Below are 57671 nucleotides of genomic sequence, written 5' to 3' on the forward strand. Positions count from 1 at the left end.
GGGCAGGACGAGGACGGCGGGGCGGGCGGAGGGTGGTGTCGGATGCGGATGCGGATGCGGATGCGGATGCGAATGCGGGTGGGGATGCGGATGCGGAACCGGTTGCGGATGCGGTTGCCGGCGCCAGTGCCGGTGCCAGCGCGGTGCCGGTCGCGGCCGGCTCCGGGGAGGCGGACTGCGCGTCGTCGTCCGTGCTCACGTGCTCCGCGAGGTCCAGGCGCACGTGCGCGCGCGTGATGAGATCGGGGTCGTGCGTCGCGGCCAGCACCGCGCAGCCGCGCGCGGTCGCCTCCTCGAGCAGGGCGAACAGCTGGGTGCGACGCTCCTGGTCGAGTCCCACGGTGGGCTCGTCCAGCACGAGGAGGGCGGGTTCCTGGGCGAGGGCGGCGATGATCGCGAGGCGCCGCTGCTCGCCCCCGGAGAGCTCGAAGGGCTGAGCGTCCGAGAGGTGCGCGAGGTCGGCGCGCTGCAGCAGGCTCTCGGCGAGTTCGGAGTCGTGCGCCCAAGGCGAGGCGGTGACCTCAGCGCGCACGGTGCGGGCGACGAAGGAGTGCTCGGGCTCCTGAGGGACGAAGGCGATCCTCGAGGGCTCGGGACGCTCGAGGTGTCCTCCGGCCGGGTCGGCGAGGCCCAGGATCGTGCGCAGCAGCGTGGTCTTGCCGCTGCCGCTCGGCCCGGTGAGGACCGCGACACATCCTGCGGGGACGGCCAGGTCGAGGCCGTCGAGGAGGGGAGAGGCGACGGTCCGCTTCCCCCGGGCCTCGTCCCGTCGTCGCCGTCGCGCGATCGAGACTCTCGAGAGCGACAGCACCGGTGTGCCGGACGTGCCGGATGCGCGCGCAGAGGCCGGCATGGCGGTCGGGTCGGGAGCGGCGGCCGGATCGGGCATGGCGGCCGGATCGGGCTGCTCGAGGACGTCGTCGGGAGCGCCGTCCGCGAGCACGTGCGCCTGCGCTCCGAGCACGATCACGCGGTCCACGTGCGGGGCCCAGCCGTCGGCGTCGTGGTCGGCGACCACCAGGGTGCGATCGCCGACCGCATCCAGGATCGCGGCGCGGACCTCGCGGGCCGTCGGCCGATCGAGCATGCTCAGCGGCTCGTCCAGCAGCAGCGCACCGGGATCCAGCGCCAGGGAGCCGGCGAGGGCGAGCCTCTGCTGCTGCCCGCCGCTGAGATCCCACGGCGAGGTCGCGGCGTCCAGCCCGACGCGCGCCGCGTGCAGGGCGGAGGTCACGCGGCGCTGGATCTCCTCGCGGTCCAGCGCCGCGTTCTCGGGACCGAAGGCCGCGTCTCGGCCGACGCTCCCGCCGATCAGGGCGTGCAGCGGCTGCTGCAGGAGCAGTCCGCGCTCGCCCGGCCGGGTGGGGCCGGTGGCATCGCCCGCGAGGTCGCCCGTGCTGGTGTCGAGCAGGCCCGTGAGGGCCCGGAGCACGGTCGACTTGCCGCCGCCGCTGGGTCCCGTGAGCAGCACGCGCTGGCCGGCCGGGATGTGCAGGGTGAGGTCGTCGATCGTCGGGTGGGAGCGGGTCGACGGTGTCCAGGTGACGGCGTCGAGACCGAGCGGCACGGCGGCGTGGGAGGCGGGACCCGTTCCGTCGGGAGCCGCGTCGCCGAGCGTCCTGTCGGCCCCAGCGGTCGTCCCGTCGGCCCCAGAGGTCGCCCCGAGCACCGTCGGCCCCGCGCTCATGCGCGCGACCGCCGTCCCCACTGGCGCCCTGCCGGGAAGGCGCTCAGGGCGCCGGTCGCACCGAGGGCGCGCACGATCAGCCACCCCAGCACCCCGCACAGCAACGCGCCGGAGACGATGAAGAAGCCCAGCAGCGCCCAGGCCGAGGCCCAGGACCACTCGGGGTAGTAGGAGAAGCGCTCGTAGACCCATTCGAGGATCCCCGAGAGTGCGCCGCCGGCGATCGCCACGGGCAGGGTGAAGCGGCGGTAGGCGGTGACGAGGAACGCGATCTCGACGCCTCCGCCCTGCAGCAGGCCGCTGACCACGGTGCCGATGCCCCACTGCCCGCCGAGGACCATCTCGAGGACGGCGGCGATGACCTCCGCCAGCACGGCGGCGCCGGGACGGCGCACGATGAGCATCGCCACCAGCGCAGGCAGGAACCACACGCCCGCGAGCAGCCCCACCGACGGGGGCAGGACGGCCTGCAGCGGGGTGAAGAGCGTGTACACCTGGCCCCAGGCGAGGAACACGAAGGCGAAGACGACGCCGATCGCGACCGTCAGCACGAGGTCCACGGTGCGGTAGGCCGGCAGCGGCCGACGTGCGAGGGCGTCGCTCGCCGGTGCGGGTGCCGGTGCCGATGCCGGTGCAGACGCCTGTGCGGGTGACTGGGCAGGTGCCGGTGCTCCGCCGGTCGCCGCGGTCTTCTCGGCGCGCGCGGACGAGGCGGCGGGGGTGGAACTGGTCGACATCTGGTTCTCCTTCCGATGCGGAAGGGGCCGCGAGGCCCGTCGGCCCCGGATGCAGAGATCCGGCGCGGCGGACATCGCAGAAGAATCCCGACTCCCTACGCCGGTCTGAACCGGATCAGGTTCGAGGGTCTGCGCTCTGTGCGCACTCTCAGCACCTCTGCGGTGCTCCCCTGTCTGTGGATGTCAGCGTCGATGATATCGCGCGGGGCGGTCGGTGCGCCCTCGGGATGTGCGCCAGATCGCCCGGGTCGGCCGACGCCCGACGACTCGTGCGAGGCGACGGGATCCGACGGTCCCGTCCCGACCCGCTCCCGAACGGCCGAACCGGCGAACGGGCGAAGGGGCGAAGGGGCGAAGGGGCGAAGGGGCGCGAGAAGTACGAAACGGTTGCCAAGAGCGCTCATGGCAACCGTTTCGTACTTCTCGCGACGCCGGCGGGGCGCGGATGGGCCGACGAGCGGTCGGCGGGGCTTCAGCGCGCGCGGATCAGCGGCGGGCGCGGATGGCCTGGTCGATCGCCTCGGCGGCGGCGCGGGGATCGTCGGGGGAGAGCAGGAAGTGGGTGCCCTCGCGGCCGATGATCTCCACGAGGGTCCCGGGGCGCGAGACCATCAGGCGGTAGGAGGACCGCTGCTCGCCGGTGGTGAAGACCTTGCGGCCGGGCAGCGCCTCGATGCTCCCGTTCTCGGGCGAGATCACGCGGCCGCGGCGCCAGCCGAGCCCGCCCACCGTCGCGCCGAGCGACTCTCCCGGGATGCGGCGCAGCTGCACGGTGCGGAAGTCGGCGACGGGCCAGGCGGGGCGCGGCAGGAAGCCTCCGAGGCTCACGGTCACCCCGCCCCCGTCGACCACGAACCGGGTGGACAGCCGCATCCACGACCAGAAGGCGTACACGAGCACGGCCAGGGCGAGCACCAGGCCCAGCACGACCGTCTCGCCCCGCGCCCAGGCGAGCGCGTACCCGGCGATGCCGACGCCGATCACGACGCTCATGCCGATGCGGGTCCAGCCCACCGCGCCGGGCGTCGTCCGCCCCACGTGGAAGGGCGCCTCGGGCCTGCTCACGCCGTCCTCACCAGATGCTCACGCGCTCTTCGGGCGCGCGGTACATCGCGTCGTCCTCGCGCACGTCGAAGGCCGCGTGGAAGGCGTCGAGGTTGCTCGCGATCGCATTGCAGCGGAACTCGGCGGGGGAGTGCGGGTCGATCGCCAGCATGCGCGCCGCATCCTGCGCGCGGGACTTCGCGCGCCACACCGTGGCCCAGGACCAGAACACGCGCTGCAGTCCGCTCATGTCGTCCAGGCGCGGCGGGTTCCCGCCGGAGCGCGCGAGGTAGGCCTTGATCGCGATGGTGAGCCCGCCCAGGTCGCCGATGTTCTCGCCGATCGTGAGGCTGCCGTTGACATGGGGCAGCTCATCGTCGCCGTCGGTCGCGTCTGACGCCTTCGCCTCAGCCTGCTCGCGCAGCACGCGCGGGGTGAGGGCGTCGAACTGGTCGATGAGCGCACGGGTGCGCTGCTCGAAGGCCTCGCGGTCCTCGTCAGTCCACCAGGAGCGCAGGTTCCCCTCGCCGTCGTACTTGGAGCCCTGGTCGTCGAAGCCGTGCCCGATCTCGTGGCCGATCACGGCGCCGATGCCGCCGAAGTTCACGGCGTCCTCGGCCTCGGCGTCGAAGAACGGCGGCTCGAGGATCGCGGCGGGGAAGACGATCTCGTTCGCTCCCGGGTTGTAGTAGGCGTTGACCGTCTGCGGGGTCATGTGCCACTCGTCGCGGTCGACGGGCCCGTCGAGCTTCGCGAAGTCATGGGCGGCATCGTGCATGCGGGCGGCGCGCACCGAGGCGACGAGGTCGTGCGGGTCCAGCACCAGACCCTCGTAGGTGCGCCACACGTCGGGGTAGGCGATCTTCGGGGTGAACAGCTCGAGCTTGGCGAGGGCCTTCTCGCGGGTGCCCGGCGTCATCCACGCGAGCGTCGAGATCGACTCGCGGTAGGCGTCCAGCAGCGCGCCGACCAGCTCCTGCATGCGCGCCTTGTGGTCCGGCGGAAAGTGCCGGGCGACGTAGTCCTGTCCGATCGCGAAGCCGACGGCACCCTCGACCAGCGAGATGCCGCGCTTCCAGCGCTCGCGCAGCTGCTCGGCGCCGGAGAGGGTGCGCCCGGAGAAGTCGAAGTCCTCCTCGACGAAGGCAGAGGAGAGGTACGGGGCGAAGGCGCCGACGGTGTGCAGGGCGGCCCAGGTGCGCAGCACGGCGAGGTCCTCGGCCGCGAGCAGCGGGGCGACGGCCTCGACGAACTCGGGCTGGCTCACGCAGACCACGTCGAAGGCGCCGGCGGGCGCGCCCGTGCCCTGGACGTACGCGTCCCAGGGGAACGCGGGGGCGAGGGATTCCCGCTGCGCGGCGTCCATCGGGTTGTTCGACTTCTCGCTGTCGCGCAGGCGCACCCGGTCCACGTGGCACGCCGCGAGCCGCGTCTCGAAGTCCATGACTGCGCGGGCCAGCTCGTCCGAGTCCCCGGCGACGAGTCCCTCGCGGTCGGGCAGGGACGCGAGGTCGGCGAGGCGCGCGAGATGGCCGACGTAGGCCTCGCGGATCGGTGCGTAGGAGTCCTCGCGGTAGTAGGACTCGTCGGGCAGGCCCAGCCCGCCCTGGTGCAGCTTGATCTGGTAGCGGGAGGAGTCGTCGTCATCGGTCCACACATAGGCGTGCAGGGCGCTGGTGCCGGCCACGGGGGAGGCGAGCAGGCGCACCAGATCCGCGAGCGAGTCCGTGGAGGCGACCTCGTCGAGAAGAGGGACCAGCGGCGCGGCGCCGGCGGCCTCGACCGCGTCCTCGTCCATGAACAGCCGGTAGAGCAGGCCCGCGCGTCCACGATCCGTCTCCGGGGCGTCGCCGGATGCGAGTGCCGCGGCGAGCTCGGGATCCTCGGCGGCCTCCTCGACGATGGCGCGCACGCGCTCCTCCGCGAGGTCCCGCAGGCGTCGGAACTCCCCGTCGGACGCGCGATCGGCGGGGATCTCGTGCTCCGCGAGCCAGGTGCCGTTGACGTGTCCGAACAGGTCGTCCTGCACGCGGATCGAGTCCGAGACGCCGCTGCGGTCCAGGCCCGAGCGGATCTCGGATCCGGCCGGCGCTGCGGTCGGGGCGCTGTCGGAGGGGACGGCATCGGTCATGGTGACTCCTTCGTCGAAGAGGGTGGCGTCGGGCCGGTCGGTCCGTCGGCGGACGCGCTCCGCGCGCCGACAGCCGTCCGGATCGCGGGGATCAGAGGGTGGACAGTCCCAGCAGCGCGAGCGCGGCGGTGAGCACGCCGATACCGAAGGGCGCGTACGCCCACAGGGTGTGCGGGCGCTCGCCCGGGCTGCGGCGCTGCAGGATCAGGGTGGACAGTCCCGTCGCGATCGACAGCACGATGGTGCCGATCGTGAGCACGGGGGAGAGCACGATCAGCACGGTCGCGCCGATCTGGAAGAGCGCGGTGCCCACGACGTCCAGGACGCGCAGCACCATCGAGCGGGGCACGCTCACCTTCTCGGTGAGGAAGGTGCCGACGGCCTCGGTCGCCCACGCGGAGGGCGCGGCGATCCGGCGCCGGGCGCTCACCGTCTGCGCGGTGGCCAGGACGATCCAGACCAGCGCCGTGCCGAGCCCGAGCCAGATGCCCATGGGGCCGACGGCCTCCGAGGGCCAGAGCAGGCCCGCGAAGAGCACCGCGGCCAGGCGCAGCACCTCCTCGACGCTCGAGCGCACCGCCATCGGTCCGGGGTTGACGGCGAGGCGTCTCTGGACCTTCGAGACGAACATGCTGGTGACCACGACGACCACGAGCTGCAGGGCGCCGAGGGCGATGCCGAGCACGAGGGGCAGCGGGGTCGAGGGCGTCGCGGGCAGGCAGACGAGCACGAGGACGACGGCGACCGCGGGGATCACGAGCGAGACGATTGACAGTCCGCGCACGAGCGCGCTGACGATCTCCGCGCCCGTGGGCGGATGGTCGTGCCCGGTGTGGTCGTGGGGGTCCGAGCCGTGCGGGTCGCTGCTGCAGGAGGCGGCCTCGCCGGGGACCTCGGGATCCGCGGCGGAGGACGGAGAGGACGAGGTGGTCATGGGGCTCCTTCGAAGTCGCTCCACTGTATCGGCCGTGCCTGGTGCTCCGCTGGTGGCAGGGCCCTCGAGGAGGCGGGCGGAACACCGGGCGTCGGCGCGGATGCGCTGGTGCGCGACGTGTCCGGGCCGCCGATCGTCACGTCCGTGTGAGGTTCTCCCCACCGGGGGCCATGTGCGTCCGGGGACCGGACATTCTCCCGGACATGGCCCATGGTCGTGTGGAAACATGTCCTCGTGACCCGCGACCAGCCCTGCGACGACGCCCGGACCTCGGACGGCGACGTCCTCGAGCGCGCCATCGGCGCGGTGGTCGCGGCGGCCGCGGGCGACGCCCTGGGCGCACCGTACGAGTTCCAGGGCCCCATCGCCCCGAGCGAGGACGTGGGCATGATCGGCGGCGGCGTCCTGGAGTGGGGCGAGGCGGAGTGGACCGACGACACCTCGATGGCGATCGTCGTCCTCGAGGCGGCGGCCGCGACCCCCGGCACCCACGACCTGCGCACGGCGTCCGCCCTCGATCAGATCGCGCGCGAGTGGTACGCGTGGTCGATGGGCACCCCGGACATCGGCGCCTTGACCTCGACCGTCATGCGCCGCGCGGCCGACGTGGCCCGCGGGGCCGGGCACTCCATGCCCCATGCGAGCGACCTCCGGCAGGCCGCCGAGGACGCGCACCGCGACCTCCCGCGGGTCGCGGGCAACGCCGCGCTCATGCGCTCCCACGCGAGCGTGCTGCCCTATCTCTTCTCCTCCGACGAGGACACCGAGGACGCGATCCGCACGATCTGCCGCCTCACCCATGTGCACCCCGACGCGGTCGAGGCCTGCGTGCTGTGGGGGTTCGCGGTGCGTCACGCGATCCTGAGCGGCGAGATCGACGTGCGCGTGGCCCTGGACCGTCTCCCGGAGGATCGCCGCGAGCTCTGGCGGGAGCGCATCGAGGAGGCCGAGTCGGCGCGTCCCGTCGACTTCCCGCGCAACGGCTGGGTGGTCGCCGCGTTCCAGGGGGCGTGGTCGGCGGTGCACAGCGTGCTGCCCCTGCCCGAGGACCGATTCGCCCGCCGTGCGGCCCTCGTGGATGCGCTCTCCTCGGCGGTCCGCGCGGGCTACGACACCGACACCGTCGCGTGCATCACCGGTGCGCTGGTGGGCGCCGCGCTCGGCCCCAAGGCCGTGCCGCCGGAGTGGCGGCGCGAGATGTTCGGCTGGCCCGGCTACGAGGTCGCCGAGCTCGAGAGCCTCGTCGAGCGCGTGGTGGCCCCGGCCGAGCAGCGCCGCTGCCCGTCCGACGCCGCCGGCTGAGGTGTGAAGGCCGAGGGCTGAGAGCCGAGGACTGAGGCCGAGGGCTGAGACTCAGTCCCTCCCGGCGGTGATCCGCAGGCCGGTGCGCAGCGGGACGTCCTGCAGCTGGCCTCCCACGTGCCGCACGCGCACCCCGCCCGGCACGCCCTCGAGGTCGCCGATCACCGTGAGCTGGGTGCGGTAGGCGCGCAGCGCCGCGGCCAGGGCGGAGGCTGAGCCCGGCTGGTCGCGGAAGGCGAAGGGCTCTCCGTCGGCCGCGGCCTCGGGATCGGGCTCGCTCGCGACCTCCACGAACGGCACGCCCTGCGCGCACGCCGCCCCGGCCGTCGCCTCGTGCGCGCGCAGATGGTCGGGGTGCCCGTAGGTGCCCTGGTCGTCGTAGCCGAGGACCACGTCGGGCCGCACGTGCGCGATGAGCGCGGAGAGGTCGGCGATCTCCTGGTCGAGATCCTGATGGGTGAAGCTCGTCGGGCCCGCGGTCTCCGACGGACCGGCGACGCCCTCGCGCACCCAGCGCATGCCCGAGTCTCGGTAGCGCCGGGGCGCGGCGCCCTCGGCCAGGGCCGGGGCCTCGCCGAGCATGTGGTGCTCGTCGATACCCAGCGCTCCGAGGGCGCGGCGCACCTCCTGCGCGCGGACCTCCTCGAGGGGGCGCTCGTCGTCCTCGGGAATCGCGCCGGGGACGACCTCGCCCTCCTCGCCGCGGGTCGCGGTGACGACCACGACGCGGGTTCCGCGCGCGGAGAGGTCGGCCAGCAGCGCACCGGTGGCGAGCGATTCGTCGTCGGGGTGGGCGTGCACGGCCAGCACGGTGCCGGCGGTGCGCACCAGGTGCCAGGGGTCCGACGGGCCGTGGGCGGCTCCGCCGTGGACGACGGCCCGGTAGATCCGCTCGAGGTGATGGGCGCACGCCTGCCAGGTGCGGGTCTCCGCGAAGGCGCGCACGGCGCGGGAGGCCTCCTGGAAGGCCGCCTCCTCGCCGATCAGGGACTCGACGGCCTCGGCCCAGACGTCCGGGTCGCGGCCGGCGATCAGGCGGCTGCCGGGGCCCACGGCCTCCTGCACGCCGCCCGCGCGGTCCCAGGCGACCACCGGGGTGCCGCTGGACTGGGCCTCGAGGGCGACCAGCCCGAACGTCTCCGACCAGCTGGGCAGCAGGAGGACGGCGGCCTCGCGCATGCGGGCGGCCAGCTCGTCCTGGTCCATGGAGCCGGCGAACGCGACGCGGTCGGCGAGGCCCAGCGAGCGGGCGGACTCCTCGAGCTCCGCGCGGTAGGCCGCGAAGTCCTCCGAGGCGGCGCCCACCAGCACCAGACGGGCCCTGCAGGACTCGTCGAGCCGGGCGAGCACGTCGAGGGCGAGGTCCGGCGCCTTGAGGGGCTGCAGCCGCGCGGCGAACAGCATCGTGGGCTCCTCCAGTCGCTCCTGAGGGCTCAGAGGGGAGGGGCGGAAGCGTGCGGTGTCGACGCCCGGCGGGACCACGAGCACGCGATCCGAGGGGACCCCGTAGCGCTCGCGGACCGTGCGGGCCTCGGCCTGGGAGACGGCGATGACCAGCTGGGATTCCCTCGCCGTGCGGCGCTCGCCGGGGATGCGACCGGCGGACTCGGCGGGTTCTCCGGCGCCCAGCGTGGTCGAGCCCTCCGGGGCCGCGACGGAGTGGAAGGACTGCAGGTGCGGCAGCTGATGCCGGTGGGCGACGGGCAGCGCGGCCACGCCGCTGAACCAGTGGTGGGAGTGGATCAGGGAGTACGGCTCCCCGGCCTGCTCGGCGTCGGAGACGAGTCGCTCGAGGTCCGCGGAGAACGGCTCGATGGCCTGCTCCATCGCGCTCTTGGCGAGCGGCGTCGCGGGACCGCCGTGCAGCAGGACCTGACGCAGGCGCGGGGCGACCGAGCGGATCGCAGGCGCGTCGGGATCGCTGCGGCGGGTGACGATGTCGACCTGGTGGCCGGCGGCGGCGAGGGCGCGCGCCTGCTCGAGGACCACCACGTTCATGCCGCCGGCATCGGCGCCGCCGGGCACTGCGAGCGGGGAGGTGTGCAGCGAGACGAGCAGCAGGCGCAGCGGCGTGGTTGACATGTACATCATCCTAAGAGTGGAAGGGCTCCCGCGGAGCGCGCGATCGCGCAGGACGCACGCCGCATCCGCGCCTGGGAACCGGCGCAGAGGGCCCCTGGTGTTCGCTGGTGACGAAACCGGTGTGCGCCAGGCCTCGGTCATATTGAATGTTGGATGAAGGTCGATACCCTGAACTGCATGGACACCGCCCCCACGATCGACTGGCACGCATACAACGCCAGTGCTGCGGCGCGTCCCGCCCGGCGGGTCGTGACGCAAGCTGTGCACGCCGCGGGCGGAGATGGGCCCGGGAAGGTCGCGATCGACATCGGCGCCGGTGGTGGCGCCGACGCGCTCGAATTCGCGCGCCGCGGCCTGACCGTCCACGCCTACGACACCGATGACACGCTCACGCAGCGCCTCGTCGAGAACGAGCGCATGACCGGTCGCATCAACTTCCATCACATGGATGCGCGGGACGTCGAGCAGTTCCCCGCGGCCGACATCGTCTACTCCGCCTACGCCCTGCCGATGCTGGGCCCGGACGGTCTGCGCGAGATCTGGCCGAAGCTCACCGGAGCGCTGAAGATCGGCGGCGTGATCGCCGTGGACCTGTTCGGCGAGTCGGACAGCTGGGCCGAGCGCGAGGACATCGCAACCCTGAGCGCCCAGGAGATCGGCGAGATGTTCCGCGGGTTCCGCGTGCTGGACCGCGAGGTCCGCAACGAGGACGGCCGCTCCTACAGCTCCGCGAAGAAGCACTGGCACGTCATCTCGACGCTGGCCCGCCGCCTGAGCTGAGGCCCGGCCCGTGGGTCAAGGCGCCGGCCGGCGGCGTCACGCGGCGCGGGCCGACCGCAGGCCGATGAGCGCCGAGCGCACCACCTGCTCCACGCTCGCGCAGCGCCGCACGCTCGCGCGCCCCTGACGGCGCACGACCACGACCCACGAGGCGCCTCCTCGGTCGGGGAGCCTCCCGATCTCGATCCCGTCGGCGCTCCCAGCGCATGCCGTGCTCGCCGTCGCGGCGGGGAACCGCACCAGCAGCGATCCGCTCGAGGTCTCCACGATGCGCCGCTCGAGCCCGGGCGCCCTCAGCAGGAGCCCCGCGCGGATGCGGTCGCGCTCCCGGCGCACGGTCCGCTCGGGATGGACGGCGCGCACCCGGGACCCAGGATGTCCGACGGTGTCCATGACTCCTCCTTCCCGCCTCCGGCGGCGCCGGCGGCTTCGGTCTTCGGAGACTAGGAGAGGGGTGGGACGAACGAGCGTTCGAACGCCCGCGCCCTCGATCGCCATCGCCATCGCCATCGCCGTCGCCACAGCTGTCGCCACCGCTGTCGCCATAGCCAGGCACGCATCCGGGGGACCGGTGCGATCCGTTAGGGTGTTCCCGGCGGCGATCCACCGCCCAGCCCGGCGTCGGCCCCAGCCCGCGCCCTCGGGGCGAAGGGGAGCAGATCCTCGGATCCGGACCGATCATCGTCGAGGCATCGCGCCGCCGATGCAGGCTGGGGATGCCATGGCGGCAGAGGTGATCCGATGACCCGCTCCTCCGACTTCAAGAAGCTCGTGCGCGCCCGCATGGAGCGCACAGGCGAGAACTTCACGGCGGCCCGCGCCGCGCTGCTCGCGCAGGCCGCGACCCGACCCGAGCGCATCGCCGTCCCGACGCCCGATCCCGCGGCGGCGCGTGCGCGCCACGAGAAGCTCATCCGCCCCTTTCTGCGCGACGGCGGGCTCGAGCGCATCCCCGCCAAGCGCAAGACGCGCCTCTCGGTGCTGCTCGAGCTGCTCGCGCGCTTCGCCCCCGGGGAGGTCTATACCGAGGCCGAGGTCGGCGACATCCTGCGGCCCGTCCACGAGGACGTCGCCTACCTGCGCCGCGAGCTCGTCGACTACGGTTACCTCGAGCGCGACGGCGTGGGCACCTACTGGCTCCCGGACGCGCCGCCGGTTCGCGTGGGCAACATGGCCCAGGAGGTCAGCGACTGGGAGGCCGTCTGGCTGCCGCGCTTCCTCGCCGGGACCCTCGGTGAGGAGCTCGGCGCATCCGCCGAGCCTGCGGATCCCACCCGGCCCGCAGATCCCGCCGAGCCCGGAGGGCCCGCGGGCCCCGCGGGACCCGCAGGCCCCGCGGACCCTGCGGTCAGCGCGTGAACGGTGCGGAGGCCGCGTCCAGGGCGGCGACGTCCTCGGTCGTGAGCTCCAGCTCCGCGCCGGCGATCAGCGCCGGGAGCTGAGCGGTGGTGCGGGCCGAGGCGACCGGCGCGGTCACGCCCTTCGCGCGCAGCCAGGCGAGGGCCACCGCCGTCGGCTCGGCGTCGTGGCGTGCGGCGACGTCGACGAGGACGTCCACGAGGGCGAAGCCCTCGGACGTGCCGTAACCGGAGAGCTGGGCGCCGCGGGCGACCCCCTCGAGGTCTGCCGCGGAGCGGTACTTGCCCGTGAGCAGGCCGGCGGCGAGCGAGAAGTAGCTGAACAGGGCGAGGTCGTTCTCCTCGACGACCTGCCCGTAGCCGTTCTCGACGTCCGCGCGGTGGGCGAGGGAGTACTGCACCTGGATGGCCGAGGGCACGGTGAGGTCCTCGGCGCGGGCCGCGTCGATCCAGGCGCGCTGGCGCTCGGGGGAGAGGTTCGAGATGCCGATGGCGCCCACCTTCCCGGCGCGCACCAGGGAGTCGAAGGTGCGGGCGAGCTCGGCGGGGGACTGCGTCTCGTCGTCGAAGTGGGCGTAGTAGAGGTTCACGCGGTCGGTGCCGAGGCGGGCGAGGGAGTCCTCGAGGGCGGCCTCGACGTTCTCCCGCGCGAGGCCCTTGCGGGAGGCGAGGGAGCCGACCTTCGTGGCGAGCACGACCTGGTCCCGGGTGCCGCGCGCGGCGAGCCAGCGGCCGATCACGGCCTCGGAGACGCCGCCGTCGTTGCCCGGGGCCCACGCGGAGTAGACGTCGGCCGTGTCGATCTGGCGACCTCCGGCGGCGAGGAAGGCGTCGAGCACGGCGAAGGACTGGTCCTCGTCGCTGGTCCAGCCGAAGGTGTTTCCGCCGAGGACGAGGGGGAGGTCGCCGATGAGGTCGTTGGTCATGTGCCACTCCTGCGATGTCGAGGGGTCAGTGCTGATGCGTCACCGCCGACGATAGGACCATGACCTGACATGCGTCCGAAGGGTGTTCACGGGCCGACACGAGGCTTCGGCGGGATACGAGGACCGCTCGACGGGCGCCTCGGGGTCAGCGGGCGAGGACCCGACCGGCCGCGCCGAGCACGGCGTCCCGCCATCCCGCGGATCCGTCGGCCATCGCGGCGCGCAGCATCGCCTCCGAGCCGAGCCTCCAGCCCTGGTCGACCAGGTGCCGCCGCGCGGCGTAGCGGGCCAGGGCGGGGCGGATGCGCTGCGCGCCGTCGAGCGCCGTGGCGAGGGCGGCGGCGTCCGAGAGCGCGGTGTTCGCTCCGTGCCCCAGGTTCGGCGCCATCGCGTGCGCGGCGTCGCCGATCAGCACCACGTCCTCGCGCACGGGCCGCACCGGCGGGACGGTGAACAGGCCGTGCACCGTCGTGCGCGCGGGCACAGCCGCCTCGAGGACGGCATCGATCGACGCCCGTGCGCCGCCCACGACGCTCCGCAGGTGCGCGAGGTCGCCCTCGCGATCGGGGGCCCGGTGCTCGGGCACGGACGCGAACCAGTTGGTGCCGCCCCCTGTGAGCGGCGTGATGCCGAACAGCCACCCGCCGCCCCAGGTCTCCGAGATCTCCGGCGGCGCCTGCGGGGTGATGCCGCGCAGGATCGTCATCCCGTGCCCGCGGACCCGGGCTCCCTCGCCCCAGCCGGAGAGCCGGGTCAGCGAGTGCAGTCCGTCGGCGCCCACGAGCACGTCGGCCCCGCGCCGCAGCGGACGCACGTCCTGGACGCGCATCCGTCGCCGTCGTACCTCGCTCGGCAGCGCCCTGCGCAGGCAGGCGAGCAGGTGCGGGCGCGGCACCAGCAGTGCATCGCCCGAGGGCAGGGTCGCGAGCACTCGGCCCTCGCGCCCCACCAGGCGTCCCTCCCGCGGGGCCGTCGCTCCCGCGCTCACGGCGTCGAGGACGCCGATCCGCGCGAGCACCCGCTGGGCCGGCGGGAACAGAGCGAGGGAGGTCCCCAGCGCCGGCTGCGCGAAGTCCTCGTCGATCAGCTCGACCTCGTGGCCGGCGGCCGCGAGGAGGGCCGCCGCCGCTGTCCCGGCGACGCCCGCGCCGAGGATCCGGATGCGCAGCACCCGCCGGAAGCGCTCGGGCCCCGCGGACGAGGACCCGCGGCGGGCATCACGCACCCGGGACCGGCCTCTCCTCGGGGCCGACGTACTCCGAGAGCGGGCGGATCAGGGCGTTCGCGGCCCGCTGCTCCATGATGTGCGCGGTCCACCCGGTGATCCGCGAGGCGATGAACAGCGGCGTGAACATCTCGGTGTCGAAGCCCATCAGGTGGTACGTCGGCCCGGCGGGGTAGTCGAGGTTGGGCTTGATGGACTTCGCCTCGTCCATCGACTGCTCGAGCCCGTCGTAGAGGCCGAGGATCTCCGGGCGGCCCACGTGGTCGATCATCGCGTCGAGCGCCTGCTTCATGGTGGGCACGCGCGAATCGCCGTTCTTGTAGACGCGGTGACCGAAGCCCATGACCTTCTTCTTCTGCGCGAGGGCGTCATCCATCCAGGCCTTCGCGCGGTCCTTCGCCGCGGACTCGGACTCCTCGGGGCGGATTCCGATCTCCTCGAAGGTGTGCATGACCGCCTCGTTGGCGCCGCCGTGCAGGGGACCCTTGAGAGCGCCGATCGCGCCCACGACCGCCGAATGCAGGTCGGACAGAGTCGAGGTGATCACGCGCGCGGTGAAGGTGGAGGCGTTGAAGGAGTGCTCGGCGTAGAGCACCATCGAGACGCGGAAGGCATCGACGACCTCGGGCGCCGCCTCCTCCCCGAAGGTCATCCACAGGAAGTTCTGGGAGTAGTCGAGGTCCTCGCGCGGGGAGATCGGCTCGGTGGGCCCTCCGGCGCGCCGTCGCCGCTGCTCGTAGGCGATGACGGCGGGAAGCTGCGCGAGCAGCTGCCGGGCCTTCTCGAGCTCCGCGGCGGGCGCGTCGTCCTGCGCGGTGGGATCCAGGCCGCCCAGCACCGAGACGGCGGTGCGCACGGAATCCATCGGGTGGCAGGTGGTGGGCAGGGAGTCCAGGGCCGCCTTCACCTCGGACGCGAGCGCGCGGTGGGAGCGCTCGTGGGCGCGGTCCTCCTCGAGCTCCGCCTCCGTGGGCAGCTCGCCGGTCCACAGCAGATGGGCGACGGCCTCGAAGGGCTGGGTCGCGGCGAGCTGCGGCACCGGATAACCGCGGTAGAGCAGGGAGTTGGTCTCGGGGTTGACCTTCGAGATCGCGGTGACGTCGGTGACGACGCCCGCGAGCCCGCGGTGGATCTCGGGGCCGGCCGACGGGTCCTGCGCGGGGTCGCTCTGGCTGCTCGGGCTCATGACTCGCTCCTCTGCTCGTCCGTGCTCATGGTTCCGCTGGTGCTGCTGCTGGTGCTGTGAGTGCTGTCTGCGGTGCCTGCGCTGTCCGCGGTGCCTGCGCTGTCTGCGGCGCCCGCGCTGTCGGTCCCGGCCCGGCCGGGGACCTCGAAGTCGAAGATGCCGGTGTCGAAGCTGCTGAAGGACTCGTAGTCCACGAGGTCGTAGAGCCGCGCACGGGTGAGCATCTCGTCGACGTGGGACGCCTGGGACCCTTCGACGCGGATGGTCTGCAGGACGCGCTCGATCGCGCCCATCGCGGTGCGCAGCAGCGTCACGGGGTAGATGACGAGCGCGACGCCGGTCTGCGCGAGCTGCTCCCGGGTGTACAGCGCGGACTTCCCGAACTCCGTCATGTTGGCCAGCACGGGCACGTCGACCGCCCGGCACACGGCCTCGAACTCGGAGAGGTCCGCCATCGCCTCGGGGAAGATCGCGTCGGCCCCCGCGTCCACGAGGGCGCGCATGCGCTCGATCGCGGCGTCGAGCCCGGCGCCGGCGCGCAGGTCCGTGCGTGCCATCACCAGGAAGTCCGGATCACGGCGGGCGTCGACCGCGGCGCGGATCCTCTGCACGGCGGTCGCGGTGTCCACGGTGGCCTTGCCGTCGAGGTGGCCGCAGCGCTTGGGGTTGACCTGGTCCTCGATGTGGCAGCCCGCCAGACCCGCGTCCTCGAGCTCCTGGATCGTGCGGGCCACGTTCATGGGCTCGCCGAAGCCGGTGTCCGCGTCGATGAGGCACGGCAGGTCGGTGGTGCGGGCGATCTGGGCGCCGCGGGCGGCGACCTCGGTGAGCGTGGTCAGGCCGATGTCCGGCAGCCCCAGCTCGTTCGCGAGCACCGCGCCGGAGATGTACACCCCCGGGAAGCCCTGCTCCTCGATGAGTCGGGTGGACAGCGGCGTGAAGGCGCCGGGGAACGGGGCGGCGGCGCCCGGGCGCAGCAGCGCGCGCAGGGCGCGGCGCTTGGCCGACGGGGTGGTCGTGGAGTTCAGCATCGAAGCTCGTCCTTCCAGGATCCGGGGTCAGAACAGGCCGGTGGGTGCTGCCGTGGGGTCGATGACGCCGTCGGCCGCACGCAGGGAGAGCCGGTGCAACTGCCCCGCCGGGAGCTCGGGGATGCCCTCGACGGCCTGCAGGAAGCGGTCGGCCTCGGCGTCCTCGACCACGCCCTCGGCGAGTGAGCGGAACTTCCGGACGTACTGCTCGCGCGCGAAGGGACGGGCGCCCTGCGGGTGTGCGTCGGCCACGGCGATCTCGTCCCGGATCACGGTGCCGTCGCGCAGGGTGATCTCGACGGCGCCGCCGAAGGCCTTCTCGGCGAGGTCCAGTGAGTGGTACCGGCGGGTCCATTCGGGATCCTCGGTCGTGGTGACCTTCCGCCACAGGGCGACCGTGTCGGGCCGACCGGCGCGCTCGGGGGCGTAGGAGTCGACGTGGTGCCACGCACCGTCCTGCAGGGCCACGGCGAAGATGAACGGGATCGAGTGGTCGAGCGTCTCGCGGGAGGCGCGCGGGTCGTACTTCTGCGGATCGTTCGCTCCCGAGCCGATCACGAAGTGGGTGTGGTGGGAGGTGCGGATGAGGATCGAGTCGACCTGCTCGGGGTCCGTGACCTCCGGATGCGTCTCGTGCAGTCGGCGCGCCAGGTCGATCCAGGCCTGCGCCTGGTACTCGGCCGAGTGCTCCTTGGTGAAGGTGTCGAGGATCGCGCGCTTGGGCTCGCCGGGGTCGGGGAGGGAGACGGTGTAGCGGGCATCGGGGCCGTCGAGCAGCCAGGCGATCACGCCGTCCTCGCCCTCGTAGATCGGGACGGGGGAGGTCTGCCCGCGCATGGCGCGATCCACGGCCTCCACGGCCATCTTCCCGGCGAAGGCGGGGGCGTGCGCCTTCCACGTCGAGATCTCGCCCTTGCGCGACTGGCGCGTGGCGGTGGTGGTGTGCAGGGCCTGGCCGATGGCCTGGAAGATCGTCTCCGCGTCGAGGCCCAGGAGTGTGCCGATCCCGGCCGCGGCCGACGGCCCCAGGTGCGCCACGTGGTCGATCTTGTGGGCGTGCAGGCTGATGGCGCGGGCGAGGTCGACCTGCAGCTCGTAGCCGGTGGCGATGCCGCGGATCAGGTCCGCGCCGGTGGCGCCCGTGTGCTCGGCGACCGCGAGGACCGGCGGGATGTTGTCACCGGGATGGGAGTACTCGGCGGCCAGGAAGGTGTCGTGGAAGTCGAGCTCGCGCACTGCGACGCCGTTGGCCCAGGCCGCCCACTCCGGGGAGGTGCGCTCATCGGTGCCGAACACGCCGGCGCCGGATCCTCCGCGGGAGACCGGGTGGCTGAGGGCCTGCGCACGGGCCGAGACCACGGGGGAGCGGCGCAGAGAGGCGAGGGCGACCGCGGCGTTGTCGATGACCCGGTTGATGATCATCTCCGTGACCTCGGGGCCGACGGCCACGGGGTCGACGGCGACCTGCGCCATCTGCCAGGCCAGCTGCTCCTCGCGCGGCAGGTTCTCCTCGGAGCGGTGGACGCGGACGTCGATGTCGTGCATGGGGTCCTCTCGGATCGTCGCAGGGCGTCTCCGTGTATACCGCATCCGTGCGGGAGCGCGCCGGGAGGGCCACGGTCTTCCTCGCGCTCCTCCGCGCGAAAGGATCAGGTCGGGTTCACGAGTGCGCGGTGCTGCTGTCCGTGACGCTGCCGTTCACGAGGGGGCGACGATCGTGTGCATGACGCAGTTCTTCAGTCCCTTGGGCCGGTCGTAGACGAAGCCGAGCCGTTCGTAGAGACGGCGGGTGCCGTTGTAGAGGAACGAGGAGGACATCTTCTTCGTCTGCTGCGTGAGGTCGTGCGGATAGCTCTCGACGCGTCCTCCGCCGGCCTGCGCGATCAGGTCGAGAGCGCCGGAGATCGCCTGCTCGGTCAGCCCGTGGCGCCGGTGCCGACGGTCGACGAAGACTCACGTGATCCGGAAGTCCGGGACCACCTCCTGCGTGGCCTCGTACTCCTTGCGGTGATGGATGTTCGGCAGCTCCTCTGCGGTCCCGAACTCGGCCCACGCGATGGCCTCCTCGCCGTCCATCACCAGGGCGGCGCGCGCGACGCCCTTCTCGACGAGGTCCCGCTTGATCGCCCGACCGTCCTCGAGGCTCAGGTCGCATGCGGAGCACCCCTTGTGGAAGTGCGTGCACCAGCAGCCGCCGAAGATGCCGTGGTGCCGGTCCACGAGGTCCTCGAACGCGGACCACGTCCCGGGCGTCAGCGGCCGGACGTCATAGGTGGGCTCGGGATCCATCGTCGCCTCACTCCTTCGACCGGGCGGGAACATCCGCGGGTTCCGCGACGGTTGCTGCGATCTGCTGCCCCGTCACCATGCCCACCATGTCCAAGCCGGGGAGAGTACGCCGGAGACGAAGGCGGCGCGCCGGGCGGAGAAATATCCGGTGTGCGGGGCTCAGTCCGCGGCGGGCTGCTCGATCAGATCGAGATCGCGCACGCAGAACCCGTGATGCTCGAAGGTCTCGCGCAGCACGGTGCCCAGGCACTGCCGCACCGAGCGACCCCGGGCATAGGGCGGCCACAGGTCGTTGTCGGGGATCGGTGCAGGCTGTCCGAGCTGCTCCGCGCCGACCTCGCCCAGCCAGTCCTCGAGCTCATCGGTCTGCTCGGCCCTGATCGCGAGCACGTCCTCGAGCGTGGGATCCGCCGCGGGGTCGAGACCCTGTTCCTCCGCGACGATCCCGTCGATCCCCAGCCCCAGCGGGGTGAAGGGGGCGTCGGATCCGAGGCAGCAGCGACGGAACCATGAGTCGTGCACGAACACCAGGTGGCGCAGGGTCTGCAGGGCCGACCACTCGTCGTGGACGCTGCGGCGCTCGAGGCCGGGCGAGCGTTGCAGGCGCTGTGCCGTCGCCTCCCACTGCTCGTGCAGCTCGCGCGCCGCGCGGCGCAGATCGTGCACATCATCGGAGCGGAGCAGTCGACGCACCGGATGCCGGCGGTCGAGCGCGGCATCGACGTATTCCATGACCTCGACTCCGTTCACGACCAGGTTCGTCACCCGGCCCTCGATGACGGCGTCCTCCAGGAGCACGCCCACGAGCCGCGCGCCGGTCAGGTCGCATTCGCGGAACTCGGCGCCGCGCAGGTCCTCATCCATGAATCGCCTCATGCCCGGCACAGTAGGCCCGGCCCCCGACGATCGGGGCGTGCCGACCCTCCCCTCAGGACCCTTGCCGTCCGTCAGCACTGCCGCCGTCTCTCAGGACTGCTGCTGGATGATCCCGATCTTCTGCCAGACCTTGCGGGCCATGTCCGAGGTGAGGGCCTCGATGCCCTGGACCGCGTCCAGCACGTCCCCGTCCGTCGTGTCCTCGGCGAACAGCGCGGCGCTCTTGCCCACCAGCGACAGCATCTCGGTGGAGAAGTCGAGATATCGGGTGAGGTCAGCCCGGTCCAGATCCATGCCGCCCTCCTCCCGGGTGGCGCGTTCGAGGCGCTCGGGGACCTTGGTGAGCTGGTGCATGTCGATCACGTGCGCGAGGGAGCGCAGGCGGTGCAGGATCCTCAGCACGCGTGCCCGCTCCATCCGCTCGGGCAGCGAGAAGAGGAAGAACACGGCGATGCCGCCGAACACCAGGTCGTTGATGATCGTCTCGATCAGCGGCAGCAGGTCGAGCGGTCCGACGGCACCGGGGGAGGAGACGACCTGGGCGATCGCCAGCGCCACCGCGCCGCCCAGGGAGATCGCGATCAGCAGCATGCCCAGGCGCGAGAGGACGCGAGCCGCGCGCACGCGGCGCCTGCTGATCCCGGATCCCGCGTTGATCTCGTCCACGATCCCCACCACTTCGCCGCACACCTCCCAGAGCGTGCGATCGGGGAACCGGGAGCTGATGCGCTGCTGCAGCGACTGCGCCGAGCGCCGTACCGCGGCGCCCTCCAGGCGTTGGAAGCGGCTGGTGTCCGGCGGCGCGTCGGTGTGGTCGTCGGGGCGCGGGATCGGAGTGGGAAGCCGGGGCATCCCGCGAGGGTATGGCACGGATCTGGTCGTGAGCGGGTCCGACGGCGTTGCGCCGTACGGCGCTCTCCCCGGTCGCCACGATGACCCTTCAGAGCTCGAGTCGTCACCGCCACGGCGCACATCGGTCCGACGGCACTTCCATTGCAGGTTCTCGCGCGGTCCATCGAGCGGGGGATGCCCATGACCAGCAGTTCGACACCGCCGTGGTGCTGACGGAATCTCCCTGCTCGTCCCGATCCTCGCGTGTCGCGGCTTCTCTCGACTGTGGCCTTGAGTATCCATGGCGGCGTTCTGACCGTGCCAGTGGGGGGTCTCGGCTGCGCGCGTGATGCGCGTGATGCGAACGACGCGTGTGGTGGCTGGAGTTCCCAGATGAGGGCGGTCAGCTGGGGTGGAGGTTCGGAGTGCCCGACGAGCGTTGGTCGTCTATTCCTCATGTCCTTGGCATCGGCGCGACCATCAGATGTCGAGACCTGCGAAGAACGCGCAGATGTCCCCGGTGAACGTGCGGGGTGCTTCCGCTGGTGCGAAATGTCCGCCGTGAGGAACGTCCTGCCAGTGCGCGACGTTGTAGAGCCGCTCGACGTGGTGCCGGGGCGGGATGCCGCCGGGGTCGGCGAAGAGCGGGATGCCCGTGGGGACCTCGATCCTGGCTCCGTCCAGCGATGGGGGATGGAGGCGATTGTCGGCGTAGTCCCGCATGGAAGGGCCGATGCAGCCTGTCGTCCAGTAGAGCGTGAGCACGTCGAGCAGGACCTCACGCAGCGGGGAGGCGCTCAGGCGGGCAGGGTCTTCGACCCAGCCGTGCCACTTCTCACCGATCCATCCGGCCAGTCCGGCAGGGGAATCCGTCAGAGCGTAGGCGAGACTCTGTGGCCGGGTGGATTGGATGGCCTTGTAGCCGCCGTCGATCGTCCAGTGCGCCTGGTCGGCCTGCCGCCACTCCCGTTCCTCAGTGGACAGTGAGTCGTGGTCGGCGACCTCGGGGAGGAGTTCGAGAGTCGACAGATGCAAACCGATCACCCGGTCTGGCTGTTGGATCGCCATCATGGTGGCCACGCCTGACCCGAAGTCTCCACCGCCGACGCCGTACCGGTCGTAGCCGAGCTCGGCCATCACGACGTGCCACAGACGGGCGGTCTCGGCGTAGGTCATGGCTCGGTCGGGTCGGGTTGACCAGCCGTAGCCCGGAAGCGATGCGAGCACGACGTCGAATGCCGGTCCAGTCACCCCGTGAGCTGCGGGGTCGGTGAGCATGTCGAGGGCGGGCAGGTACTCCACGAACGCGCTGGGCCATCCATGAGTGAGCAGCAGGGGGATTCCATCGCGCCGCCTCTTGCTCGAGGTTCCGCGAACGACGTGTATTGAGACGTCCTCGATCTGTACCAACTCGTGCTCGCGATCGGACCAGTCGTCGACCGGTCCGGTCCCGTCGATGCGGGCGATCCAGTCCGAGCACAGGGACTGCAGCCACAGAAGGTCGGTGCCGTGGACCCATGCGGGCGCAGCGGCTGCGGGTGGCCATCGGGTCGCGCGCAGACGGGCGGCGAGGTCGGCGAGCAGTGCGGGATCGGCATGCGCGTCGAATGGCAGAGGGGACCGGGACATGTCGGATCATGGCTCCCTGGCGCAGAGAAGAAAGCACCGTCCGCCAACCGTATGCCCGGCGCCCACCGGGGCTGGGCGAGGTCCCGGTTGACCATCGGGTGTCGGCACGACTCCAGAGCGAGCAGCTCCGGCCGTGACCGTCGGGAGAGTGGACGCCGAGGTTCTCGGGGCCCATCGTCCGGCAACCACAGCCGACGCAGCCCCACCGATCTCTCGTCGGCCGGTGGCGGCCTTGCAGTCGAGAGTCACAGCACACGCTGGAGATGCCTGTGGTCCCGCTCGCGCCGAGGGCCTCCTTCGACTTCGCCTGGTAGGCGGATGCGAATCGATACGCGGCACGGACGGGCGGATGCGGCTGCTGCCGACCCCTCGTGAACCCGCATCCGTGAACTGGGCCACTTCCTGCCCACCGGGGAATGAACGGCAGGCTCCTGTAGTTGAGTCCAGTGTGCTCAAGGTTGATGAGGCGGGGTTTGACAGCCCTGCGGAGCGGATCTCTACTTGAGTGCGTACGACTCAGCGCTTCCCGTCGGCATCGCCGGCGGTGCACGAACCCGTTGCGACCGTGCGTCGCAGAAAGGCAGGACCCCATGTCCCGTGTCGTCGGAATCGACCTCGGAACCACCAACTCCTGCGTCGCGGTCATCGAGGGCGGACAGCCCACCGTGATCGCGAACGCGGAGGGCATGCGCACCACCCCGTCCGTCGTGGCCTTCTCCAAGCAGGGAGAGGTCCTCGTGGGCGAGGTCGCCAAGCGCCAGGCGGTCACCAACGTGGACCGCACCATCTCTTCGGTCAAGCGCCACATGGGCACCGACTGGAGCACGGACATCGATGACAAGAAGTACACCGCGCAGGAGATCTCGGCCCGCATCCTGGGCAAGCTCAAGCGCGATGCGGAGGCATACCTCGGCGAGCCCGTCACGGACGCCGTCGTCACCGTCCCCGCGTACTTCAACGACTCCGAGCGCCAGGCGACCAAGGACGCCGGCCAGATCGCGGGACTGAACGTCCTGCGCATCATCAACGAGCCCACCGCGGCCGCTCTCGCCTACGGGCTGGAGAAGGGCAAGGACGACGAGGAGATCCTCGTCTTCGACCTCGGCGGCGGCACCTTCGACGTCTCCCTGCTGCAGGTCAGCAAGGACGAGGACGGCTCGGCCATCCAGGTCGAGGCCACCGCGGGCGACAACCGCCTGGGCGGCGACGACTGGGACCAGAAGATCGTCGACTGGCTGATCCAGCAGGTGAAGTCCAAGGACGGCGTGGACCTGAGCAAGGACCGCATCGCCCTGCAGCGCCTCAAGGAGGCCGCGGAGCAGGCGAAGAAGGAGCTCTCCTCCTCGACGTCGACGAACATCTCGCTGCAGTACCTCTCGATGACCGAGAACGGCCCGCTGCACCTGGACGAGAAGCTGACCCGCTCGCACTTCGAGGAGATGACGCAGGACCTCCTCGAGCGCACGAAGGCCCCCTTCCACCAGGTCATCAAGGACGCCGGGATCTCCGTCTCCGACATCGACCACGTGGTCCTCGTCGGCGGCTCGACCCGTATGCCGGCCGTCTCGGAGCTCGTGAAGTCCCTGACCGGCAAGGAGCCGAACAAGGGCGTGAACCCCGATGAGGTCGTCGCCGTGGGCGCCGCCCTGCAGGCCGCCGTCCTCACCGGCGACCGCAAGGACGTCCTGCTCATGGACGTCACCCCCCTGAGCCTCGGCATCGAGACCAAGGGCGGGCGCATGACCAAGCTCATCGAGCGCAACGCGGCCATCCCGACCAAGGCATCGGAGATCTTCTCCACCGCCGAGGACAACCAGCCGTCGGTCGCCATCCAGGTCTTCCAGGGCGAGCGCCAGTTCACCCGGGACAACAAGCTCCTGGGCACCTTCGAGCTGACCGGCATCGCGCCGGCCCCGCGCGGCATCCCGCAGATCGAGGTCACCTTCGACATCGACTCCAACGGCATCGTGCACGTCAGCGCCAAGGACCGCGGCACCGGCAACGAGCAGTCCATCCAGATCACCGGCGGGTCCGCCCTCTCCGAGGACGACATCGATCGCATGGTCAAGGACGCCGAGGCCCACGCCGCCGAGGACGAGGAGCGCCGGAAGAACTCCGACGCCCGCAACACCCTCGAGCAGCTCGTCTACCAGGGCGAGAAGCTGCTGAAGGACAACGAGGACAAGATCGCCGAGTCAGACCGCACCAAGGCCGAGGACGCCATCAAGGAGGGCAAGGACCTGCTCGCGAACGAGGACGCCTCCACGAGCGACCTCGAGGCCAAGCGGGATGCTCTCAACGAGGCCCTGCAGGCCGTCGGCACGGCGATCTACTCGCAGCAGGGCGAGGACGGCGCCGCGGGCGCCGAGGGCGCCCCGAACGCGGACGCGGGCGCGTCGTCGGATGACGACGACGTGGTCGACGCCGAGATCGTGGACGACGAGGACGAGGAGAAGAAGTGATGACCGAGAACCAGCAGACGCCCGATCCCCAGGACCCGCGCGGTCCCGAGGGTGACGCGGCAGAGGCCGGGTTCTCCTTCACCGACAAGCGCAGGGTGGACCCGGCGGACGGCAGCGTCCGCCCGTCGGGCCCGACGGCCGACGATCAGGGGGGCGACCCCCTGGACGCCGAGGCGGCGGAGCTCTACGAGCAGGCGCAGCAGGAGGGCGATCCCGCGGGGGAGGCCTCCGGCGAGAGCGCCCGGATCGCGGAGCTCGAGTCGCAGGTGGCGGACCTGTCCGAGGAGCTCAAGCGCTCCCAGGCCGAGTACGTCAACTCCCGGCGACGGATCGAGGCGACGGCGGCGGCCGACAAGCAGGCCGCATCCTCCCGCGTCCTGGCCAGCCTGATCAGCGTCCTGGACGACATCGAGCTGGGCCGCCAGCATGGTGACATCGCCGAGGGCACCCCGTTCCACTCGATCGCCGCGAAGCTCGAGGACACCCTGCGCGCGCAGGGCCTCGAGCGGTACGGCGAGGCGGGCGACGAGTTCGATCCGAGCCTGCACGAGGCCCTCATGCACGAGGAGTCCCCGGAGGCGGACACCACCCGGATCAAGCTCGTCATGCAGCCCGGGTACCGGGCGGGCGACCGCGTGCTGCGCCCCGCCCGCGTGGGCACCGTGGGCCCGCAGTGATTCCCACGCGATGATCGGAGGCGCTCCTGCCGTTTCGACGGGAGCCGCCCCGATCGCACGCCGACCCCGTCGGCGCGGCGGGCCGGTGCGGATCAGTTCCGCACCGGCCCGCCTGCCATGAGGGACCATCGGCACCACAGACGTCCGCGGCCCGCAGCCGGGCCGTGCACCATGGACTCAGCGGCACCCCTCGCCGCACCGAGACCACCACAGATCCACAGCAGACCGACGCTCCCCGAAAGGAGGCGCACGAATGTCCCAGCAGGACTGGCTCGAGAAGGACTTCTACGCGGTCCTCGGCGTCTCGAAGGACGCGAGCGCGCAGGAGATCAAGAAGGCATACCGCAAGAAGGCGCGGGACCTCCATCCCGACCGCCACCCCGACGATCCCTCCGCCGAGGACCGATTCAAGGAGGTCGGCGAGGCCTACTCCGTCCTCAGCGACGACGAGCAGCGCGAGCAGTACGACGCGATCCGCGCCATGGGCGCGGGCGGCGCGCGCTTCGCACCCGGATCCGGCGGCGGAGGCGGCGGCGGGTTCGAGGACATGTTCGGCTCGATGTTCGGAGGCGGCGGAGGCCGCACCGCCTACAGCACGGGCGGGCAGAACATCGACATGGACGACCTGCTGCGCATGTTCGGCGGCGGCGGAGGCGCAAGCTTCGGCGGCGCGCCCGGCGGCGGTGGCGCGGGCTTCGGCCGCGGCGGCTACGGCACGCAGACGAAGGGCGAGGACCTGCGCGCCCACCTCACGCTCAGCTTCCGCGACGCGGCGCTGGGCACCGAGGCCAAGCTCGACGTGGGCGGCCGCAGCGTCACCACCCGCATCCCCGCCGGCGTGCACGACGGGCAGAAGATCCGTCTGCGCGGCAAGGGGCAGCCCGGTCAGAACGGCGGCCCCGCCGGCGACCTGATCCTCACCCTCGACGTCGGTTCCGATCCCGTGTGGTCCGCCGACGGCGCGGACCTGCACATCACCGTGCCCGTCCGCTTCGACGAGGCGGCGCTCGGCACCACGATCGAGGTCCCTCTGTTCGAGGGCGGCCATGTGAGGATGAAGGTCCCCGCGGGCACGCCGTCGGGCCGCACTCTGCGCGCCAAGGGCAAGGGACTGAAGACGTCCAAGCGCACGGGAGACCTGCGTGTGAAGATCGAGGTGGCCGTCCCCGAGCACCTCGATGAGTCGGCGCGCGAGGCCGTCGAGGCCCTGCGCGACGCCCTCGGGGACGAGAACCCGCGCGCCGGGCTCGCCGAGGCCGCCCGCCGCTGACGGCCGCGGCGGATCCGGCCCGGACGCCGAGCGCGACGGGTCGGCCGTCCCCGGCCGACCGCGACGGGCCGGCCGCACGACCCGGTGCACGACCAGAGCTCGACCGCAGGACGAGAGGAGGCGAGGGCGATGCCCCCGTTCCAGCAGATCGACGAGCGGGCACCCGTGTTCGTCATCTCCGTCGCGGCTGAGCTCGCGGGCATGCACCCGCAGACCCTGCGCCAGTACGACAGGCTCGGTCTGGTCTCCCCGCAGCGCACCTCGGGCCGCGGCCGCCGCTACAGCGCGCGCGACGTCGCACAGCTCCGCGAGGTCCAGCGCCTCTCCCAGGAGGAGGGCATCAACCTCGCGGGCATCAAGCGGATCCTCGAGCTGCAGGACGAGGTGACGCAGCTGCAGTCCCAGCTCGGCTCCGTGCGCGAGGCGATCGCCGCGATGGGCGGACGCGCCTCCGGCGCCCGCAGCAGTGGCGGGGGCGAGAACTCCGGGCGTGTCTTCGCAGCCGACAGCGCGGGGCGCGTGAGCACCCTGCGCCGCGGCCAGCGTCCTGCCCGGCCCGACAGCGGGGCCGTCGTGCTCTGGAGGCCCGGCGGAGGGCGCTGAGCCGCCCGCGCCGGACCCGTCGGCCCGTCGGCCGGGCCCGTCGGCGCGTCGGCCGGGCCCGGCCCGTCGCCCGGAGTGGGCCCGTCGACCGCTCTCAGCGGGGACGACGCGGGCCGACGCCCTCCCGCTCGTAGATGCCCTGCAGCTGGGCGGCGACCTCCTGCATGTCCACCGCCTCGGCGGCGGCGCGGCCCGCCGCGGAGAGGTCCGCGAGCTCCCCGTCGAGCAGCAGTCGCAGACGCTCCGCGATCTTCTGCGCACCGCTGCGCCGGGCGCGCAGCGCCTGGTCCGAGCCGCCGCTCACGGCGCTCGAGGCGGGCACGGGCACCTTGTGGACGACCTCGCCGTCCGGCAGCCAGTCCTCGTAGATCGGGATGTCCGAGAGCAGCACGGGGGCGCGGCAGGCGAGGGCCTCCAGCAGCACGATCCCCTCGGTCTCCTCCTTGGTGAGGAAGCAGAAGGCGTCGCACCCGGCGTAGGCCTCGCGCAGCACGTCCGGGGTGACGTACCCCGGGAAGCGGGCGTTGGACGGGGCGGAGGCGACCGCGGCCGCGACGTCCTTCGTGATCAGACGCGGGTCGGTGCGGCCGTACCAGACGAAGGTGACCTCGGGCATCGACCGGGCGAGCTCCACCCATTCGAGGATCCCCTTGCGGACCATCTGGATGCCCACGCTCATCACCACCGGCGCCTCGGGCGCCAGCCCCAGACGGTCGCGCAGCGCCCCGCGGTCCCCGTCGCGGCGCGCGAAGAAGCCGGTGTCGACCCCGTTCGAGAGCACATGGATGCGCCGGGAGATCTTGTAGCGGGGCCGGGAGATCAGGGTGCGCGCGTACTGCGTGGGCGTGACGACCGCGTCCCCACGGCGGTAGATCCACGCGATCCAGCGCCGGAACCAGGGGGCGATCCGGTTCGCGCCCGTGAACGAGTCCCGGAAATCCTCCTCGGTCGAGTGCGCCCACATCATCACCGGTCGCCCGCGCAGGTGCGAGAGCGCAGCCAGCAGCGGCGTGTCCGGGAAGGGAGTGTTCAGGTGCGCGACGTCGTAGTCCGCGAAGGGCGAGGTGACGACCTCGTGCCCCAGGGCCTCGACCGCGCGACGCTGATGGCGGATGGCCTCGCCGATCCCGGACTGACCCGCGAGGGCCGCGAGACCCTTGGGGATCAGCACGCGCAGACGTGCGGGTGTCGTCTCGTCGCCGCTCACCAGGGCACCACCTTCATCAGCAGGGCGCTCACGCCCAGTCCGTACGCGATCAGCGCCCATGGCTTGCACGCGAGGATGATCAGCGCGAACGTGCGCCAGCGCATGCGGGTCGTGCCCGCGAGGTAGCACAGCAGGTCATCCGGCGCGACGGGCAGGGCGATCGCGGCCGCGAAGAGGGTCGTGAAGCGGGGCCTGCGGGTCCACCCCAGGTACTTCTCGACCGTGCTCTCGCTGAACGCGCGTTCGATGAGCCCGAGTCCCACGTGGCGGGCGATCGCGAAGTTCGCGAAGGAGCCCGCGCACACGGCGAGATAGCTCAGCAGCGTGCCCTCGACAGGCCCGAACAGCACGGGCGCCGCGAGCACGAGGATCCCGCCGGGGATGATCGGGAAGACGACGCTCGCCCCGCTCAGCAGCACCAGGACCACGGGTCCGAACGCGCCGAGGGAGTCGATGAAGGACTGCAGGTGCTCCTGGGAGTCCAGGACGCCGGCGCGCAGGCCCCAGATCACGGCGCCCGCGCAGGCGAGCAGTCCCAGCAGGGGCGCGAGGCGCACCGCCATCCGCAGCGGATCGCGGCGGGAGGCGGCGGGCGCGTCACCGGAGGCGGTGACCGGGGCGGTCCCGGCGGGCGGAGCCGAAGAGCTCGATGAGTCGGTGCGGGCCGACGGGCCGGCGGACGGGCCGGCCGCGGGGCGGGCGAGGACGGAAGGGCGTCGGACGACGGCAGGGCGCGCGGGGCGGGCGGAGCGCGCGGTGCGCCCCGGGATCGTGGTGCTCATGGTCGCCTCAGGCGTTCAGGAGGCGCGAGGGGGCGCCGTGCGGACCGCCCTGGGCGGCCGGTGCTGGGACCGCGGCGGCCGGGACTCCCGCGGGCGCCCCTGCGAGATGCGCGCCGAAGCCGGGCGCGAGGCCGGTGGCCGACGGCGACGCCGCCGAGACCGCCGACGGGGCCGCCCCACGGCTGCGCTCGACGTGCATCGTGCGGTAGACCTCGAGGACCCTCGCGCCGAAGGCCTCCGCGCCGCAGGTGCGGCGCGCATGCTGGAGGGCGCGGTGCGACATCCTCTCGATGCCGATCTCGTCGTCCAGCAGCGAGGTGAGACGGGCGCAGAACTCCGCGGAGTCCTCCACGGCATAGCCGGTCTCGCCGTCCACGAGCACGCCGGCGACCGAGTCGTCGCGGCGGCACAGCAGCGGGAGCCCGCAGGCGAGGGCCTCGATGTAGGTGAGGCCCTGGGTCTCCGAGCGGGACGCGGAGACGAACAGGTCGGCCATCCGGTACCAGCGCGGGACCTCGTGCGGGTCGATCGCGCCGGCGAAGCGCACGGACCTCTCCATGCCGAGGTCGGCGACCAGGTGCTCGAGGTGCTCGCGGTAGGGGCCGTCGCCCACGAGCACGAGGACCGCGTCCTCGCGCTCGGCGGCGGCCACGTCGCGGATGACCTGGTCGAGGTTCTTCTCCTTGGCCAGGCGCGAGACGCTCAGGAGCACCTTCTGGCGGGCGCCGATCCCCAGGGAGGCGCGCAGGGCGGCGGAGTCGGCCGCCTCGGCCGAGGACTGCGCGGGGCGGAAGCGCCCCAGGTCCAGACCCGTCGGGATCACGTGCACGGGGCGGCTCACCCGGTAGCCCTCGAGGAGGTGCGCGACCTTCTCGGTGGGGGCGATGACCGCGTCGGTGCGCTCCAGCAGCCGGCGGGAGAACTCCGCGACGGCCTTGCGGCCCATGGTGCGGCTGGGGGAGTAGTAGTGCGTGTAGTCCTCGTAGATCGTGTGGTACGTGTGCACGAGGGGGACGTCGAGGTCACGGGCGATGCGGCGGGCCCACACATGGGTGGTGAACTCGCAGTTCGAGTGGACCACGTCCGGGTGCCAGCGCTTGATCGCGCCGAGGATGCGCCGCTGGTGGATGGTGCCGATGCGGGCGCTCGCGTAGAACAGCGAGGCCGAGACCGAGCCGAGGCGGTAGACCTTGCCCTCGCACGAGGAGCGCAGGCCGGGTGCGAGGGTCAGCACCCGCACGTCGCAGCCCAGGGCTTCGAGCTGCCTACGCAGCGTGGTCACCGAGGCGACGACCCCGTTGACCGCGGGTTCCCACCAGTCGGTGGTCAGCAGCACCTTCAGCGGGCGCTCGGATCGCGCGGCGTGCCGCGCGGACGAGGACCTCTCGAGCAGTGTCATGGTGCCATCCTCCGCCGGAGACGGGGCCGACCCATCAGTCGGAGGTCCACTCCGCGTCCACCCCAGGGATGATCCTGCGACGGAGGCGGACCCGGACACTCGGCCCTGGCCTCCCCCTTCGCACGAACGTGAGCGCTGCATGGTCCCGACCATAGCGTCCCGGAGCCGCGAGTCGAGGGTGCGGCGGGGGACACGCCGGGGAAGGCCTGATGACGGGGAGCGGGTCGGGGCGGCGGAGGGGTGTCGAGGAGTCATGCTCCGAGTCTGCGCACCCGCGGCGCCCCTTCCCATCCCGCCACCTGGTGGGGCCCATGTCGGGCTTTCCCCACCTCCGGCGCCTGCTCGGCGCGCACTCGGTGGCCGGCTCAGGCGGTGATCACTCGCTGACCTGGTAGGTGGCGGTGAGGTCGGCGCTCGCGAGCTGCTGGGTGAAGATCGCGAAGCGCGCGCCCACATGGGGGTCCGACGGATCGGCGCCCAGGGTCTCCACGGGCAGCGCGTGCACGGAGAACACGTAGCGGTGCGGAGGACCGGCGGGCGGGTTGGGGCCGTCGTAGCCGATGCGCCCGAAGTCGTTGGCCGCCTGCTTCAGATCGGTGCTCTCGCGGGGCACACCGAGGTCCAGCGAGGTGGCCGAGGCGGGGATGTCCCAGGCGATCCAGTGCCAGAAGCCCGAGCCCGTCGGCGCGTCGGGGTCGTAGCAGGTGACGGCGAAGCTCCGGGTGCCCTCGGGCGCGCCGGTCCAGGTGAGGTCCGGGGAGGTCGAGGTGCCGCCGAGCTCGGGGGCGAGCTGCGCGGCGGCGACCACGGAGTCGTCGGGAGTGGCCTGCGAGGTGACGGAGAACGTGGTGTCGGTCATGCTCCCAGGCTACGGGACGCTCGCCCGGTGACGACAGGATCCCCGGCGGTCGCAGTGATCGACCGGCGCTCGTCGGCGCGTCCCTCCTGTGCCGTTCCCGGGGCTCGTCGGCCCCGGATCAGAATCCGCTGGAGGAGGGGCGCGGGTAGTGCGTGAGGAACTTCTTGACCTGGTTGGCCATCGCGGCGGCGATGTAGGCGCGGCGGCGCGCGCCCTCGGTGGCGTAGGCCAGCGGGTGCACCGTGCGGTGGCGGGCGATGCGGCGCACGCGGGCCCGCAGCCCGGGCTCGGTCACGTAGCGCATGAGCAGGGGGCGGGGGACGATCGAGTAGAGGATCTCGTCGTCCGGGACGATCCGCTCGATCCGCGCGTGGTCGACGACGTCGCGGACGACCGCGCGCGCCACGTTCGCCCCGGCCGCGGTCATGTAGTAGTTGTTCCGCCCGATGCGCGGGTTGACCTCGAAGAACTTCGCGACACCCGTGCGCGGGTCGACCTTCACGTCGAAGTTCGCGTAGCCGCGGTAGCCGGTGTGCTCGAGGAACGCGACGGCCTGCACGGCGATCTCGCCCGGGTCGGCCGTGAACATCGCCGCCGGGTTCCCGAGGGCGCCGGGGGTGTGCTCCTCGAGCAGCACGTGCGCGCCGCCGAGCAGGGTCACCCGGCCCGCCTGGTCGACGTAGGCGGTGATCGAGCGCATGGCGGTGTCGTCGCCCGGGACCATCTCCTGGACCACGAAGCGGTCGGCGAAGCCCGCCTCGTCGAGCTGGTGCACGAGGTCCGTGAGCTCGGCTGGCTCGGTGAGGTGGTAGACCTTCTTCTTCCCCGCGAACTCCACATGCGTGTAGGCGGAGGAGCGGGCGGGCTTGGCGACCACGGGGAAGGCGAACGGGAGCTCCGGGATCTCCGTCGGCCCCTCACCGGTGAAGTCCACGACCACGGTCTCCGGCGTGCTCACGCCGAGCGTCGTGCAGATCTCGGAGAAGGTCGCCTTGTCGGAGACGTCGCGGAGGGTCTCCTCGTCCAGCACCGGCAGCACGAAGAACTCCTCGAGCTCCTCGCGGTGGGCGCTGAGCAGTGCGATCAGCCAGTCGGCGTTCGCGAGCACGATCGCCGGGACGCCCGGGCGCTGCGCGGCGCGCTCCCGGCCGTGGCGCAGCAGGGCGGCGGCGAGGTCATCCTCGGTGGCGCTCGCGCCAAGCTCCTCGGCTACCAGGATCCGCGAGTCCGCGATCGGCCCCGAGACGCTGCGCGTGATGACGTGCGAGATCGTTCCGTACTGCTCGTGGAAGGCGCGGGCCAGGGCGTACACGCCGATGTCACCGCCCAGCATCACCAGGTCGAAGTCGTCGCGAGGCTCGACGGGGCCGCGGGAGCGCGAGGAGGCGGGCGACATGGGTGATCTCCTTCGGACGGGCAGCGGGACGGCCGACGGGCCGAACGGGTGACGGGGTGGAGGGCCGACGGGCCGACGGGATCGGGCCCGTCAGAACCCGGTGTCGGTCGGGCGCGGGTACACGCGCAGGTACTTGCGCACGAAGTTGAGGCCGGAGGTGCGCGCGTACGCCTTCATCCAGGCCCCTTCCGGACGGTACAGGAAGGGATTCGCGAGCGCGGTGCGGGCGACGTCCTTCACGCGCGCCCGCAGATGCGCATCGCGCACGTAGCGCAGCACGAGCCGCACCGGCAGGATCGTGTAGAGCACCGGACGGGTCACCACGACCTGGTCGATGTCCTCCCCGTGCACGAGGTCCTCGACGATGTGCCGGGCGACGGACTCGCCGGCGGCGGTCACGTAGTAGTTGTTGCGCCCGATCCGCGGGTTGATCTCGAAGAAGCACTGCTCTCCGGTGCGCGGATCGACCTTCACGTCGAAGTTCGCGAAGCCGACGTAGTCCACCGCGTCCAGGAAGCGCGAGGCGGCCTCGACGAGCTGCGGGTGGGCGCCCGTGATCATCGCGGCCGGACGGCCCAGGGCCTCCGGCGTGTGCTCGCCCAGCAGCACCTGTGCGGCGCACAGCAGGGTGACGCGTCCGCGGCTCGAGCGGTAGGCGGTGATCGATCGCTGCGCGGTGTCGTCGCCCGGGACCAGGTCCTGGAACAGGAAGCGGCCCGTGAAGCCCGCGTCGCGCAGGCTGCGCACCAGGCGCAGACGCTGCTCCTCGCTCTCGAGGAAGAACACCTTGCGCTTGCCGGGGAAGGACACCCGGCCGTACTCGGCGGTGTTCGCGGCCTTGCCCACGCAGGGATAGGCCCAGGGCAGCGGGTCCTCCCCGTCCCAGTCCGCGTCGCGGGCCCGTGCGAAGTCCACGACCTTCGTGGGCGGGGTCGCGATGCCCAGACCCTCGCAGATCTCCTGGAACTCGGCCTTGTCGGCGAGGCGCTCGAGCTGCGCGGCGTCGACCTGGGAGAGCAGGTAGTGCTCCTCGAGATCGGCCCGGTGGGCGTCGATGAAGGCGACCAGCGAGTCGGCGTTGCACAGCAGCAGTGCGGGACGACCCGCAGGACGCTGCTGCGCGAGCTCGACGAGCACGTCGCGCATCTCCTCGTCGCTCGCGTCCGCGCCCAGCACGATGCTGCGCGCGGTCACGGTGCGCTCGTTCATCGCCACGGGCACGCGGCACACGAGTGTGGACACGATCCCGTACTCCTGATGGAACGCGATCGTGAGGTTCAGGGTGTTCAGACCCGCTCCGAGCACGACGACGTCGAAGCCCGGATCGGCCGTCGGGGGGGACGAAGGCATGCGTGGGATCCTACCGCGCGCTCACGCGTTCTCTCCCAGGTGGGACACGGATCTCAGCGTGCGCCGGCAGTGCTTAGCCACAGGGTCGTGTCCGCGGGCAGCGCTCGCAGGCCGGTCGCGTCGTCCTCGTGGGAGGCGATGAGGACGCGGGCTCCGGCGAAGCGGGGATCCTCGTCGACTCGCACGCTGCGGCCGGTCGTGTTCACGAGCACCACCAGATCGCCGCGGCCGACGCCGAGCACGCCGTCGGGGAGGCCCTCGAGGAAGGAGACGGGACGCTCGTGGCGGCCCAGCTCGAGCTCATGGCGCAGGGAGAGGGCGCGCCGGTACATCTCGAGGGTCGAGTCCGGGTCCTCCGCCTGGATGTCGGCCGCGAGGTCGGCGAACTCGGGCGGCTGGGGCAGCCAGCTCCTCCCGCTCGGGGAGAAGCCGTAGGCCGGGGCGTCGTGGAGCCAGGGGAGAGGGACGCGGCAGCCGTCGCGACCGGGCACGCCCGCCCGCTTGTGGGCAGGATCCTCGCGCAGCTCGTCGGGGATCTCCCGCACCTCGGGCAGACCGAGCTCCTCGCCCTGGTAGAGGTAGGCGGCGCCGGGCAGGGAGAGCATGAGCAGGCTGGCGGCGCGGGCGCGGAGCAGGCCGAGGGCGGCGTCGGGCTCCTCGTCGCGTGCGAGGCCCTCGCCGAAGGAGTGCTCGGGCGGGAAGCCGAAGCGGCTCGCGTGGCGGATGACGTCGTGGTTGGAGAGCACCCAGGTGGTGGGCGACTGCACCGCGTCGGCCAGCGCCAGGGGCTTCTCGATCGCCGCGCGCAGGGCACCGACGTCCCAGCGGGCCTGGAGGAAGCCGAAGTTGAAGGACTGGTGGGCCTTCTCGGCGCCGATGTACAGCGGCAGGCGCCTCTCGGGGATCCAGGCCTCGAGCACCATCATGCGATCGCCCGGGTACGCGTCGAGGATCGGGCGCCACTCGCGGTAGATGTCGAGCACGCCGTCGTTGTCGAAGTAGACGGGCACCTCGCCGTCGGGGATGTCGATGAGGCCCTCGGAGTTCACGGTCGCGTCCGGCAGGCCCTCGGGCTTGATCATGCCGTGGGCGACGTCCACGCGGAAGCCGTCGGCGCCGCGCTCGAGCCAGAAGCGCAGCACGTCCCGGAACATGGCCCGGACCTCGGGGTTCTCCCAGTTCCAGTCCGGCTGGGAGGTGTCGAAGATGTGGAGGTACCACTGTCCGGGAGCGCCGTCCGCCTCGGTGACGCGGGTCCAGGCGGGACCGTGGAAGATCGAGGTCCAGTTGTTCGGAGGCAGCTCGCCGTGCTCGCCGCGACCGTCGCGGAACACGTACATCTCTCGCTCGGGGGAGCCGGGGGCCGCCGCGAGCGCTTCCTGGAACAGCGGGTGCTGGTCGGAGGAGTGGTTGGGGACGATGTCGACGATCACGCGCAGGCCCAGGGCGTGGGCTCTCGCGAAGAGCTCGTCGGCGTCGGCGAGGGTCCCGAAGCGGGGGTCGACGTCCATGTAGTCGGCGACGTCGTATCCGGCGTCCTTCTGCGGGGACGTGTAGAACGGGGAGAGCCACACGGCGTCGACCCCGAGCGCCGCGAGATGCGGGAGGTGCGCGGTGATGCCGGCGAGGTCGCCCATGCCGTCGCCGTCGGCGTCCGCGAAGGAGCGCGGGTAGACCTGGTAGACCACGGCGTCGCGCCACCATTCGGGCGCCTGGCCGTGGTCGCTCGCGACCGCCCCGGGGGCCTTGGGCGTCGGACTCGGGACGATGGAGGCATCCGCGGCGAGGGGATCGATGGTGCGGGTGTCTGCGGCGAGCGGATCTGCGGACTGCGAGGACATGGGGCCTTCCTGAGGGTGACGACGGGCATGGCGGTGGGTGCGCGAGGACGCGCAGGGGTGGGTCGCGTGCGGTGCGGAGGGGGTGGCTCTCAGGCGGTCCCGCGCGGGAGCGACAGCAGGCTCGCCCCGGCGGAGTCCGCCGTGAAGGTCACGGTGCTCCCGTGGGTCGAGGCGGCGGCGCCGCCCACGCGAGGAAGCAGCTCCGCAGGTCCGGCTGCGGGGAGGCAGGCGAGGTCCAGCGCGACGGGCGCGTGGGGCCCGCGGGCAAGATGCACCACGGTATCGCCGAGCGGATGCGTGCGGGCGATGACGAGCGCGTCGTCACCGGCGTGCAGCCAGCGCAGCCCTCCGCGGCGCAGCGAGACCTGCTCGCGCCGCAGTCCCAGCAGGATGCGGGTGGCCTCGAGCACCTCGAGGTCGACGCGCTCGGGGTCGGCGGCCGCGATCGCTTCCCAGGGCATGGGGGTGCGGGAGTGCTCGCCGGTCAGCCCCGTCGCGCCGAGCTCGTCGCCCGCGAAGACGGTGGGCACTCCGGGCAGCGTCGCGAGTGCGGCGACCGCCGTGAGCTGCCTGCCGCGCTCGCCGACGACCGTGCGGGTCCGCGGGGTATCGTGGCTGGACAGCTGGTTCTGGGAGTGCACCCGGGAGGGCCAGGGCAGCTGGGCGTTGTAGTCGCGCAGGGTGCGCGAGACGGGCCCGCCGCCCAGGCGGGGCAGGGTCATCGGAAGGCCCAGCCAGTTCAGGTCGCTGCCGGGCTCTGCGAGCCACGCCCACAGCGGGCGCGTGAATCCGGCGTAGTTCATGGTGCCGTGCCAGCCGTCCCCGGCGAGGTCCCCGCTCGCATCGTGCCCGTGCTCGGCGACGAGCCAGGTCTCCCGACCCGTCTCCTGCTCGGCGCCGCGCAGGGTCGCACGGATCTCGCGCGCGACCTCGTGCGTGACGTCGACGGAGCCGTGGCGACCCGTCATGTTCGCCACGTCGATGCGCCAGCCGTCCGCGAGGAACGGTGCGCGCAGCCAGCGGCCGACGACGCTGCCCGGGCCGCGGGTGAGCCGTTCGCGCAGGCGGGAGTCGCGCAGGTCGAGCTTCGGCAGTGACGGGACGTCCATCCAGCTCGTGTAGGAGTCGGGATGCTCCTCGAAGAGATAGAAGCCGGCCTCGGAGGATCTGGCGTCGGCCTGTGCGGCGCGGAACCATTCGTGGGTGGCACCGGTGTGGTTGGTGGTGAGGTCGAGGACCAGTCGCATGCCGCGGGCGTGGAGCGCCTCGGAGAGCCGCGCCAGCGCCTCGTCGCCGCCCAGCAGGGGGTCCACGCGGTCGAAGGTCGAGGCGTCGTAGCGGTGCACGGACCCCGCGGGGAAGACGGGCGTGAGATACACGGTGTCCGCCCCCAGGGAGGCGATGTGGTCGAGGCGCTCGATGATGCCGTCCAGGTCACCGCCGAACATCTGGCGTCCGGTGAGGTCGCCGCTCACGGCGGGCTCGTCGTCCCAGTGCATCGGCACCGCCCAGTCGGGGAGCTCCGACGGGGCGGGGCGGCCGTCCTCGTCCACGGGGGTGGTCGTGCTGCGAGCGAAGCGGTCGGGGAAGACCTGGTAGACGATGGCGTCGTCCACCCAGGTCGGCGCGTGCTCATGGGTGACCAGCCGGAAGTCCGTCGCGTCCGACACGTCCCAGGGGAAGAGTCCCGCCGCCGTCAGCCACGCGTACTCGGGGACCTCACGGCCGTCGACGCTGCGTGCCCCGGAGTCGGCGAGCACGCAGAAGCGATACGGGGTGATGGGGTTCGTCGCCCGCAGGCGCACGGACCACCAGGTGCCCGTCGCCGCGCCGCCGTCGGCCGATCTCCCCGGGCTCTCCGGATCCTCCGGGGCGAGCGGGGACGTGAGGATCTCGCCGTCGCGCACCGCGCGCAGCGCGATGGTGCGCACCGGGTAGGAGGCCGGGACCCAGACCCGCAGCAGGGCCTCCTCGCCGGGCCCATCGGGTCCCTGCACGTGCAGCGGCCCGGAGTCATGGTGGGGCTGCAGAGGGAGGGCCAGTCCAGAGGGCTCCGTGCAGGTGCCGCCGGTCGCCCGAACGGCGGGAGCGGGATCGTCAGGTGCGTGCATCGAGCGCTCAGCCCTTCACGGCGCCGGCCGTGGAGCCGCCCACGATGAAGCGCTGCAGGAACTGGTAGAGCACGATCACCGGGACCATGATCATCACGGAGCCTGCGGCGAAGACTCCCAGGTTGTTCGAGCGGTCGCCCGAGAGCATCCCGTACAGGCCCACGGCAAGGGTCTTGTGGTCATCGCTCGTGAGGAAGATGGACCCGAGCAGGAAGTCGCTCATCACGCCCACGAGGCTGAGCACGAGTGTGGTCGCGAGGATCGGCACGAGCGCGGGCAGCAGGATCCGCGAGAAGACCTGCCAGTGGCTCGCACCATCGATGATCGCGGCCTCGTCGAGTTCGCGCGGGACGGTGTCGAAGAACCCCTTGATCAGCCAGACCTGACCCAGGGAGCCGCCGAGCATCACCACGATGTAGCCGGGCAGGGTGTCCAGACCCAGGAACGGGATGATCTTCCCGAGGCCCGAGATCATCGTGTACACGGCGATCATCGAAAGGATCGCGGGGAACATCATGATCAGCAGCAGCGAGAGCATGCCGGCGCGTCGACCCGCGAAGCGGAAGCGGCTGAAGGCGTAGGACGCGAGCACCGAGAGGAGCACCTGCACCGTGGACACCACGACGCACACGATGATCGTGTTGAGGTACCACCGCAGGAACGGCCCCTTCTCCCCGCGCAGCAGGGTGGCGTAGTGCTCGAGGCTGAAGGACCTCGGCAGGATCCCCGTCGAGGAGACCGTGCCCAGAGGATTCAGCGACGCGGAGATCACGAAGAGGATCGGGAAGACGGCGAAGAGGACCGCGATGACCCCCACCAGGTGGCGCCAGCCGATCTCCGCGAACCAGCGGCCCAGCGGCATCCGCCGGGACCGGGCCGCCGAAGGAGCGGGGCGCGAGCGGATCGACGGCTCCGTGCCGGCCGACCGGTGAGTGCTGTGCGATGTCATGGCTTCTCTCCGTCTCTCAGTTGACGTCTTCGAGTCGGGCGGTGAAGCGGAACTGCACCGCGGCGAGCACGCCCGTGAGGACGAACAGCGCGACGCTCATGGCCGAGGCGAAGCCGAAGTCCGCGCCCGAGCCTCCGAACGCGGTGCGATAGACCATCGAGATGATGATGTCCGTCGCTCCGCGCGTGTACTGCCCGGCGGGGAAGGGTCCGCCGCCGGTGAGCAGCTGGATCGCGTTGAAGTTGTTGAAGTTGAAGGCGAAGGACGCGACGAGCAGCGGTGAGACCGCCACCAGGAGCAGCGGCATCACCACCTTGAAGGTTGCCTGCAGGCGGGATGCGCCGTCCATCCGCGCGGCCTCGAGCACGTCCTTCGGGATCGACTGCAGCGCCCCGGTCGAGATGATGAACATGTAGGGGAATCCCATCCAGAGGTTCGTCAGCAGCACGGCGACCTTCGCGAGCGTCGGATCGCCGAACCAGTCCAGGTGAAGGTGCAGGGTCTGGTTGATGAGCCCGAAGTCGCGGTTGTAGAAGTTCGACCACACCAGCAGCGCGATGAACCCCGGCACCGCGTAGGGCATCAGCAGGATCGAGCGGTAGATGCGCCGCCCGCCCAGCCGCTCGTCGTTCAGCACGAGGGCGAGGGCGAAGCCCACCAGGAACGTGAGTCCCACGGAGCCCGCGGCGAACACCAGGGTCCAGCCGAAGGCGCGCGCGAACTGCGAGCCGATCGAGGCGTCCGTGAACAGGCGCAGATAGTTCGCCCCGCCCACGCCCTGCAGCCACGACTGCGGCAATCGGTCGCCCTTCTCGTCCACGAAGTACTCGCTCGTGCCGACCTTCTTCACCGAGTACACGGTCCCGTTGACCGAGTCGGTGATGGTGTCGGCCTTCTCGTCGTACTGCAGCGTCTTGGTGCCCTCGAAGGCCTGCGTCGTCCCCTGGGGGCGCAGGGCCGTGGTCTCCCCGGTCTCGACGCCCACGTCCTTGAGCGTCCCGTAGACCTGGTTGACCTGCTTCGCGGTGAGGATCGTGAAGCCGTCGGCCGCGGTGACCCGGCCGTTCGTGACGGTCACGGAGCCTGGATCCGCCGTGGTGGCGGGCTCGGTGGCGCTGCCCTCGGTGACCGTGGAGCCGTCCCGGCCGACGAAGAAGAAGGTGTACTCCTCGGGATCGTCGGACCCGGTGAAGCCGCCGACGACGCCCACGGACATCGCCTGGCGCTCGCTGTCGGGCGTCTGCTGCACCGAGTTCGAGGTGATCGAGGCGATCGCCTCCTCCTTGGTGCCGCGCTTGGCATCGCCGAAGTTCGTGAACGAGTAGCCGACAGTCAGCACGATCGGCACGATCAGGAACACGACGAGGAAGAACGTGCCGGGGAAGATGTACTTGCCGGGCACGAAGCGGCGCGTGGAGTAGAGCACGAAGATCGCGACCGCGGCCAGCAGCAGCACGGCGAGCCACAGCCACTGCTGCTGCGCGATCATCACCGGGGCGATCCACACCGTCACGGCCAGCACCGCGCCCAGCAGCAGGATCCGAGCCAGCAGCGCCGGCACTGTGGAGCTCCGGGAGGCGTGCCCGGGAGCCTTCGTGGACGTCATGGTGCTCAGGAGACCTTCGAGGAGATCTGCTTGCCGGCGGATTCCATGGTGGACTTCGGGTCGGCGCCGCCGATGATGTTGGCCTGGGCCTGGCCCAGCGGCTTCCACACCTCGCCCATCGCGGGGATCGCGGGCATCGGATCGGCGTTCTTCTCCGCGAGCCCGGCGACCTTGGCCATCTCGGGGTGGTCCGACGCGAGCTCCTTCTGCAGGTCCTTGTTCACCGGGGGGAGCTCGTTCTTGGCGAACATGGCCTTGGCGAGATCGGCGGTGCCGGCGACGTCGGCGAGGAACGTCTGGGCGTTGCCGGCGTTCTTGCCGTTTGCGGCCGCATAGAAGCCGTTGACGCCCGCGAAGGGCACGGCCTTGTCCATGCCCTCGAAGCCGGGGACGGCCGAGAGCGCGACGTCGATCTTCGCCTTCTTGATGTCGGCGATCGCCCAGGGGCCGGAGATCAAGTACGCGGACTTGCCATCGGTGAACAGGGAGATCGCGTTGTCGCCCGTGATGGAGGTCTTCAGCACGCCCTTCTTGCCGAGCTCCTTCATCTTCTCGCCCGCGGCGATCGACCCCTCCTTGCCCACGCCGAGGTCCTTGGGGTCGTACGCGCCCTCGGAGTCCTTGCCGAACAGGTAGCCGCCGGCCGAGGTGTACAGGGGCTCCATGTGGTAGGCGTCGCCCTCCTCTCCCACCGGGAGCGAGAGCACGTTGTCCGCGCCGCCCGCGGTGCCCGCCTCGACGAGCTCCTCGAAGGTGGAGGGCTCCGGGACGTTCGTGAGCTTCTTGTTGGCGAACAGCACCAGGGTCTCCACGGCGTAGGGGACGCCGTAGGTCTGGCCGTTGTACTGCATGGCGTCGAGCGCGACCGAGAGCGTCGTGTCCTCGGCGTCCGCGGGCAGCTGCACGGTGGAGATCGCGCCGTTCTGCACGAGGTTGCCGATCCAGTCGTGCGCGCCCATCACGATGTCCGGGCCGTTGCCGGCCTGGTTCGCGGTGACGAAGGAGGTCTGCAGGTCGTTGGCGACCGTCTGCACGGCGACCTTGAGGCCGTTGTCGGTGCCCCACTTCTCGGTCGGTTCCTTGAGGGCGGTGGCCTTGGCCTCGTCGGCCCAGATCACGAGGTCCGCGCTGGCGTCGGCCTGAGGCGCTGCGTCGCCGCCGCCGTCGGACGCGGCCCCCGCGTCCGACGCGTTCGAGGAGTCGGAGTCGGAGGAGCCGCACGCCGAGAGCAGGGCGGCAGAGGCGCCAGCGGCGCCGAGGGCGAGAAAGGACTTGCGACGGATGAGCACCGGATTCTCCTTCGAATGGTGGATCAGGCAGAGCGGCGACCGTGCCACCTGCGTGCATGAAGGTACATGCACTCAGCAACCGAACGCAAGCTTGTGCAAGAACTTGCAATCACGTACAGTCGGCGCGGCTGGATGGTGCAGGTCACGACGGAGGGGACGGCACGTGGGAAGCAGGCTCATCGACATCGCCGACGAGGCGGGCGTCAGCGAGGCGACGGTCTCGCGAGTGCTCAACGGTCGCGGGGGAGTGAACGAGGAGACGCGCCGCAGCGTCCTGGAGATCGCGCGACGCCGAGGACGGCTCTCGGCCCGCCAGCCCGCCGTCTCCCACGAGCGCACCGTGGGCGTGATGGTCCCCGATCTCGACAACCAGGTGTTCTCGGTATGGCTGGAGAGGATCGAGGCGCACCTGCATGCGAGCGGAGCCGCGCTGCTGGTGGGCATGCGCGCGCGCACCCCGGAGCGCGAGCGCGAGACGCTGGACCGATTCCTTCTGGCCGGGGTCAACGGGGTGATCATGGTCAGCGGCTTCCACGCGCGTGCCGAGGTCCCGCTCGAGGCGTACCGTGACGTGACCCGAGCCGGCATCCCCCTCGCGCTGGTCAACGGCGTGCGCGACGACATCGACGCCGCCTTCGTCTCCTCCGACGACGCCCACGCGATCGACGTCTCGATGCACCATCTGCGCGAGCTCGGTCACCGCGTGATCGGCCTGGCCGTGGGGGACGAGCACACCTGGCCCGTGCGCCGCAAGGTCGCCGCCTTCGAGGCCTCGGGAAGCGCCGTCGAGCGCCCGATCGCCTTCACCGACTTCTCCTACGGCGGCGGCTACGAGGCTGCCGTCGAGCTCGTGCGGCTGGGGGCGACGGCGATCATCTGCGGGTCCGACGTCATGGCCGCCGGTGCTCTCGAGGGCCTCGCCTCGGTGGGGCTCTCCGTGCCCGAGGACGTCTCCGTGATCGGCTACGACGACGTCCCCTGGGCGGCTCTCACCACACCGCCCCTGACCACCGTGCGACAGGGCGTCGACGCCATGGCGCGGGCCGCGGTGCGCGTCGCCCTGCGCGGCGGCGAGGAGAGCCGGCGCCCGCTGCGCACCGAGCTCGAGGTCAAGCCCCAGCTCATCGTCCGCGCGAGCACGGGTGCGGCACCGGGGAGCGTGACCCGACGGGCGGCTCGGGCCGACGTCGGGACCGGCGCCTCGGGCCGATAGCATGGATCGGTGACCACCGAGACCACCGAGACGGCCCAGACCCCCGAGAACCCCGACGCCGCCGGCATCAGCGACGCCAGCTACCGCCGCGCGCAGACCCGCAGCGACGCGCTGTGGGAGAAGATCCGCACGAACCCCAGCGGGCTGCGGATGCTCACCGGGGACCGCCCCACGGGCGCGCTGCACATCGGCCACTACTTCGGCTCCCTGCGCAACCGGGTGCGGCTGCAGCAGGCGGGCGTGGAGACCTGGCTGATCGTCGCGGACTACCAGGTCATCACCGACCGCGAGGTGCTCGGCGACATCCGGGGCTCGGTGCGCGAGCTGATCACCGACTACCTGGCCGCCGGCATCGACCCGGAGCAGGCCACGATCTTCACGCACTCCGCGGTCCCCGCGCTGAACCAGCTGATGCTGCCGTTCCTCTCGCTCGTCACCCAGCCCGAGCTCGAGCGCAACCCCACCGTGAAGGCAGAGCTCGCCGCCGCCGGCAAGTCGGCGATGGGCGGGCTCATGCTCACCTACCCCGTCCACCAGGCGGCGGACATCCTGTTCTGCCACGGCAACCTGGTGCCCGTGGGCAAGGACCAGCTGCCCCACATCGAGCAGACCCGTGTGGTCGCCCGCCGCTTCAACGAGCGCTACGCGGGCGGGGAGCAGTACTTCCCCGAGCCCGACGCACTGCTCTCCGAGGCGCCCACGATCCTGGGGCTCGACGGCAGCCACAAGATGAGCAAGTCCCTGGGCAACACGGTCATGCTGCGCATGAGCCCCGAGGAGACCGCGAAGAAGATCAAGAAGGCCAAGACCGACTCCGAGCGGGAGATCACCTTCGATCCCGAGAACCGCCCCGAGGTCGCGAACCTGCTGACCATCGCCTCGCTGTCCACGGGGCGCAGTCCCGAGGAGATCGCCGCCGAGATCGGCGACAAGGGCGCGGGCACCCTCAAGGTGATGACCGCCGAGGTCCTCAACGAGCACCTGGCGCCCCTGCGCGAGCGCCGTGCCGAGCTCGAGAAGGACCCCGGCTACCTCTTCTCGGTGCTGCGCGCGGGCAACGAGCGCGCGAACGCCGCGGCCGACGAGACCCTCGCCCACGTGCGCGAGGTCATGGGGATGGTCTACTGACCCGTCGGCCGACGGCCACGGTTCAGAAGCTGCTCGAGCTGCCCGCTCCCGAGAAGCCGCCGCCCGAGTACCCGCTCGTGCTCCCGGAGGACGCCGACGGATTGCGGTGCGTGTCCAGCGCCGTCGTGGCGCCGCCGTACCAGGCGCCCGTCCACAGCACGGGGCTCAGCGAGTATCCCGAGACGTAGTCCTGCGGGTGCCGGGCGAACTGCCGCCCGCGCACCGAGGTCGGGAAGTCGCTGGCGAAGTGCTCGGGCTCGGCGTCCCGCATCACCTTCGCCTCGTCCTCATCCTGCGTGCGGGCGCCGATGGCCTCGTCGCGCAGGCGCTCGCTCGCCACGGACAGCCGCTCGGTGAGCTCGTCGAGCCTCTCCAGCGCGTCGTCCGGGCTGATGCCGCCGTCGAGGTAGGCGGTGGAGACCTCCTCGAGGTCGCTCGAGACCTGCCGGGTCGTGGACCGCAGGCCGGCGGCCGCATCGGAGCCTGTCGTGGCGCCCTGCTCCCCGTGAGTGTCGGCGTCGGCGTCGGCGTCGGCGTCGTCGGCGCTCTCGAGGACCTCCGCGATGGTCTGCTCGACCGCGGCCAGCGACTCGTCGAGCGGGCGCCGCTCCTCCTCCCATGCGCTCCGGAAGTCTCCCGTGCGGCCGAGGAGCCGGGCCGCGCCGATGATGGTGTCGTCGGCGCGATCGGCGACCTCGACCGACGCCGCGAACTCCTTCGCCCGGCGCGCCGACGCCGGGCCGATGCCCCACAGCGGTCCCGGGCGGGCGGGCAGCACGGAGGAGGCGGTCTCCGCGTCGTCGACAGCGCGGCGGTAGTCCTCGACGTCGGCGAGGATCGTCGCCCCGTAGGAGGAGTCGCGCGGGATCCGGGAGGCGGCCTGATCGGTCTCCTGCCGTTTCGCGCGCACGTCGTCGAAGCGCTCGCGGGCGGTGCGGACCCGGCGGCGGCTGCCGGCCCCGCGGGCGAGCGCGGCCACGGCCCCGGCGCCGAGGGCGACGAGCGCGATGAAGGCGCCGATGATCGCGCCCGGACTCCGCCACCAGGGGCGCCCCAACAGGTCGGCGTACTTCTGGGCGCCCGCGTCGAAGGCATCCGCCCACGCGCCGTCGGAGGCGTCGTCCTTCATCGCGTCCTGCACGTCCTCGAAGTCGCCGTCGGAGAGCTTGACGTCCTCCCCGGCGTACGTCCCGACCTTCCGGTTGTCCGGGTCGATCGCGAGGATCACGACGCCGTCGGCCCACTTCTCCCCGTCGATCCAGTCGGGGTGCTCGGACCTCGCGAAGTGCAGCACCGCGTCGTTCAGCCCGGTATCGGCCGACGGGTCGGCGTCGTGCCCGGAGATGTCGAGGGTGACCACCTTGAGGTCGACGGGAGCGGCGGCCTCGCGGAGGTCGATGTCCTGGAGTCGGCCCTCGAGAGCATCCGGGTCGTCGATGACCCCCTGCGCGTCGTCGATCTCGACGGAGCCCGGGGGAGCGGCGTGCGCGCCCGGGGCCAGCAGGGGAGCGAGCAGCGTCAGCAGCGCAAGAGCGCCGACGAGCACGAGGACGAGGCTCCGCACGTGGGCCGACGGTGCCGGGGCGCGGGTCGTCGCCCGGGGAGCGGGAGGAGCCGGAGGAGCGGTCGGGGCCTGGGGATGCGGGTCCATGGCTCCACGCTACGGAGCACCTGGCGTGCGGGGGATCCGCCGATCGTCGGTCCCTGCACCTGCGCAGGAAGGGCCCTTATACTCGCCTTAAGCAGACCTTTGGGTGGTGGTCGGTGCGCCGGAACCGCCGCCCCGGACGGAAGGGAACACGCATGCCCATCTTCGAGAACGTCTCCGAGCTCGTCGGCCGCACTCCGCTCGTGCGCCTGAACCACCTGGGCGACGAGGTCGTCGCCGACGTCGTCGCGAAGCTCGAGTTCTACAACCCCGCCGCCTCCGTCAAGGACCGCATCGGCGTGGCCATGATCGACGCGGCCGAGCGCTCCGGCCAGCTCCAGGAGGGCGGCACGATCGTCGAGGCCACGAGCGGCAACACCGGCATCGCCCTGGCCATGATCGGCACCTCGCGCGGGTACCGGGTCGTCCTGACCATGCCCGAGTCCATGTCCAAGGAGCGGCGCGCCCTGCTGCGCGCCTTCGGGGCCGAGCTCGTGCTCACCGAGGCCTCCAAGGGCATGAAGGGCGCCGTGGAGAGGGCGCAGGAGGTCGCGGAGGAGACCGGCGGCGTCCAGGTCAAGCAGTTCGAGAACCAGGCCAACGCCGAGATCCACCGCACCACCACCGCGGAGGAGATCTGGGAGGACACCGACGGCGAGATCGACGTCCTCGTCGCCGGCATCGGCACCGGCGGCACCATCACGGGCGTCGGCCAGGTCCTCAAGGAGCGGAAGCCCGGCGTGCGGATCGTCGCCGTCGAGCCCGCCGAGTCCCCGATCCTCAACGGCGGTCAGCCCGGCCCCCACAAGATCCAGGGCCTCGGCGCGAACTTCGTGCCCGCGCTGCTGGACACCGACGTGTACGACGAGGTCATCGACATCGACGCGGAGACCGCCATGGAGCGCGCCCGCTCGATCGCCCGCAGCGAGGGCCTGCTCGTGGGCATCTCCTCGGGCGCCGCGATCGAGGCCGCCGTGCGCGTGGGCTCGCGCCCGGAGTTCGCGGGCAAGCGGATCGTCGTGGTCGTGCCCTCCTTCGGCGAGCGCTACCTCACGACCCCGCTGTACGCCGAGTACATGGACTGAGGTCCGCATGGGCCTCCTCTCCCGCGTCCGCGGCGGTCGACGCGATGGGCGCGTGCGCGGGACCGCCGCGTCGCTGGACGGACGATCCGATGCCGCGGACCTGCGCGGCGCGCTCGCGGCCGTCCGCGAGGACGTCACCGCGGCGCGCCACCGCGATCCCGCGTCGACCTCCGACCTGCAGGTGCTGCTGACCTCCCCGGGACTGCACGCGATCTGGTCGCACCGCCTCGCCCACCGCCTCTGGGGCGCCGGGCGCGGCGGGCGACTGCCCGCGCTGCTGCTCGCCCAGGCCACCCGCTCGGTCACGGGCGTGGAGATCCACCCGGGCGCGCGCATCGGGCGGCGCTTCTTCATCGACCACGGCATGGGCGTGGTCATCGGGGAGACCGCCGAGGTGGGCGATGACGTGATGCTCTACCACGGCGCGACCCTGGGCGGACGCTCCATGGAGCGCACGAAGCGCCACCCCACCGTGGGCGACGGCGTCGTCATCGGAGCGGGCGCCCGCGTGCTCGGCCCGGTCGCGATCGGCGACGAGGCGCAGGTCGGCGCCAACGCGGTGGTCGTGGCCGACGTCCCAGCGCATGCGACCGCCGTCGGGGTCCCCGCGCGGGTTCGCCGCGAGCGCGCCCATCCCGAGGAGCTCGTCGACCCCGCCATCTGGATCTGACCCGCGGCCGCGCTCACGGCCCTGACCCGGGACCGCGCTCAGCCGAAGGGTTCGAGGAAAGGGTTCGTCGCCCCGTCGCGATGGCTCTCCCAATCGGGGAGCACCTGGTGGGCGTCCTCGGCGATCACGTGGTCGAAGGCGGCCCGCGCGAACGGGTCCCGCGGAGGATCGATGTCGATGAGCACCGTGGTCGCACCGTGCTCGCGCGCGAGCGGGGCGAGCGCCGCGGCCGGGAACACGGTGCCGCTGGTGCCGACCACCGCGAACACGTCGGCCGAGATCGCGAGGGCCTGCGCGCGCGAGAGCGCGGCCTCGGGGAGCATCTCGTCGAACAGCACGACGTCGGGCCGGGTCGGGCTCCCGCACACGGGACAGCGGGAGGGCGCGCCGTGGTCCTCGGCGCGATCACCGTCGCCCGGCGTCAGCGGGGCCTCCCACGTGCAGTCGGGGTCGATGCAGACCGCCGCGTACGCGCGGCCGTGCAGCTCGCTCACGTCGCGGGACCCCGCCGCCTGGTGCAGGCCGTCCACGTTCTGGGTGATCACGGGCGCGCCCATGCGGGCGATCGCGTAGTGCCCGGGGGTCGGCCCGTGATCCGCCGCGACCTTCGCCATCCCGCCCCACACGCGCCACAGCGCGGGCAGGGATCCGGGCAGGGCATCGGCGTGCATGGCGCTCTCGAGGTCGGGCGAGAGCGCCCAGAGCCCGTCGGGCCCGCGGAAGGTGCCGACCCCGGTGCGGGCGCTGAGCCCCGCCCCGGTGAGGACGACGAGCCGCTGCGAGGGGTCCGGACGGAACCGGGGGGTCACCACTCCTCGTGGGTCCTCGAGTCCCAGGCGGCGTCCTCGCCCAGGTCCAGCGTGTCGAGCAGGGCGCGGTCCTCGTCGTCCAGCGCCACGGCGCCCAGGTCGAGGTTGGTGCGCTGCCGCTCGGGGTTCGCGGACTTCGGGATCACGACGATGCCCTGGTCGACGGCCCAGCGCAGGGCGATCTGCGCGACGGCGACACCGTGCTTGTCGGCCACCTTCCGGATCGCGAACTGCTCGCCGAGTCCCTCGCGGCCGCCGAGCGGCCCCCAGGCCTCGGTGACGATGCCGTGCTCGTCGTGGAAGGCGACGGCGTCGTGGCGCTGGAGCGCGGGGGAGAGCTGGATCTGGTTGACCTCCGGCCACTCGCCGGTCGCGTCGAAGAGCTCCTGCAGCTGATCAGGACGGAAGTTCGAGACGCCCGCGTGGCGGATCAGGCCCTCCGAGCGCAGGTCCAGCAGGGTGCGCCAGGTGTCCAGAGCCAGGCCGCGGGAGGGGTTCGGCCAGTGGATGAGGACGAGGTCGACGCTGTCCAGGCCCAGACGGCGCAGGGACTCGAGCACCCCGCCGCGAGCGGCCTCGCGGCCCTGGTCGCCGCCGGCGACCTTCGTGGTGATGAAGACGTCGGCCGGATCGAGGCCGCTCGCGCGCAGACCCTCGCCCACGGCCGCCTCGTTGCCGTACTGGGCGGCGGTGTCGATGAGCCGGTAGCCGCCGCGCAGGGCCGCGGCGATCGCCTCGGCGCCCTCGACGCCCTTGGTCGAGGAGGTCCCGAAGCCGATGAGCGGGATCTCGGTCCCGTCGGCGAGGGTGCGGGTGGGGGCCGACGGGGCGGCTGCTGCGGACGACGTGCTCATGGGGACCTCCTGGGTCGGTGGGTCGTGCAGTGCTGTGCTGTGACGTGCTGTGGAGCGGGTGATATGCGGGGCTGCGGGCGACGGACGGCGGGGGAGCCGGCGGTCAGCGCCAGGACGCGGGGGCGTGGGGCGGGACGAAAGCGGCGATCTCCTCGGCGCTGGGCAGGGCGGTCTCCAGGGAGCGCTCCATCATCAGCTGCTGGGAGCCGAACTCCTCGAGCCCGCGGCGCACCGTGAAGCCCAGGCGCTGCAGCAGGGACACGCTGCGCTTGTTGCGGGTCTGCGTGACGGCGATGACGTGGTCGTCCTCGAGGTTCTCCTGCGCCCAGGCGAGCAGCTGGCGGCACGAGGCCGCCGCCAGGCCCTGGCCGGTGGCCTCGGGCAGCAGCGCATAGGAGAGCTCGAGCTCACCGCGGTCGTAGTCCAGGGTGATGGACCCGATCATGCGGTCCTCGTCGTCGGCCCGGTCGATCACCCAGTGCCCCCAGCTCAGCCCCAGCGGGGACAGCTCGAGGGCCTGGCGGGACGCGTAGTCGACGGAGCCTCCGAGGTACTCGCGGGTGATCGGATCGGTCATCAGCCGGATCATCTCCGACCGGTCTCCGTCGTGCGGGGCGCGGATCACGACACGCTGCCCGCGGATCGTGATCGGCCATTCCCACGTACCTTCCCGAGTCACCGTGCCAGCCTACCGTCCCGCCCCGGTACAGTGAGATCCGCGCCGCGATGACGCGGTCGCGAGTCTCCCGGCTCACCCCTCCCACCTGCGAGGGAGAGCCCCGCACGAATCAGGAGAGCAGATGCCCGAGGCCATGGAGCGCACCACCCCGCTGCACGCCGTGCACGAGGAGCTGGGCGCGACGTTCACGGACTTCGCGGGATGGCAGATGCCCGTGCGGTACAGCTCCGATCTGGCCGAGCACAAGGCCGTGCGCGAGCACGCGGGCATCTTCGACCTCAGCCACATGGGGGAGATCGAGCTCGTCGGCCCGGAGGCCGGAGAGGCCCTGGACCGGGCGCTCGCCGGCAAGCTGTCCGGCATCTCGGAGGGTCGTGCGAAGTACTCGCTGATGCTCACCGAGGACGGGGGGATCGTCGACGACCTCATCGTCTACCGCCTGGGGGAGCAGCGCTTCCTCGTGGTCGCCAACGCCTCCAACGCCGACGTGGTCGCCGCGCAGCTGCGCGAGCGCAGCGCGGGGCTCGACGTCCAGGTCGAGGACCGCTCCGCCGACGTCGCCCTCATCGCCGTGCAGGGCCCCGCGAGCGCCGACATCGTCACCCGGGCCCTCGTGGGGGCGCGCACCGGCGTCAACATCCAGGAGATCGCCGAGCTCAAGTACTACCGCGTGCTCGCGGGGACCTTCGAGGGCGAGGAGCTGCTGGTCGCCCGCACCGGGTACACCGGCGAGGACGGCTTCGAGCTGTACGTCCCCTCCTCCCACGCCCGCGCCCTGTGGGACACGGTGGTCGCCGCCGGCGGCGCCGAGCTCACCCCCTGCGGTCTCGCCAGCCGCGACACCCTGCGCCTGGAGGCCGGGATGCCGCTGTACGGTCACGAGCTGGGTCGCGACACCCTCCCCGCCCAGGCGGGCATGGGGCGCGTCGTCGCTCTCACCTCGAAGGGCGATTTCGTGGGCCGCGCGGCCATCGAGGCCTCGGACCCCAGCGGGAGGCCCGTGCTCGTGGGCCTGGTCGCCGAGGGCCGACGGGCCGGGCGCGCGGGTGCCCGCGTGCGGGACGCACAGGGCCAGGACCTGGGCGAGATCACGTCCGGCGTGCTCTCCCCGACGCTCGGCCATCCCATCGCCATGGCCTACCTCGACCCGTCGGCCGCCGCCGAGGGCACCGAGGTGATCATCGACGTGCGCGGCAAGGACCTGCCCGCGACGGTCGCCGCCCTGCCCTTCTACCGACGCTCCTGACTGCCGCTCCCGACCTCTGCTCCACCATCGCCCCGTCCCGGAAGGACCGACCATGAGCAACGAACTCCTGTACAGCAAGGACCACGAATGGGTCCGCGTCGACGAGGACGGCATCGCCGTCATCGGCGTCACCGACTTCGCAGCCGGCCAGCTCGGCGACGTCGTCTACGTCGATCTTCCCGAGGTCGGCGCGAGCATCAGCGCCGGCACCGAGATGGGCGAGATCGAGTCCACGAAGTCCGTCTCCGACCTGTTCGCCCCGCTCGACGGCACCGTCACCGAGGCCAACCAGGCCGTCGTCGACTCGCCGGAGCTCGTGAACTCCTCGCCGTTCGAGGACGGATGGCTCGTCAAGGCCTCCTTCCTCTCCCTGCCCCCGGACCTCATGAACGAGGCCGAGTACAAGGACTCCGTCGGCGAGTGACCGGGCGGACGGGGACGCATCCGCGTCGCCCCGTCCACCATCGGGCGACGGGCCCCTCGTTCCCTCGGTCCGCCCGTCGGCCTTCCGGGCCGGGCCCTCTCCGTGCAGGCCCCCCGCACCGCAGCACCCCTCCCATCCGCGACACCCGATGAGGCGACCCACGTCGATGACCAGCACCGCCAGCCCGTTCCCCCACGACGCCTTCGTCCACCGCCACGTCGGGACCGACCCCGACGCCCAGCGCCGCATGCTCGAGGCCGTCGGCGTCGCCGATCTCGACGCCCTGCTCGAGGCCGCCGTGCCCGGGACGATCCTGCTGGATCCCCGCACCGACGACGCCCTCGGCGACGGTGCGACCGAGACGGAGGTGCTCTCCGAGCTGCGCGGGCTCGCGCGCGCCAACACGGTGCGCACGCCGCTGCTGGGGGAGGGGTACTACGGCACCGTGACCCCCGCGGCCATCCAGCGCAACGTCCTGGAGAACCCCGCCTGGTACACCGCCTACACGCCGTACCAGCCGGAGATCTCCCAGGGCCGCCTCGAGGCGCTGCTGAACTACCAGACCGTGATCGCCGACCTCACCGGCCTGCCGATCGCGAACTCCTCGATGCTCGACGAGGCCACGAGCGCCGCCGAGGCGATGCTCCTGGCGCGCCGCGCGACCCGCGCGAAGGTCGCCCGCTTCGTCATCGACGAGGACGTGTTCACCGCGACCGAGGCCGTGGTCCGCGGCCGCGCCGAGGCCGTGGGCATCGAGCTCGTCAGTGCAGACCTCAAGGACCCGGCCTCCGCGGCCGCGGCCCTCGAGGACGGCGCCTTCGGCGTGCTCGCCCAGTACCCCGCCGCCTCGGGACTGGTGTGGGACCCGCAGCCCCTCGCCGAGGCGGTCCACGCCGCGGGCGGCAAGATGATCCTCGCGAGCGACCTGCTCGCCCTCACCCTGCTCACCCCGCCCGGGGAGCTCGGCGCGGACGTCGCCATCGGCTCCTCCCAGCGCTTCGGCGTGCCGCTCGGCTTCGGCGGCCCCCACGCCGGGTTCATGTCCGTGGCCAAGGGCCTCGAGCGCCAGCTGCCGGGCCGTCTCGTCGGCGTCTCCCAGGACGCCGAGGGCAATCCTGCGCTGCGCCTGGCCCTGCAGACCCGCGAGCAGCACATCCGCCGTGAGAAGGCCACCAGCAACATCTGCACCGCCCAGGTGCTGCTGGCCGTGATGGCCTCGATGTACGCGGTCCATCACGGGCCCGACGGGCTGCGCCGCATCGCCCGGCAGGTCGCCGCGCGCACCGCGGACCTCGCCTCCGCGCTCTCCCGCAGCGGCTTCCCCCTCGCGCACGACGCCTTCTTCGACACCCTCACCGTCGGCGTCGCCGGCCGCGCCGAGGAGATCGCCGCGGCGCTCGCCGAGACCGGCTACCTCGTCCGCGTCGTCGACGCGGACACCCTGCGCCTGAGCCTCGACGAGACCACCGACGCCGGTGACCTCGAGGCCCTCGTCGGCGTCCTCGACGGCTTCGCCCCCGCGGAGTCCTCGCTCCCCGACGCGCCCGTCTCCGACGCGTCGACCGAGGCTGCGGCCGACGGGTCGGGCTCCTCGCAGGCGGTCGACGAGGACGGGCTCCCGGAGATCGGCGCGGGCTGGCCCGCCGAGCTGCACCGCACGAGCGCCTGCCTCGCCGACCCGGTGTTCTCCTCCTTCCATTCCGAGACCGCTCTCATGCGCTACCTGCGGCGCCTCTCCGACCAGGACTACGCGCTGGACCGCGGCATGATCCCGCTGGGCTCGTGCACCATGAAGCTCAACGCGGCCGTCGAGATGAGCGCGATCACCTGGCCCGAGTTCGCCGCCGTGCACCCCTTCGCCCCGCGCGAGGACGTCGAGGGATACCTCGAGCTCATCGACTCCCTCGAGCGCTTCCTCGCCGACATCACCGGTTACGACACCGTGTCCCTGCAGCCGAACGCCGGCTCCCAGGGCGAGTACGCGGGTCTGCTCGCGATCCGCGCCTATCACCTCTCGCGCGGCGACTCCGAGCGCACCGTGTGCCTCGTGCCCGCGAGCGCCCACGGCACCAACGCGGCCTCCGCGGTCCTCGCGGGTCTGCGGGTCGTGGTCGTGGCCTCGGACGCCGAGGGCAACGTGGAGGTCGACGACCTCCAGCAGAAGATCAAGGACCACGGCGACGAGCTCGCCGCGATCATGATCACCTACCCCTCCACCCACGGCGTCTACGAGCAGCAGGTGCGCACCGTCTGCGAGCTCGTGCACGACGCGGGAGGCCAGGTCTACGTCGACGGCGCGAACATGAACGCCATGGTCGAGGTCGCCCGCCCCGGCGAGTTCGGCGGCGACGTCTCCCATCTGAACCTCCACAAGACCTTCTGCATCCCCCACGGGGGAGGCGGCCCGGGCGTCGGCCCCGTCGCGGCCAAGGCGCACCTCGCGCCGTTCCTGCCTGGCCATCCGCTCATGCAGAACCCCGAGCACTACGTGGCCGGGCACCCCGCGACCGTCCACGGCGGCGCACCGGTGTCCCAGGCCCCCTACGGCTCGCCCTCGATCCTGCCGATCCCGTGGGCGTACATCCGCCTGATGGGCGGGGCGGGTCTGCGGCACGCCACGGCCTCAGCGGTGCTCGCCGCGAACTACGTCGCCGCGCGCCTGAAGGACGTCTTCGACATCCTCTACCGCGGGGAGAACGGGCTCGTCGCCCACGAGTGCATCCTGGACCTGCGCCCCTTCACCGCGCGCACCGGGATCACCGTCGACGACGTCGCCAAGCGCCTCATCGACTACGGCTTCCACGCGCCCACGATGTCCTTCCCCGTGGCGGGGACGCTCATGGTCGAGCCCACCGAGTCCGAGGACCTGCCGGAGCTGGACCGCTTCGTCGACGCGATGCTGATGATCGCCGAGGAGGCCGAGCAGGTCGCCTCCGGCGCCTGGCCGAAGGACGACAACCCGCTGGTGAACGCGCCGCACACCGCGCAGGCGATCGCCCGGGACGACTGGGCGCACCCCTACTCGCGGGAGATCGCCGTCTACCCGGGCGTGCACGCCTCGCGGGAGGACATCGCGCAGAGCCGTCGCCACGACAGCGTGCAGATGCGGATCGCCGCGAAGTACTGGCCGCCGGTGCGCCGCGTCGACCAGGCCTACGGCGACCGCAACCTCGTGTGCACCTGCCAGAGCCCCGAGGCCTACGCGGATTCCTGAGACGCCGCGATTCCGCGATCCCGCGTCCGACGTCGGCCGTCGACGGCCGCATGAACCTGCGTGTCATCCGGTTTCGGCCGAGGGCGCGGGCACCCGTAGCCTGCGGTCATGACCGAGATCCTCACCTCCCACGCCGGCTCCCTCCCGCGCACCCCCGAGCTCATCGAGGCCAATGCGCGGCGCGAGGTCGCCGATGACGGCGTCACCCCGATCATCACCGACGAGTTCCGCCAGATCCTCGCCTCCGCGGTCGACGACATCGTCGCGCGCCAGCAGCGCGTGGGCATCTCCGTGCCCAACGACGGCGAGTACGGCCACGCCATGGGATCGGCCTACAACTACGGCACCTGGTGGAGCTACATCTTCGACCGCGTGAGCGGACTGCAGATCACGGGGGTGGACCACCGCAGCCAGGAGCCCGTGCGCTCTGCGCCCGGCGACGTGCGCCTGACCTCCTTCGCGGACCGCCGCGACTGGGTGCGCTTCGCCGACGCCTACGCCGACCCGGCCTCCGGGATCTCGCTCGGCGAGCAGCACGTCTTCCCCGCGGCGACCGGCGAGGTCGCCTTCACCGACCTCGGACGCGAGCTGGTCGCCCAGGACGCCGCGAACCTGCGCGAGGCGCTCGGCGCGCACGGCATCGAGCAGGGATTCCTCAACACCCTCTCGCCCGGATCGGGCAGCCGCATCCAGGACGACCACTACGGCGACGTCGACGCCTTCCTCGACGCCTGGGTCGAGGTCATGCGCCCCGAGTACCGCGCCATCGCCGACGCCGGGCTGCTGCTGCAGATCGACGACCCCTCGATCGCCGAGAACTTCGACCAGATCAACCCCGAGCCCACCGTCGAGGACTACCTCGCCTTCACCCGCAAGCGCGTCGACGCGGTCAACCGCGCCCTCGAGGGCATCCCCGCCGAGCAGGTCCGCTTCCACCTGTGCTGGGGCTCCTGGCACGGCCCCCACACCACCGACCTCGAGTTCGCGCACCTCGCGCCCACGATGCTCGAGATCAACGCCAAGTACTTCAGCTTCGAGGCCGCGAACGTGCGCCACGAGCACGAGTGGACCGTGTGGGAGGACCTCGAGCTGCCCGCGGACAAGGTCATCGTCCCCGGCATCGTCTCCCACTCCACCAACGTGGTCGAGCACCCCGAGCTGGTCGCCCAGCGCATCGAGCGCTTCGCGAAGCTCGTCGGCCCCGAGCGCGTGATCGCCTCGACCGACTGCGGGCTGGGCGGGCGCATCCACCCGGACATCGCCTGGGCCAAGCTCGACTCCCTCGTGCAGGGCGCCGCGATCGCCTCCGCGAGGCTCTGAGGGCCGCCCGACCCGGTTCGTCCGATCACGCTGTCCGGTCGGCACCGACCCGGTCCGGACCGGTCCGATCCTCGGTCGACGTTCGCATGAACGTCGCCGACACGTCACGCCGGCGTGTCCTGCGGTATCCCACTGCGGGACACGCTGAGCGCGTGAGGATACTCGTGATCGCCGAGACGTTCCTGCCGCACATGAGCGGCGTGACCGGCTCCGTCCTGCACATGGCCGACCAGCTGACAGCCCGCGGGGACGACGTCTCCGTGATCGCGCCCCACCACGCGGGCGCCCCGGACTCCCTGACCACCGCCTGCGGCGCGAGGGTGCCCATCCACGAGGTGCCGTCCCTGCCGCTCCCGGGCTATCCCGGGATCCGTGTGGCGACCGTGAGCGCGACCTCCCTGCGACGCACCATCGCCGCCCACGCGCCCGACGTCGTCCATCTCGCCTCCCCGATCGTGCTGGGTGGGCGCGCCGTGATCGCCGCCCGCCAGCTCGACCTGCCCGTGGTCGCCGTCTACCAGACCGACGTGCCCGGCTTCGCCGCCGCCTACGGACTGCCCTTCCTCGAGAACGCCTGCTGGCAGATCCTGCGCGACCTCCACCAGCGCGCGACCCTGACCCTCGCCCCGTCGACCGCCTCGCGCGATCTGCTCGCCGCCCACCAGATCTCGCGCATCCGGCTCTGGGGCCGCGGCGTGGACACCGAGCAGTTCCGCCCGACGGCCCGCTCCCGGGCCCTCCGCGCAGAGCTCGCGGATCCCACGGAGAGGGTCGTCGCCTACGTGGGGCGCCTGGCGCCCGAGAAGCAGGTGCGCGACCTGCGCGTCATCCATGACATGCCCGGGGTGCGCCTGATGATCGTGGGCGACGGGCCCGAGCGCGCCGATCTCGAGCAGGCCATGCCGCGCGCCCGCTTCGTGGGCTTCCGCCGCGGCGCCGACCTGGCCGCCCATCTCGCGAGCGCCGACCTGTTCATACACCCCGGCGAGCATGAGACCTTCTGCCAGACCATTCAGGAGGCGATGGCCTCGGGCCTGCCCGCCATCGCTCCGCGCGCCGGCGGGCCGATCGACCTCATCGACCCCAGCCGCACGGGCTGGCTGTACGCGCCCGGCGACCTCGCCGAGCTGCGTGCCCGCACCGCCGACCTGCTGTTCGACGACGCCAAGCGCGAGGCCATGGGCCGCGCCGCGCTCGAGTCCGTGCGGGAGCGCTCCTGGAGCGCGCTCGCCGACCAGCTGCGCGGCCACTACGAGCAGGCCATCCTCGCCAACGCCGGAGTGCTCGCCCTGGGCTGAGCGCGAGGGGCCGAGCGCACGGGGACCAGCGCACGGGGCCCTGCGCCCGCGCCGCGGCGTCAGTCGCCGCGGACGACGCGGGCGAAGGCCGCGAGCAGCGCCCGCCAGCTCTCGCGCGGCCCCTGCGCCGCCTCGACGGCCGCCGCGGCCTGCGCGGGCGTCACGCCCTCGGGCAGCAGATCGCTCGTCTCCGCCCAACGGCCCACGACCTCGGGCGTCGCCTCGGGGTGGAAC

General features: G+C 72.1%; 48 protein-coding genes and 1 riboswitch (1 of these 49 running past the window's edge). Of the genes, 16 read left to right on the forward strand and 32 right to left on the reverse strand.

Features of this window, described 5'->3' with window-relative positions:
* The 5 genes from MHY49_RS04545 to MHY49_RS04565 form a co-directional block, all read right to left on the reverse strand.
* On the reverse strand, nt 1-1687 hold a 1687-nt coding region (locus MHY49_RS04545), incomplete at its 3' end, for an ABC transporter ATP-binding protein (protein WP_239202904.1).
* Complete coding sequence (locus MHY49_RS04550) at nt 1684-2424, reverse strand: ECF transporter S component (protein ID WP_239202905.1); 741 nt, start codon at nt 2422-2424, stop codon at nt 1684-1686. The genes MHY49_RS04545 and MHY49_RS04550, both read right to left, overlap by 4 nt.
* A 75-nt stretch (nt 2425-2499) precedes the next feature.
* A riboswitch (TPP riboswitch) is annotated at nt 2500-2606 on the reverse strand.
* A gap of 304 nt (nt 2607-2910) precedes the next feature.
* Complete coding sequence (locus MHY49_RS04555; protein ID WP_239202906.1) at nt 2911-3489, reverse strand: hypothetical protein; 579 nt, start codon at nt 3487-3489, stop codon at nt 2911-2913.
* A gap of 7 nt (nt 3490-3496) precedes the next feature.
* A complete protein-coding gene (locus tag MHY49_RS04560) occupies nt 3497-5599 on the reverse strand; it encodes a M13 family metallopeptidase (RefSeq protein ID WP_239202907.1) in 2103 nt (700 codons plus the stop codon).
* A 91-nt stretch (nt 5600-5690) separates the two neighbouring features.
* The gene (locus MHY49_RS04565) at nt 5691-6533 is read right to left on the reverse strand and encodes a hypothetical protein (RefSeq protein WP_228358759.1); all 843 of its coding nucleotides are present in this window, start codon (nt 6531-6533) and stop codon (nt 5691-5693) included.
* Between the two features lie 234 nt (nt 6534-6767).
* Between MHY49_RS04565 and MHY49_RS04570 the strand changes: the two genes are divergently transcribed.
* Complete coding sequence (locus MHY49_RS04570) at nt 6768-7835, forward strand: ADP-ribosylglycohydrolase family protein (RefSeq protein ID WP_239202908.1); 1068 nt, start codon at nt 6768-6770, stop codon at nt 7833-7835.
* A gap of 51 nt (nt 7836-7886) precedes the next feature.
* Here the strand turns inward: MHY49_RS04570 and MHY49_RS04575 are convergent, their stop codons facing one another.
* Nucleotides 7887-9917 carry a glycosyltransferase gene (locus MHY49_RS04575; RefSeq protein ID WP_239202909.1) on the reverse strand — a complete coding sequence of 677 codons (2031 nt, stop codon included), beginning with the start codon at nt 9915-9917 and terminating at the stop codon, nt 7887-7889.
* Nucleotides 9918-10094: 177 nt separating this feature from the next.
* On the opposite strand from MHY49_RS04575, the gene MHY49_RS04580 reads away from it, so the two are divergent.
* Complete coding sequence (locus MHY49_RS04580) at nt 10095-10697, forward strand: class I SAM-dependent methyltransferase (RefSeq protein WP_228358756.1); 603 nt, start codon at nt 10095-10097, stop codon at nt 10695-10697.
* A gap of 36 nt (nt 10698-10733) precedes the next feature.
* Here MHY49_RS04580 and MHY49_RS04585 read toward each other — a convergent pair whose 3' ends face one another.
* A complete protein-coding gene (locus tag MHY49_RS04585; protein ID WP_239202910.1) occupies nt 10734-11090 on the reverse strand; it encodes an FAM98 family protein in 357 nt (118 codons plus the stop codon).
* A gap of 348 nt (nt 11091-11438) precedes the next feature.
* Between MHY49_RS04585 and MHY49_RS04590 the strand changes: the two genes are divergently transcribed.
* Entirely contained in the window at nt 11439-12056 is a 618-nt protein-coding gene (locus MHY49_RS04590; protein WP_239202911.1) for a DUF2087 domain-containing protein, read from the forward strand.
* On the opposite strand, the gene MHY49_RS04595 is transcribed toward MHY49_RS04590, so the two are convergent.
* The 9 genes from MHY49_RS04595 to MHY49_RS04635 all read right to left on the reverse strand — a co-directional run bounded on the left by MHY49_RS04595 (nt 12046) and on the right by MHY49_RS04635 (nt 22048).
* The gene (locus tag MHY49_RS04595; RefSeq protein ID WP_239202912.1) at nt 12046-12981 is read right to left on the reverse strand and encodes an aldo/keto reductase; all 936 of its coding nucleotides are present in this window, start codon (nt 12979-12981) and stop codon (nt 12046-12048) included. The two genes, MHY49_RS04590 and MHY49_RS04595, sit on opposite strands and share 11 nt — an antisense overlap.
* Before the next feature lie 145 nt (nt 12982-13126).
* A complete protein-coding gene (locus tag MHY49_RS04600; protein WP_239202913.1) occupies nt 13127-14206 on the reverse strand; it encodes an FAD-dependent monooxygenase in 1080 nt (359 codons plus the stop codon).
* Nucleotides 14199-15392, reverse strand: coding sequence for a bifunctional 2-methylcitrate synthase/citrate synthase (locus MHY49_RS04605; protein ID WP_239202914.1), 1194 nt, complete (start codon nt 15390-15392; stop codon nt 14199-14201). The genes MHY49_RS04600 and MHY49_RS04605 overlap by 8 nt, the downstream gene beginning before the upstream one ends.
* Nucleotides 15389-16423, reverse strand: a complete 1035-nt coding sequence (prpB, locus tag MHY49_RS04610; protein ID WP_239202915.1) for a methylisocitrate lyase — start codon at nt 16421-16423, stop codon at nt 15389-15391. The genes MHY49_RS04605 and prpB overlap by 4 nt, the downstream gene beginning before the upstream one ends.
* Nucleotides 16424-16450: 27 nt before the next feature.
* Nucleotides 16451-17968: an MmgE/PrpD family protein gene (locus MHY49_RS04615; RefSeq protein ID WP_239202916.1), complete on the reverse strand. Its 1518-nt coding sequence runs from the start codon at nt 17966-17968 to the stop codon at nt 16451-16453.
* 408 nt (nt 17969-18376) lie between these two features.
* A complete protein-coding gene (locus tag MHY49_RS04620; protein WP_239202917.1) occupies nt 18377-18712 on the reverse strand; it encodes a hypothetical protein in 336 nt (111 codons plus the stop codon).
* A 159-nt stretch (nt 18713-18871) separates the two neighbouring features.
* On the reverse strand, nt 18872-19588 hold the full coding sequence (locus tag MHY49_RS04625; protein ID WP_239202918.1) for a DinB family protein: 717 nt from the start codon (nt 19586-19588) through the stop codon (nt 18872-18874).
* A gap of 90 nt (nt 19589-19678) precedes the next feature.
* Nucleotides 19679-20440, reverse strand: coding sequence for a hypothetical protein (locus MHY49_RS04630; RefSeq protein ID WP_239202919.1), 762 nt, complete (start codon nt 20438-20440; stop codon nt 19679-19681).
* 459 nt (nt 20441-20899) lie between these two features.
* Complete coding sequence (locus MHY49_RS04635) at nt 20900-22048, reverse strand: alpha/beta fold hydrolase (RefSeq protein ID WP_239202920.1); 1149 nt, start codon at nt 22046-22048, stop codon at nt 20900-20902.
* A gap of 590 nt (nt 22049-22638) precedes the next feature.
* Here MHY49_RS04635 and dnaK point away from each other — a divergent pair.
* The 4 genes from dnaK to MHY49_RS04655 all read left to right on the forward strand — a co-directional run bounded on the left by dnaK (nt 22639) and on the right by MHY49_RS04655 (nt 27060).
* Nucleotides 22639-24510, forward strand: a complete 1872-nt coding sequence (dnaK, locus tag MHY49_RS04640) for a molecular chaperone DnaK (protein ID WP_239202921.1) — start codon at nt 22639-22641, stop codon at nt 24508-24510.
* Nucleotides 24510-25187 carry a nucleotide exchange factor GrpE gene (locus tag MHY49_RS04645; RefSeq protein ID WP_239202922.1) on the forward strand — a complete coding sequence of 226 codons (678 nt, stop codon included), beginning with the start codon at nt 24510-24512 and terminating at the stop codon, nt 25185-25187. Before dnaK ends, MHY49_RS04645 begins: the two co-directional genes overlap by 1 nt.
* Nucleotides 25188-25440: 253 nt before the next feature.
* Nucleotides 25441-26457, forward strand: coding sequence for a DnaJ C-terminal domain-containing protein (locus MHY49_RS04650; RefSeq protein WP_239202923.1), 1017 nt, complete (start codon nt 25441-25443; stop codon nt 26455-26457).
* Between the two features lie 129 nt (nt 26458-26586).
* Nucleotides 26587-27060, forward strand: a complete 474-nt coding sequence (locus MHY49_RS04655; RefSeq protein WP_200501331.1) for a heat shock protein transcriptional repressor HspR — start codon at nt 26587-26589, stop codon at nt 27058-27060.
* Between the two features lie 94 nt (nt 27061-27154).
* Here the strand turns inward: MHY49_RS04655 and MHY49_RS04660 are convergent, their stop codons facing one another.
* From MHY49_RS04660 to MHY49_RS04710, 11 genes are all read right to left on the reverse strand, one after another.
* A complete protein-coding gene (locus tag MHY49_RS04660; RefSeq protein WP_239202924.1) occupies nt 27155-28267 on the reverse strand; it encodes a glycosyltransferase family 4 protein in 1113 nt (370 codons plus the stop codon).
* A complete protein-coding gene (locus MHY49_RS04665) occupies nt 28264-29049 on the reverse strand; it encodes a TVP38/TMEM64 family protein (RefSeq protein WP_239202925.1) in 786 nt (261 codons plus the stop codon). Before MHY49_RS04665 ends, MHY49_RS04660 begins: the two co-directional genes overlap by 4 nt.
* Before the next feature lie 7 nt (nt 29050-29056).
* The gene (locus MHY49_RS04670) at nt 29057-30448 is read right to left on the reverse strand and encodes a glycosyltransferase (protein ID WP_239202926.1); all 1392 of its coding nucleotides are present in this window, start codon (nt 30446-30448) and stop codon (nt 29057-29059) included.
* A gap of 376 nt (nt 30449-30824) precedes the next feature.
* Complete coding sequence (locus MHY49_RS04675) at nt 30825-31307, reverse strand: YbhB/YbcL family Raf kinase inhibitor-like protein (RefSeq protein WP_239202927.1); 483 nt, start codon at nt 31305-31307, stop codon at nt 30825-30827.
* A gap of 118 nt (nt 31308-31425) precedes the next feature.
* Nucleotides 31426-32703 carry a carboxylate--amine ligase gene (locus tag MHY49_RS04680; RefSeq protein WP_239202928.1) on the reverse strand — a complete coding sequence of 426 codons (1278 nt, stop codon included), beginning with the start codon at nt 32701-32703 and terminating at the stop codon, nt 31426-31428.
* A gap of 90 nt (nt 32704-32793) precedes the next feature.
* A complete protein-coding gene (locus MHY49_RS04685; RefSeq protein ID WP_239202929.1) occupies nt 32794-34053 on the reverse strand; it encodes a carboxylate--amine ligase in 1260 nt (419 codons plus the stop codon).
* A 53-nt stretch (nt 34054-34106) separates the two neighbouring features.
* Nucleotides 34107-35894: a glycoside hydrolase family 13 protein gene (locus MHY49_RS04690; RefSeq protein ID WP_239202930.1), complete on the reverse strand. Its 1788-nt coding sequence runs from the start codon at nt 35892-35894 to the stop codon at nt 34107-34109.
* An 89-nt stretch (nt 35895-35983) separates the two neighbouring features.
* Nucleotides 35984-38005, reverse strand: coding sequence for a glycoside hydrolase family 13 protein (locus MHY49_RS04695; protein ID WP_239202931.1), 2022 nt, complete (start codon nt 38003-38005; stop codon nt 35984-35986).
* Nucleotides 38006-38012: 7 nt separating this feature from the next.
* Nucleotides 38013-38954 (reverse strand): sugar ABC transporter permease, encoded by a 942-nt coding sequence (locus MHY49_RS04700; RefSeq protein ID WP_239202932.1) that lies wholly within the window; start codon nt 38952-38954, stop codon nt 38013-38015.
* Between the two features lie 16 nt (nt 38955-38970).
* Entirely contained in the window at nt 38971-40560 is a 1590-nt protein-coding gene (locus tag MHY49_RS04705) for an ABC transporter permease subunit (RefSeq protein WP_239202933.1), read from the reverse strand.
* A 5-nt stretch (nt 40561-40565) separates the two neighbouring features.
* Entirely contained in the window at nt 40566-41849 is a 1284-nt protein-coding gene (locus MHY49_RS04710) for an extracellular solute-binding protein (protein ID WP_239202934.1), read from the reverse strand.
* A 163-nt stretch (nt 41850-42012) separates the two neighbouring features.
* On the opposite strand from MHY49_RS04710, the gene MHY49_RS04715 reads away from it, so the two are divergent.
* Nucleotides 42013-43062 (forward strand): LacI family DNA-binding transcriptional regulator, encoded by a 1050-nt coding sequence (locus tag MHY49_RS04715; RefSeq protein WP_239202935.1) that lies wholly within the window; start codon nt 42013-42015, stop codon nt 43060-43062.
* 66 nt (nt 43063-43128) lie between these two features.
* Nucleotides 43129-44190 carry a tryptophan--tRNA ligase gene (gene trpS / locus MHY49_RS04720; RefSeq protein WP_200501678.1) on the forward strand — a complete coding sequence of 354 codons (1062 nt, stop codon included), beginning with the start codon at nt 43129-43131 and terminating at the stop codon, nt 44188-44190.
* Between the two features lie 22 nt (nt 44191-44212).
* Here the strand turns inward: trpS and MHY49_RS04725 are convergent, their stop codons facing one another.
* The gene (locus tag MHY49_RS04725; RefSeq protein WP_239202936.1) at nt 44213-45841 is read right to left on the reverse strand and encodes a DUF5129 domain-containing protein; all 1629 of its coding nucleotides are present in this window, start codon (nt 45839-45841) and stop codon (nt 44213-44215) included.
* A gap of 152 nt (nt 45842-45993) precedes the next feature.
* Between MHY49_RS04725 and cysK the strand changes: the two genes are divergently transcribed.
* A complete protein-coding gene (gene cysK / locus MHY49_RS04730) occupies nt 45994-46923 on the forward strand; it encodes a cysteine synthase A (RefSeq protein WP_239202937.1) in 930 nt (309 codons plus the stop codon).
* Nucleotides 46924-46930: 7 nt separating this feature from the next.
* On the forward strand, nt 46931-47593 hold the full coding sequence (gene epsC / locus MHY49_RS04735; RefSeq protein ID WP_239202938.1) for a serine O-acetyltransferase EpsC: 663 nt from the start codon (nt 46931-46933) through the stop codon (nt 47591-47593).
* Nucleotides 47594-47631: 38 nt separating this feature from the next.
* Here epsC and MHY49_RS04740 read toward each other — a convergent pair whose 3' ends face one another.
* From MHY49_RS04740 to MHY49_RS04750, 3 genes are all read right to left on the reverse strand, one after another.
* Nucleotides 47632-48402 (reverse strand): Sir2 family NAD-dependent protein deacetylase, encoded by a 771-nt coding sequence (locus tag MHY49_RS04740; protein ID WP_239202939.1) that lies wholly within the window; start codon nt 48400-48402, stop codon nt 47632-47634.
* The gene (locus MHY49_RS04745) at nt 48399-49256 is read right to left on the reverse strand and encodes an aldo/keto reductase (RefSeq protein WP_239202940.1); all 858 of its coding nucleotides are present in this window, start codon (nt 49254-49256) and stop codon (nt 48399-48401) included. The genes MHY49_RS04740 and MHY49_RS04745 overlap by 4 nt, the downstream gene beginning before the upstream one ends.
* 103 nt (nt 49257-49359) lie before the next feature.
* Nucleotides 49360-49935 carry a GNAT family N-acetyltransferase gene (locus tag MHY49_RS04750; RefSeq protein ID WP_200501320.1) on the reverse strand — a complete coding sequence of 192 codons (576 nt, stop codon included), beginning with the start codon at nt 49933-49935 and terminating at the stop codon, nt 49360-49362.
* A gap of 121 nt (nt 49936-50056) precedes the next feature.
* On the opposite strand from MHY49_RS04750, the gene gcvT reads away from it, so the two are divergent.
* The 5 genes from gcvT to MHY49_RS04775 all read left to right on the forward strand — a co-directional run bounded on the left by gcvT (nt 50057) and on the right by MHY49_RS04775 (nt 57437).
* Nucleotides 50057-51181, forward strand: a complete 1125-nt coding sequence (gcvT, locus tag MHY49_RS04755) for a glycine cleavage system aminomethyltransferase GcvT (protein ID WP_228358730.1) — start codon at nt 50057-50059, stop codon at nt 51179-51181.
* A gap of 52 nt (nt 51182-51233) precedes the next feature.
* On the forward strand, nt 51234-51605 hold the full coding sequence (gene gcvH, locus MHY49_RS04760; protein ID WP_239202942.1) for a glycine cleavage system protein GcvH: 372 nt from the start codon (nt 51234-51236) through the stop codon (nt 51603-51605).
* Between the two features lie 166 nt (nt 51606-51771).
* Nucleotides 51772-54819 carry an aminomethyl-transferring glycine dehydrogenase gene (gene gcvP, locus MHY49_RS04765; RefSeq protein ID WP_239202943.1) on the forward strand — a complete coding sequence of 1016 codons (3048 nt, stop codon included), beginning with the start codon at nt 51772-51774 and terminating at the stop codon, nt 54817-54819.
* Between the two features lie 108 nt (nt 54820-54927).
* Entirely contained in the window at nt 54928-56139 is a 1212-nt protein-coding gene (locus tag MHY49_RS04770) for a cobalamin-independent methionine synthase II family protein (RefSeq protein WP_239202944.1), read from the forward strand.
* Nucleotides 56140-56291: 152 nt separating this feature from the next.
* The gene (locus tag MHY49_RS04775) at nt 56292-57437 is read left to right on the forward strand and encodes a glycosyltransferase family 1 protein (RefSeq protein ID WP_239202945.1); all 1146 of its coding nucleotides are present in this window, start codon (nt 56292-56294) and stop codon (nt 57435-57437) included.
* A gap of 59 nt (nt 57438-57496) precedes the next feature.
* Here MHY49_RS04775 and MHY49_RS04780 read toward each other — a convergent pair whose 3' ends face one another.
* Nucleotides 57497-57671: the 3' portion of a hypothetical protein gene (locus MHY49_RS04780; RefSeq protein ID WP_239202946.1), read on the reverse strand. It continues 5 nt past the right edge of the window; 175 of the gene's 180 nt are visible here — the last part of the coding sequence; its start codon lies beyond the right edge, outside the window; its stop codon occupies nt 57497-57499.

It is taken from the genome of Brachybacterium sp. ACRRE (assembly GCF_022346485.1).
GTDB lineage: Bacteria > Actinomycetota > Actinomycetes > Actinomycetales > Dermabacteraceae > Brachybacterium > Brachybacterium halotolerans.

Bases quoted from the DNA above. Each gene is read 5' to 3' on its own strand.
- MHY49_RS04550 (WP_239202905.1), bottom strand. From the start codon at position 2,424: ATGTCGACCAGTTCCACCCCCGCCGCCTCGTCCGCGCGCGCCGAGAAG.
- MHY49_RS04560 (WP_239202907.1), bottom strand. From the start codon at position 5,599: ATGACCGATGCCGTCCCCTCCGACAGCGCCCCGACCGCAGCGCCGGCC.
- MHY49_RS04565 (WP_228358759.1), bottom strand. From the start codon at position 6,533: ATGACCACCTCGTCCTCTCCGTCCTCCGCCGCGGATCCCGAGGTCCCC.
- MHY49_RS04575 (WP_239202909.1), bottom strand. From the start codon at position 9,917: ATGTCAACCACGCCGCTGCGCCTGCTGCTCGTCTCGCTGCACACCTCC.
- MHY49_RS04580 (WP_228358756.1), top strand. From the start codon at position 10,095: ATGGACACCGCCCCCACGATCGACTGGCACGCATACAACGCCAGTGCT.
- MHY49_RS04585 (WP_239202910.1), bottom strand. From the start codon at position 11,090: ATGGACACCGTCGGACATCCTGGGTCCCGGGTGCGCGCCGTCCATCCC.
- MHY49_RS04590 (WP_239202911.1), top strand. From the start codon at position 11,439: ATGACCCGCTCCTCCGACTTCAAGAAGCTCGTGCGCGCCCGCATGGAG.
- MHY49_RS04595 (WP_239202912.1), bottom strand. From the start codon at position 12,981: ATGACCAACGACCTCATCGGCGACCTCCCCCTCGTCCTCGGCGGAAAC.
- MHY49_RS04605 (WP_239202914.1), bottom strand. From the start codon at position 15,392: ATGAGCCCGAGCAGCCAGAGCGACCCCGCGCAGGACCCGTCGGCCGGC.
- prpB (WP_239202915.1), bottom strand. From the start codon at position 16,423: ATGCTGAACTCCACGACCACCCCGTCGGCCAAGCGCCGCGCCCTGCGC.
- MHY49_RS04615 (WP_239202916.1), bottom strand. From the start codon at position 17,968: ATGCACGACATCGACGTCCGCGTCCACCGCTCCGAGGAGAACCTGCCG.
- MHY49_RS04620 (WP_239202917.1), bottom strand. From the start codon at position 18,712: ATGGATCCCGAGCCCACCTATGACGTCCGGCCGCTGACGCCCGGGACG.
- MHY49_RS04625 (WP_239202918.1), bottom strand. From the start codon at position 19,588: ATGAGGCGATTCATGGATGAGGACCTGCGCGGCGCCGAGTTCCGCGAA.
- MHY49_RS04630 (WP_239202919.1), bottom strand. From the start codon at position 20,440: ATGCCCCGGCTTCCCACTCCGATCCCGCGCCCCGACGACCACACCGAC.
- MHY49_RS04635 (WP_239202920.1), bottom strand. From the start codon at position 22,048: ATGTCCCGGTCCCCTCTGCCATTCGACGCGCATGCCGATCCCGCACTG.
- dnaK (WP_239202921.1), top strand. From the start codon at position 22,639: ATGTCCCGTGTCGTCGGAATCGACCTCGGAACCACCAACTCCTGCGTC.
- MHY49_RS04645 (WP_239202922.1), top strand. From the start codon at position 24,510: ATGACCGAGAACCAGCAGACGCCCGATCCCCAGGACCCGCGCGGTCCC.
- MHY49_RS04650 (WP_239202923.1), top strand. From the start codon at position 25,441: ATGTCCCAGCAGGACTGGCTCGAGAAGGACTTCTACGCGGTCCTCGGC.
- MHY49_RS04655 (WP_200501331.1), top strand. From the start codon at position 26,587: ATGCCCCCGTTCCAGCAGATCGACGAGCGGGCACCCGTGTTCGTCATC.
- MHY49_RS04665 (WP_239202925.1), bottom strand. From the start codon at position 29,049: ATGAGCACCACGATCCCGGGGCGCACCGCGCGCTCCGCCCGCCCCGCG.
- MHY49_RS04670 (WP_239202926.1), bottom strand. From the start codon at position 30,448: ATGACACTGCTCGAGAGGTCCTCGTCCGCGCGGCACGCCGCGCGATCC.
- MHY49_RS04675 (WP_239202927.1), bottom strand. From the start codon at position 31,307: ATGACCGACACCACGTTCTCCGTCACCTCGCAGGCCACTCCCGACGAC.
- MHY49_RS04680 (WP_239202928.1), bottom strand. From the start codon at position 32,703: ATGTCGCCCGCCTCCTCGCGCTCCCGCGGCCCCGTCGAGCCTCGCGAC.
- MHY49_RS04685 (WP_239202929.1), bottom strand. From the start codon at position 34,053: ATGCCTTCGTCCCCCCCGACGGCCGATCCGGGCTTCGACGTCGTCGTG.
- MHY49_RS04690 (WP_239202930.1), bottom strand. From the start codon at position 35,894: ATGTCCTCGCAGTCCGCAGATCCGCTCGCCGCAGACACCCGCACCATC.
- MHY49_RS04695 (WP_239202931.1), bottom strand. From the start codon at position 38,005: ATGCACGCACCTGACGATCCCGCTCCCGCCGTTCGGGCGACCGGCGGC.
- MHY49_RS04700 (WP_239202932.1), bottom strand. From the start codon at position 38,954: ATGACATCGCACAGCACTCACCGGTCGGCCGGCACGGAGCCGTCGATC.
- MHY49_RS04705 (WP_239202933.1), bottom strand. From the start codon at position 40,560: ATGACGTCCACGAAGGCTCCCGGGCACGCCTCCCGGAGCTCCACAGTG.
- MHY49_RS04725 (WP_239202936.1), bottom strand. From the start codon at position 45,841: ATGGACCCGCATCCCCAGGCCCCGACCGCTCCTCCGGCTCCTCCCGCT.
- cysK (WP_239202937.1), top strand. From the start codon at position 45,994: ATGCCCATCTTCGAGAACGTCTCCGAGCTCGTCGGCCGCACTCCGCTC.
- epsC (WP_239202938.1), top strand. From the start codon at position 46,931: ATGGGCCTCCTCTCCCGCGTCCGCGGCGGTCGACGCGATGGGCGCGTG.
- MHY49_RS04745 (WP_239202940.1), bottom strand. From the start codon at position 49,256: ATGAGCACGTCGTCCGCAGCAGCCGCCCCGTCGGCCCCCACCCGCACC.
- gcvT (WP_228358730.1), top strand. From the start codon at position 50,057: ATGCCCGAGGCCATGGAGCGCACCACCCCGCTGCACGCCGTGCACGAG.
- gcvH (WP_239202942.1), top strand. From the start codon at position 51,234: ATGAGCAACGAACTCCTGTACAGCAAGGACCACGAATGGGTCCGCGTC.
- gcvP (WP_239202943.1), top strand. From the start codon at position 51,772: ATGACCAGCACCGCCAGCCCGTTCCCCCACGACGCCTTCGTCCACCGC.
- MHY49_RS04770 (WP_239202944.1), top strand. From the start codon at position 54,928: ATGACCGAGATCCTCACCTCCCACGCCGGCTCCCTCCCGCGCACCCCC.